Genomic DNA, 57,671 nt, shown 5'->3' on the forward strand with positions numbered 1-57,671 from the left:
GCGCCAGCACTTCGAGCATCGACAGAAACGGCGCCAGGCCGGTACCCCCGGCCAATAACAGCAACGGCCGCACGACCTCTCGCAGGTAGAAACTGCCCAGTGGCCCGCTCATTGGCACGCTGTCGCCTGGCTGCGCGCGTTCCAGCCAGCCACTCATCAACCCGCCCGGCACATGCTTGATCAGGAAACTGGCGTAGGTATCGCCAGGGCGGCTACTGAAAGAATACGAACGCGTCTGCCCGCTGTCGGGCACACCGATATTCACGTACTGGCCGGGCAGGAACACCGGGGCCTGATCCAGCTCGAAACTCACTTCCAGCGCGGCATCGGCGTGACGGACAATGCCGGCCAGTGTCGCGGCAAAGTGCGTGGTGCCGGTCTTGCAGGCACTGGACGGCACCGGCACGGCAATCACGCAATCGGACTGCGGCACCATCTGGCAGGTCAGCACCTGGCGCTCCTGGGCTTCATCGGCGCTCAGGGCATCCTCGATATAGTCGTCGCCCAAGTCATAGGCGCCGGTTTCACAGCGGCATTTGCAGGTGCCGCACACACCGTCCGAGCAATCCATGGGCAGGTTGATACGCTGGCGGAAGGCGGCATCGAGGACCTTCTCCCCCACCTTGCAGTCAATGAAACGTGTCACCCCATCCTCGAAGTTCAGGGCAATGGCATAGGTCATGGCGGTGTCCTCAGATGTGGTAGATGTCGATGACCTGGTGGATGTAATCGTTTTTCAGCACCACCTTCTTGCGCGTGATCAGCGGCTGTTCGCCGCGCATATCCAGGCTGTAGAAGGACGTGCCGAAATAGCTGTCCGTGGTCTTGTAGCGATGGCTGAGGGTGTGCCAGTTGAAACGCAGCTCCACCTGGGTGCCATCGTCGGCCAGCACTTCGAGGTTGCAGATCATGTGCACGGTGCGTGGCTCGGGCGTGCTGGCGCTGGAGCGTTCGGTCTTGATCCGGAAGATGCGGTCTTCCAGGCCGTCACGGCTGGGGTAGTAGATCAGCGAGATTTCGCTTTGCGGATCTTCGGTGAGGGTGTCGTAGTCGTCCCAGGCGGGCATCCAGAACTCCACCTTGGGCGAATAACACGCCAGCCATTCATCCCACTGGCGGTCATCCAGCAGGCGTGCTTCGCGGTAGAGGAAATCCAGCAGACGGTCACGGGACAGGCTCATGGCTGCAGCTCCCGGTCGCTGGCGATCAGGCCTTGCTGTTCACGCTGGATCGCGCGCTGCAGGCTCTGGGCCCAGTGCGCGTGCTGGCGCACGAACAACCCCTCGTCCTCGGTCTTTATCCCGCTCAGTTGCGGGTGCATGCCCATGGCCCGGGCATTTTCGTCGGCCCCTTCAACCCACTGCTTGGCGCCACGACTGAGGTCATTCCATAAGGTACTCGCGCCCTGGTAGCCGGTCTGGCAGGCACGGAATTCCTCCAGGTCATCCGGGGTGCCCATACCGCTGACGTTGAAGAAGTCTTCGTATTGGCGGATACGCGTCGCCCGCTCCTGGGCACTTTCGCCAATCGGCGCCATGCAATAGATCGTCACTTCGGTCTTGTCGACCGCAATCGGCCGCACCACGCGGATCTGCGTGGAGAACTGGTCCATCAGGTACACGTTTGGGTACAGGCACAGGTTGCGGGTCTGGTCGACGATAAAGTCGGCACGTTCCTGGCCCAGGCGTTCGGCCAAGGCATCGCGGTGCGCATGTACCGGGCGCACTTCGGGGTTGAGCAGGCGCGTCCACAGCAGGATATGCCCGTGATCGAAGGCGTAGACCCCGCCCAGGCTTTTCGACCAGCCATTGGCGTCGACGGTGCGCGTACCTTCAGCCTCGTAATTACGCCGGCCCATGGTCGCCGAGTAGTTCCAGTGCACGGAGCTGACGTGGTAACCGTCGGCGCCGTTCTCGATCTGCAGCTTCCAGTTGCCATCGTAGACATAGGACGAACTGCCGCGCAGCACCTCCAGGCCCAAGGGGGCCTGGTCGACCATCTGGTCGATGATGACCCGGGTTTCGCCCAGGTAATCGCTCAGTTCCGGCACTGCCTCGCTGAGGCTGCCGAACAGGAAACCGCGGTAGTTTTCAAAGCGGCCCAGGCGCTTGAGGTCATGGGAGCCGTCACAGTCGAAGCTGTCCGGATAAGCGCCGGTCTTCGCATCCTTGACCTTGAGCAGCTTGCCGGCGTTGCTGAAGGTCCAGCCATGGAATGGGCAGGTGAATGAGCCCTTGTTGCCCTGTTTGCGCCGGCACAACATGGCGCCACGGTGGGCACAGGCGTTGACCAGCCCGTGCAGCGTGCCCTGTTTGTCACGGGTGATGACCACCGGTTGGCGGCCAATCCAGGTGGTGTAGTAATCGTTGATCTCGGGCACCTGGCTTTCATGGGCCAGGTAGATCCAACCCCCCTCAAAGATATGCTTCATCTCCAGGGCGAACAGGTCGGGGTCGGTGAAGATATCGCGGCGGCAGCGGAACACCCCGGTAGCGGGATCTTCCTGAACGGACTCGCGCAGTTGTACAGCGAGGCGGTCGAGTGTACTGGTCATGGGGCAGGCCCTCCGTTGTTCTTGTATCAGGCGCCCTCACCGTACGTGTTCGTCCTCCTCCCCAATATCCGCTTCCTGCAAATCAGTATCCGGCTGGCGCAAGCCGCTTATCGATGGCGCTTCCAGGTCTGCGAAGGCAGCTCGCCAAAGCGTTTGCGATAGGCCTCGGAAAAACGTCCCAGGTGCATGAAGCCGTGGTCCAGCGCCACTTCCGTCACACTGCGCGTCGTGATCAGTTGCAAGCGCGCATGCACCCGCTCCAACTTGCGCCGGCGCACATAGTCACGGGGCGACAGGCCAACCTGGCGCTCGAACAGGCTGTACAGCGAACGCTCGCTGACCTTGGCCACTGCCATCAGTTGCTCGATGCTGATGTCCTCACCCAGGTGCTCTTCGATAAACTCGCGCACCGCCTCGAAGCCGCCCCCTTGAGCCGCCTGGGGGATCACCCGCAACACGTTGCTGGCCAGCAGTGCCAGCAGCTTATTCGCCACAATCCGCTCATACAGCCCCTGCACTTGCGGCTCGGCGGCGTTTTCCGCCTCGTGGCAGATCAGCCCCAGCAACGGCAGGAAACCGCCCATCTCACTTAGCGCATGGCGCGCAGCCGCAAAACGGATACCCGGTTGCGGCAGCGTCCAGTGTTGCGCCAGGCAAGCGTTTTCCAGCAGGCGCACCGGCAACTTGATGATGAATTTTTCGCAGTCAGCGGAATAGGTCAGGTCCACCGGGTCATCCGGGTTGATCAGCAAGATCTCGCCCGGCCCGAAGATATGCTCCTCGCCCCGGGAGTTGGAGCGGCAGTGTCCTGTCAGCAGGATCTGCAAGTGATAGATCGTTTCCAGCGCCACCGACGTGACCCGCACTGGCGCGCCGTAGCTGATCCGGCACAAGTCCAGGCTGGAAAAGGTCCGGTGGCTGATACTCGCCATGGGCCGGCCCTTGGGCGGCAGGCGGATACAGTGGCTGCCCACATGCTGGTTGACATAGTCCGATACCGCGTAGGCATCGGCCCGCTGGAAAATCTGGCTGCGCTCACTCAATAGCACGGTCATGGTGCGCCTCTTTATAGTTATTGGCCTCAGGCTGAAGCGTGGCGTAGCGAGCGTCCAATATGGATAAGGTCTAAAGGGATACCCTGAAGGTATGGTGAACTTATCGCGGCTTGATCATCCGCACTAGCCCGCGCGTGAGGCGGCCCGCCACCGCCGGCGTGGTGACACGTCTTGATACGTGTTTGCCGGTCTGTTGACTGAGATTGTTGACAATGGGTGTCATCGGATGATTGAGCGGAACATGTTGATAAAGGATCGGGGGACGTCACCGCTTACATTCGGTGATGCTCCAGCAAGAAATCCACAAACAACCGAACCCGCGCCGGCATTGCCGAGCCACCTACAAATACCGCATGAATCGGTTCATGGTCGCCGGGGTTCCAGGCTTGCAGCAGCGGTATCAGGTCGCCGCGTTGCAGGTCCTCGCTCACGCTGAACTCGCCGATACGCGCAATGCCTGCACCTACTCGGGCGAGTTGTGCCAGCGCCTCACCACTGCTGCATTCGATGTTGCCACTGACCTTCAGGGAAAACGCTCTTGCATCACGGATGAACGGCCAATTGGGTTCGGCACGCCGGAAGTTGAAGCGCAGGCAGTTGTGTCGTAGCAGGTCTTCCGGTTCCAGGGGGATGCCGTGGCGTTGCAGATACTCAGGCGATGCCACCACTACCTGGCCGGTATCACCGATCCTGCGCGCGGCCAGCGGGCTGTCGGGCAGATGGCCAAAACGTACTGCCACGTCGGCCTGGCCGCCGAGAATGTCGACCACTTCGTCGCCGAGGGTGAGGTCGACGACTATGTTCGGATAGCGGGCGCTGAATGCTGCCACCAAGGGAACGATGGCCAACCGCCCATGGCCAAGGGCAGCGCTGACTCGCAATCGCCCCTTGGGTACGCCCTGGTCGGCGATGGCCTCTTCGACCTCGTCCATGTCAGCCAGGATACGCCGGGCACCGCGCAGGAAAGCCTCGCCCTCGGCGGTGAAGGTGATCGCCCGGGTGGTGCGCAACAGCAGTCGGGTGCCAAGACGTTGTTCGGTACGCGTGATAATCCGACTGACCGCCGAGGGTGTCAGCCCTAATACGCGCGCGGCGGCCGATAGGCTGCCTTCCTGCGCCACGGTGGTGGACACGCCCATTTCACCTGATCTACCGTTGAAATCCATTTGTGCCCCTTACGCAAAGGTGATTGCCAAAAATACTATCTACCGCCTGAAAAGGCTGGATCGTAGCATTAGCAGCACAGATAAGGAGCCTTCCATGCGTATCAATCCACCACTTGTCGCACTCGCCATTGGTGCCTTTGGCATCGGCGTTACCGAGTTCGCCCCCATGGGCATGTTGCCGGGCATCGCTGCAGATCTCGGCGTTTCCATTCCCGCCGCAGGCCTATTGGTCAGTGCTTACGCCCTGGGCGTACTACTCGGCGCGCCGCTGATGACCCTGACCACTGGCAGGATTCCCCGACGCTATCTGCTGATCGGACTCATGGCCATTTTCACCCTGGGTAATCTGATGTCAGCCTTGGCTACCGATTACTACAGCCTCATGGTCGCCAGGGTGGTGACATCACTGAACCACGGGGCGTTCTTTGGCGTTGGCTCCATCGTCGCCGCCAGCGTGGTCGCCCCGGAAAAACGTGCCGGGGCGGTTGCGGCAATGTTCATGGGCCTCACCCTGGCGACCATCGGCGGTGTGCCGCTGGCCGCCTGGTTTGGCGAACTGTTGGGTTGGCGCACCGCATTCTGGGGTATTACCGGCCTCGGCGTGGTGGCCATGGCCGCATTGTGGTTCGCCTTGCCCAATCTGCCAGCACCGCGAAGTATCGGTGCACTGGCCGAAATTCGCGTACTGGGCCGCGGCCCGGTGCTGGGGGCATTGGCCCTCACCGTCGTCAGCTCGGGTGCAATGTTTACCGTCTTCACCTACATAGCACCGATCCTCAGCAGCGAGACCCATGCGTCCAGCGCCTACATCACAGCCATGCTGGTGCTGTTTGGTGTGGGGTTGACGCTGGGCAACATGTGGGGTGGCAAGGCCGCTGACCACTCGATCGATCGCACCCTGATTGTTTCGCTGAGTGTGCTGATTCTCGTCTTGCTCGCGTTCACCGTACTCATGCGTTGGCCGCTACCGGCCGCCGTTGCCATCCTGATATGGGGTATCGCCAGTTTTGCCTTGGTGCCGCCACTACAGATGCGCGTCATGGAAGCCGCCAAGGACGCGCCCAATCTAGCCTCGGCGGTGAACATCGGGGCCTTCAACTTCGGCAACGCGATTGGTGCGGCCCTGGGCGGAGCCGTGATCAATGCCGGACTGGGTTATCCGGCGATTTCCCTGGCCGGAGCGGCAATGGCGGGCCTGGGCCTACTGATGGTGTTGGCTTTTGCCTGGCGCTCCAGAACGGTTGCAACCACGCTTGTGTCACGATGATGTGAGGGGGCTGTTAGTCGTCATTGATGAGTGCCGGCTAACGATCCAGAAACCGTCACTCTTTCTTTCACAGCCGAAACCGCCCCACCGACTGCGCCAACTGCCCTGCCAACGCCGACAACTCATCCGTGGTCCCCGCCGTCTGGCCAATCACGCGGGTATTGCCCTCTGACATCCCGGCAATCATCTCCACCTGGTGCGCAATTTCATTACTGGCCAGGCTCTGCTCGCCAATCGTGCGGGTGATGTCGTTGACCAGCTGTGTGGTGTTCAGCGTCGCCTCCAGAATTTCACGGATCGCCCGCTCCACATCAGCTGTCACCGCCATGCCTTTATCCACCTGGGCAACACCCGCTTCCATGCTGGTCACAGCCTCGCGGGTGCTTTGCTGAATGCGGGCGACCATGCTCGCGATTTCCTGAGTGGACGCACTGGTACGTGCTGCCAAACTGCGAACTTCGTCGGCCACCACGGCAAAACCGCGGCCTTGTTCACCGGCACGCGCGGCTTCAATGGCGGCGTTGAGGGCCAGTAGGTTGGTCTGGTCGGCAATGCCCTTGATCACTTGGATAATGCTGTAGATCCCTTCGGACTCCTTGTCCAGGGTACGAATCACCAGGGCCGACTGTTGCGCCGAACGGGCGATATCGTCCATGTCGCTCACGACTTGATGGATAACCTGCCCGCCGTTCTTGGCCAGGGTTTGCGCCTGGTTGGCCATTTCCAGCGCGTGCTGGGCATGCCGGGTGATTTCTTCGATGCTGGCGGTCATCTGGCTGGTGGCGGCCGACATGGTGCCCGCCGCCGAGCTCTGTTGCTGGCTGCTGGCGGCCACTTCATGACAACCGCTGCTTAGCTGCTGGCTCATGCGGGTGACGCCCTGGGCATTGTTGCGCACCACTTCAATCATGCCGCGCAGGTCATGTTGCATGACGGCCAGGCTGCGAATCAGCATGCTGGCCTCGTCGTGGCTGGCAGGTTCGGGGATCGGCTCGCTGAGGTTGCCGTGGGCGATGCTCTCGGCAATCTGCCGCGCAAGCTGCAACGGCCGCATGATGCTGCGGGTAACCCAATAACCTTGCACGACCAGCAGCAACAGGCACAACACCAGCACCACGCCGAGGGTGAAATTGGCGCTGCGCACGGTTTGACGGGTTTGCTCGCCACTGGCCTTGGAGTTGTTTTCGATCAGTTCGCTCAGGCTGGCCATCTGGCCTTCCAGCTGGATGAACGCCTCGCTGAAGGTGCCCAGCTCTTGTTGGGCCTCGACGGGATCGTTCAGCGCCACACCGACAATCCGCTCACCCGAGGTGATGTAGTTGTCGAGGCTGGGCTTGATATCACTCAGTGCGGTCTTGAGGGCGGGGTTGAGGGGCAGCGCAAGGTTGTCGCCCAGCGCCTTGCGAAAATGCGCTGCATGCTCGGTAATAGCCTCCAGCACTTCATCGCGGCTGCTGACACTTTTGCCCAGCCCCACCAGCATCGCCGACAGCACATCGGCACGCAGCGCGTCGTGCATCATGTCGGCTTCCAGATGATTGCTCAGTGCGGTCATGCTGACCTCGCTGTCAATCATCGCCGCCTCCATCCGCGCATTCCCCAGGTAGTTCACCAGGCTGATGACCAGTACCGTGAGCACACTGGTGCCGATCAGCAACAACAGACGGAGTTTTATCGACATCCCCAAGCCCTCGGCGGTTATGGACTGAAGCAAGGTGTTGATGGCTGCCGTGTGGAACCCCATCGACGCGTTCGCTACCCCTGATTTAAGCCTACTTGCAGGTTTTCGCTGCTTCAGGTCGCTCCTATCTTGAAACGGGCTTGCGTAACAACTGCGGCGTTCGCGTGCGAAGCGCTCGCAACCCAAGCGGCCAACTTGCTAACCTCCCCGACACCAACGCAGCCCTATCCAGAAGAGATACCCCAAATGCGCGAGCGAAAAGCCGCACGATTACTCGTGATAAGCCCCTCTCAAGAGGTCCTCCTTTTCAGGTTCGTTCACAAGGATGGGGCCCTGGCCGGCAGAAACTACTGGGCCACCCCTGGCGGCGGTCTTGAACACGCAGAAACCTTCCAGGCTGCAGCAATCCGTGAACTGCGTGAGGAGACCGGTATTCAAGTCGACACCGTTAAAGGGCCTGTGGCCGAGCGGCAGTTTTCAATGCTCCTGCCCAGTGGCGAGACGGTGCTCGCCCTGGAGCAGTACTTTGTTGTACATGCGCCAAACCAGGTGCTTTCCCGTGCCGACTGGACCGTAGAGGAGGCCGAGGTCATGGCCGATCATCACTGGTGGTCCGCCCAGGAGCTGAGATCGACTGAGGAAACGGTATGGCCCGAGGCGTTGGTGGAGATGCTCGTGGATGCAGGTATCTTCAAATCGGCGACGCACCCTTCATGACATTAGGCTTGACTCTGTCCCATAGGCCCCCCCCTACCCTGCCTTATCTGTTTTAGGTTCCGCCATCAGCGGATAAGGCAATCCATGAGTGCGTTATCGATGGTCACCAGTGCCAATGGGCATCTGTCCGTCTGATCATCAACCTGCTAAGGCAGTCTGGTAGAAAGGGAGCGGTTGACCCTTTCTCCAGGCAACTGGGGTCGATGACTAATGTGGCAGTGTGTTTTATCGGTTAAAACTCGCCAACTCTAACATTCACCCAACACCAAAATTACACTTTAGTAATATCACCCCCCCTTAAACATTTTTTTCACACGCCGGCTTCCACGAGTAGTTAAAGTCAACACCATACAGCCTCTTGAACACATGCAGTTCTCTCAATGATATCGCCACCCTCTACAACCTTGCCTTACTATCTGATCGTTGGAATATTTGCCACTGGCGCTCATTACATAACACTTTTGTTATTGTCTCTAGCTCTGCCCGCACTCATTGCGACGTTACTGGGAGCAATAGTCGGGACTGTTGTTAGTTATCAGGGCAACAAACGCTGGACGTTTACAAAGGCTCGTCCACCCGACACTTATCAATGGCTGCGCTTCAGCATCACGGCCTTGGTCTACAACGGTACAAACCTGGCCCTGATGGCGTTCCTGCTGGAGCACTGGCCCCAGCGCCTATGGCTGATGCAGGTGATCACCACCTGCGCCCTGACGTTGATCACTTACCAAATCAACCAGTACTGGAGCTTTCGCCATGAATCGATCAAGAGCTGAGCGCTCCCCTCGTCCGATGCTCAGTGTGATTGTCTGTTGTTATAACGAAGCCAAGGTACTGCCTTTTTTTCATAAGCGGCTAATGGCTGTACTTAAGACGCTCAGCATTCGCTACGAAGTCGTATATGTCAACGACGGCAGCCGCGATGAAACACTGGCGCTACTGGATGGTTATTGCCAGGCGCCTGGCGTTCGCTGTTTGAACCTGAGCCGTAACTTCGGCAAGGAAGCCGCCATGGTCGCCGGCATTGATTATGCGGTCGGGGATGCATTGTTATTTATTGATGCCGACTTGCAAGACCCGCCCGAACTTATTCCACTCATGGTTCATCATTGGTTGACCGGTAGCGATATCGTCAATATGCAGCGCCGCAGTCGTCTGTCTGATACCTCAAGCAAACGTATCAGTGCCCACCTCTACTACAAACTGATGAACTTTTTGGCCGACAAGTTTGATGTTCCCGCAGACGTCAGCGACTTCCGCCTGATTGGCCCGGCGCCCCTGGCAGCGCTGCGCGGCATGCCGGAACGGACGCGTTTCATGAAGGGCCTGATCAGTTGGCTGGGGTTCAATACCATCGAGTTGCCCTATGACCGTGAGCCGCGCAGCGCCGGCCTCAGCAAATGGGGGCCGCTGGCGCTGATCGACCTCGGTATCGAAGGCGTATTGGCGCTGTCGCGCAAGCCGTTGCGCTGGTTCAGCCTGCTCAGCCTGATGATTTTCATCGCCACCACGGTGTTCATCATCCAGCAGATGAGCGTCAACACCGTCAATGCCCATCACGTGATCATGGGCATTGCTGCGTTCATTACCGTGGGCATAGCAATGATCGGCGAATACCTCGGGGCAACGTTGAGCGAAGTCAGGCAGCGTCCCATCTATCTACTCGACAACCTGCTCGGCGAAGCCCCTGAACGGCCAGAGCACCCCTGCCCGATACACCCTCGCGAACAAGAAAACCACTGATGATGATAACGACCCGTACGCTATGGCTGGTATTGATCGCCATTTTGGCCCTGCGCCTGGCAAGCCTGGGGCTGTACCCGTTGATGGACACCTCCGAAGCCCGCTACGCCGAAATGGCGCGCAAGATGCTGGTGCTCGGCAACTGGGTAACCCCGCTGTTCGAGCTTGACGTACCTTTTTGGGGCAAGCCGCCGCTGTCGTTCTGGACCCAGGCGCTGGGCATGAAGTTGCTGGGTATCAATGAATTCGCCATTCGCTTTCCGGCATGGCTGCTGCATGTCGCCAGTTGCCTGATCATCATCCGGTTTGCCCGTGAGCAGGCCGATGAAAAAACGGCGGTATGGGCGGCGATTATCTTTTCCAGCTCAACCCTCGGCCTGTTGTCGGCAGGTGTGGTATTGACCGACCCGGCATTGAGTTTCTCGGTACTGCTGGCCAGCTATGGCTTCTGGTGCGGCATGACACGCGGCGACCGCCGTTGGGCTCTGGCAGGATTTGCCGGCCTGGGCCTCGGATTGCTGGCAAAGGGGCCGTTGGTGCTGGTGCTGGTGGGGGCTCCAGCTGTGATCTGGACGCTTTACTACCGACAATGGCGTGCCTTTTTGCACTTGCCCTGGCTGCTGGGCCTTGCGTTGATGCTGGTGATTGCCGTGCCTTGGTACGTGATTGCTGAACAGCGCACGCCGGGGTTTCTCGATTACTTCCTGATCGGCGAGCACTGGAAGCGTTATGTGGTCAGCAAATGGGCCGGAGACTTGTACGGCAGCGCCCATGCCCGGCCCACGGGCGCCATCTGGATGGACCTGATGCTCGCGCTTTTCCCCTGGACGCTGCTGTTGCCAGCGTTGTACTTCGCCCTGCGCCGCTCGGCCCTGTCGGGTCGCTACTACGGGTTTATCGCCCTGTGGGCCCTGGCTACGCCGGTGTTTTTCACGTTCTCCGGCAATATCCTGTGGACTTACCTGCTGCCATCGCTGCCAGCCTGGAGCCTGCTGCTGGCTGGCGCGCTCAAGGCAGTACCCTGGCAAACCGGCAAAACCATCATTGGGTTGATCCTCGCGCTGCTGCTGCCGGTATGGCTGCTTATCGCTGCCATCGACGGCCGCGCCTTTGACCGGCCGAATAACCAACGTGATCTCGCCAGGGCCTGGCAGCAGTTGCAGGCAGACCGTCCCGGAACCCTCTTTTACTGGGGCCGGCGCTCCTACTCGGGGGAGTTCTATACCCAGGGCCAGGCACGCCGGGTCGAGGATTTGGCTACCTTGCCCGTTGACCGCACCTTTTACATCGCGCGTCGGGTACGTGACCTCAAGCGAGGTATCCAGGGCTTGCAGCCGTTCAATTGTGTCGAGCAACTGCGCGCCAGCCAGAGCGTGTTATTCAGGTGCGGCCCCGTGCAGGAGCCTTAAGGCAACGCATCTCCAATGTAGGAGCGGGCTTGCCCGCGATGGTCGTTAAACGATGACACTGGCTATCTGACACCTCGCAGCGATCTACCGGACGTCATCGTGGGCAAGCCCCACATTGAGAGTGTCCAGGCTTGAAGGAATCGACAGCGACACAAAATGTACCAAACAGTTAATTAGCTTGCTACCATTGTCGATCGAACCCTTACTTCGAGTTTTTCGACATGAAACACGCCTCGCGCGCCGCTGGCGCCTCTCGATTCCTCTTGCTGGGCCTGGGCCTGATCATCGCCCTGCTCGGCCTGGCCCTGGCAGCCGGTGGTGTAAAACTGCTGAGCCTGGGAGGCTCCGGCTACTTCCTGGTCGGCGGCTTGGCCATGGCCATTGCTGGCGTGTTGATCGCGCGGCGCAAACCAGCGGGTGCCTGGTTGTTCGCGGCCTTTTTGCTCGGCACTGCGGTGTGGGCGGTGTTGGAGGTGGGCCTGGTGTTCTGGCCACTGTTTTCGCGGCTGTTCATGTTCACCGTGATCGGCCTGGCAGTGGTGCTGGTGTATCCGCTGCTGGCGCCAGGCACGCGCCGTGGCGCCTACGGCGTGGCGGGCGTGCTGGCGGTGGCATTGGCCGTGGCGGCGGGTAACATGTTTGTCGCCCACCCCAGTGTTGCCCCGACTGGTGATGGCCCGGGCCTGACTGCCGTCGATCCGGCGCAGGCGCAAAAAGACTGGGCACACTACGGCAACACCGAAGGCGGCAGCCGTTTTGCCGCGCTCGACCAGATCAATCGCAGCAACGTCGACAAGCTCAAGGTGGCCTGGACCTATCGCACCGGTGATGTGGCGGTCAGCGATGGCAACGGCGCTGAAGACCAACTCACGCCCCTGCAGATCGGCAACAAGGTGTTTATCTGTACGCCCCACAACAACCTGATCGCGCTGGATGCCGACACCGGCAAAGAGCTGTGGAAGAACAGCATCAACGCCCAGTCGGCGGTGTGGCAGCGCTGCCGCGGTATGGCGTATTTCGATGCCACCGCGCCGATCGTCCAGCCGACCCAAGCCAACCGCTCGCCGATCATTGCCGCCAGCGTGCCGGCCGGTGCGCAGTGTGAGCGGCGCCTGTTGACCAACACCATTGATGCACGGCTGATTGCAGTGGATGCCGATACCGGCGAGTTTTGCCAGGACTTCGGCAACCACGGCCAGGTGGATTTGAAAGCTGGCCTGGGCAATGTCCCGGACAGCTACTACCAATTGTCCTCCGCACCATTGATCGCCGGCACTACCGTGGTGGTTGGCGGGCGCGTTGCCGATAACGTCCAGACCGACATGCCGGGCGGCGTGATCCGCGGCTTCGATGTGATCAGCGGCGCGATGCGCTGGGCGTTCGACCCTGGCAACCCTGAAGACAAGCAAGCGCCCGCCGCGGGCGACACCTATGTGCGCAGCACACCCAACAGCTGGGCGCCGATGTCGTATGACCCGCTGATGAACACGGTATTCCTGCCGATGGGCAGCTCATCCACCGATATCTATGGTGTCGAGCGCACCCAGCTCAATCACAAGTACGGTGCCTCGGTACTGGCGTTGGACGCCTCCACGGGCGAGGAAAAGTGGGTGTACCAGACCGTCCACAATGACCTCTGGGACTTCGACCTGCCGATGCAACCCAGCCTGATCGACTTCACCCAGGCCAACGGCAAGACCGTCCCAGCCGTAGTGATCGGCACCAAGGCCGGGCAGATCTATGTACTGGACCGCGCCACCGGCAAGCCGCTGACCCAGGTTGAAGAAGTACCGGTCAAGGCCGCCAATATCCCCAACGAACCTTACTCGCCGACCCAGCCTAAATCCGTGGGTATGCCGCAAATTGGCGCACAAACCTTGAGCGAATCGGACATGTGGGGCGCCACCCCGTATGACCAGTTGCTATGCCGCATCGACTTCAAAGGCATGCGCTACGAGGGCTTGTACACAGCGCCTGGCACTGATAAATCCCTGAGTTTTCCCGGTTCCCTGGGTGGCATGAACTGGGGCAGTATTTCCACCGATCCAGTGCATGGCTTTATCTTCGTCAACGACATGCGCCTGGGCCTGTGGATCCAGATGATCCCCTCGCAGAACAAGGCCCAGGCCTCTACAGGGGGTGAAGCGCTGAACACCGGCATGGGCGCGGTACCGCTCAAGGGCACGCCTTACGCGGTGAACAAGAACCGCTTCCTGTCGGTGGCCGGCATTCCGTGCCAGGCGCCGCCGTTCGGCACCCTCACCGCCATTGACATGAAGACCCAGAAAATTGCCTGGCAAGTACCGGTCGGCACCGTTGAAGACACTGGTCCACTGGGCATTCGCATGCACCTGCCGATCAAGGTCGGCCTGCCGACACTCGGCGCTACCCTGTCGACCCAAGGCGGCCTGGTGTTCATCGCCGGCACCCAGGACTTCTACCTGCGCGCCTTCAACAGCGCCAATGGCGAAGAAACCTGGAAAGCCCGCCTGCCCGTGGGCAGCCAGGGTGGGCCGATGACTTATGTCTCGCCCAAGACCGGCAAGCAATACGTAGTCATCACCGCCGGCGGCGCGCGCCAGTCCACCGACCGTGGCGACTACGTGATCGCCTACGCCCTGCCTTGAGTCCCGCGCGGTGCTGATGCATCGCGGGATTGACCTTGATCTTGGAGGCCCGGTTGGAACACGATGACCGCCTTGCGCCGTTGACGAAAGGAGTGTCGTTATGTTCCCACTGGATATTTGGCTGACCTATACCGCCGCCTGCCTGTTGCTGGTGCTCTCCCCCGGCCCGGACAACCTGCTGGCCATCGCCAGGGGGCTGAGCCAGGGGCGCATGGCAGCGGCCGTTTCGGGGGTGGCTTCGGGCACCGGGATCCTGTTTCACGTGGCCACCGCCTCGCTGGGCCTGACCCTGTTGATGCAGACATCCGCCGTGGCGTTCTGGGTGGTTAAAGTGATCGGCGCCAGCTACCTGGTGTGGCTGGGCATCAAGGTCTTGCGTTCGCGCAGCCTGATCAACTTCAAGCCAGCGGCGCGGCAACCACTCAAAAGCATCTTCCTCACCGGCTTCCTGTCGGCGGCGCTGAACCCCAAGCCGGGGCTGTTTGTGCTCGCGTTCATTCCACAGTTCGTCAACCCGGCATTGGGCTCGGTCACGCTGCAAATGATGGTCTACGGCGCCTGGTTCGCCGCATTGACCGCCCTGGGTTTCGCGCTCATGGGGATTTTTGCGACGCGCCTGTCGACCTGGCTGCAGCGCAAGCCAAAAGTCGTCAATGGCCTGAATGTGGGCGCCGGACTGACCTTCGTCGCGTCCGGTCTTTCGGTGGCGGCACTCAGCCAAAAATAGACCGGCCTCCCAAGGACCCTCGTGAACAAAGACCAGCTTGAGCATAACCAGATCCCAATCTACTTCGTGGCGGTCATCATCGCCGCTGTCGGTGGCCTGCTCGCGCCTCAGGCAGCGCAGAGCCTGGGCATCCTCGTCACCCCGGCGATTGCCGGGTTGATGTATGCGATGTTCCTACAAATCCCGTTTCTTGAACTGCGCCAGAGCCTGGTCAACAAACGCTTTATCGCGGCATTGGTGGTGGCCAATTTCGTGCTGATCCCTCTGCTTGTATGGGTCATTACCCTGGGCCTGCATGATCAACCGGCGATCCTGATCGGTGTACTCCTGGTGCTGCTGACGCCATGCATCGACTACGTGGTGGTGTTTACCCATATTGGCAAAGGCGATGCCCGATTGACGCTGGCCGCCACGCCCTTGCTGCTGTTACTGCAACTGGCGCTGCTGCCGTTGTACCTGGCACTGATTCCAGGCAGTGAGACAGCCGTAGCGATTGCCATCGGCCCGTTTGTCGAGGCATTCGTGATGTTGATCGCGGTGCCGTTGCTGCTGGCGGTACTGACGTGTGCCGGGGCCAGGCGTTCGCCACAGGTTGCGCGCTGGAACGCGGGCTTGGCGTGGATGCCGGTGCCCGCCATGGCGGCGGTGCTGATCGTGGTGATCGGCTCGCAGATCGCATTCGTGGTGCGGGAGATCGAGCAGTTGTTGCCGGTGATCCCGGTGTACCTCGGTTTCATGGTGCTCGCCCCGGTGCTTGGCGCCATGACGGCCTGGGCTTTGCGCCTGCCCGCCGCCACGGCGCGCTCGGTCACCTTCAGCAGTGCCACGCGCAACTCGCTGGTGGTCCTGCCATTGGCGCTGGCCTTGCCCGAAGACATGCGCATGCTGGCCGCCGCGGCGATCATTACCCAGACATTGATCGAACTGGTCTGTGAGCTGATCTACATCCGTGTCATCCCGGCCCTGGTCTGGCGGGCCTAGGACTGCTCGCGCGTGGCGTGCCAGCACACCAGCGAACCTGCGGTCACCAACACCGCGCCCTGCCAGAACTGCGGGGTGAGGTGGGCGCCCAGCCAGAGCGCCGCGAATGCCGACGACAGCACCGGCGCGCCGTAGGACGCCGTCGCCAGCAAGGTCAGGTTGCCGCGCAGGATGCCGATATTCCACAAGGCATAGCCGCCCGCCATCGCAATGCCCGTGGCCAACAACTCCAGGCTGTTGCCCAGGGTCACGGCCGGCAGCACCTCGGCACTCAAGCCGTACTTCACCCACAGCACCGCTGCCGTCAGGATGAAAAACAACACCACCAGGTTTTGTCCGCCGGCATAGCGCCGTGTGACATTGCAATACAAGGCAAAGGTGATCGCACACCCCAGGGCCAGGCTGTAGCTCAGAGGGTTGGATTGCACATTGGCGACAATAGTCGCCAATGCCAGGCCGTCACCGCTGACCACCCACAGGATGCCAAACAGCGCCAGCGCACTGCCCGGCACGATGATCCAGCGAGCCTTTTGTCCGTTCATGACAATCGCCAGCAACACCGTCAGGCACGGCCACAGGTAATTGACCACGCCCAGTTCGATGGCCTGGTTGCGACTGCTGGCAAAACCCAGGGCCAGGGACAGACACACCTCATACGCGACAAACAGTGCGCTGCCCATGATCAGGTACGGCCAGGACGTGGCGCGCAGGCGTGGTCGCCCGAGCCACGCCATCAGCAAGACGGCACCCAACGTGTAGATCAGCGCCGCGCCGCCCAAGGGGCCGAACAGTTCGCTGACACTGCGGATCAGCCCGGCAGCGGTACTCCACAAAAGGATTGCCACCAAACCACACGCCGTCGCGGCCCGTTCACCCCTGATCTGCATTGCTGACTCTCTGAACGTTAAAAAGCTGCAACGGTACAGGTAAATCACACCTTGTAGGAGCCGGCTTGCCGGCGAAAATCGTTAACGATAACGCGGGGAGCCTGGTACCCCGTGTTGCTCTCGGGTTTTTCGCCGGCAAGTCGGCTCCTACAAGGGAATGTCGTGCCGGGGATTTTGATTGCGGTTTGCGCAATGGTGTTTTGTTATCAGCTGGATTGATAGCACCCTAACTAAAACCCCATGCTAGAGGGCTTTCCCGGCGCTTATATCATTCCGAATGATAGTTACCTTTGCTTCATTCGATTCGTGAGATAGCAGCCCGCCGAGCATGATCCGCCCATCTCAAATACATTGGCGGATGCACCTCATGGAACAGTCACTCAAACATTTGCGCTATCCCCTGGCCCTGTTGGCCGTGTTGGTGATGAGCGCATGCGGCAAGGCCCCCGAGCAAGCGGCCGCCATGCCCGCCAGCAAAGTCAGCGTTGCCAAGGTCCTGGAACAACCGGTCAATGAGTGGGATGAGTTCACTGGCCGCCTGGAAGCCCCGGAAACCGTGCAGATACGCCCGCGCGTATCAGGCCAGATCGACCAGGTAGCGTTTACCGAAGGTGCGCTGGTGAAGAAAGGCGACCTGCTGTTCCAGATCGACCCGCGTCCGTTCCAGGCTGAAGTGCGTCGCCTTGAAGCCCAACTGCAACAGACCCGAGCCGCCGCTTCGCGCAGTGACAACGAAGCCCAGCGTGGCGAGCGCCTGCGCCAGAGCAATGCGATTTCCGCCGAGCTGGCCGATTCGCGGACCACTGCCGCCCAGGAAGCCCGTGCTGCCGTGGCCGGAATCCAGGCACAACTGGACCTGGCCAAGCTGAACCTGAGCTTCACCCGCGTCATCTCACCGATCAACGGCCGCGTCAGCCGCGCGGCGATCACCGCCGGTAACCTGGTGACCGCCGATGTCACCGAGCTGACCAGCGTGGTCTCCACCGACAAGGTCTATGCCTACTTCGACGCTGATGAACGCGTGTACCTCAAGTACACCGAACTGGCGCGCCAGGGCCGTCGCGGCGCCACCACCCCGGTGTACCTGGGCCTGTCCAACGAAGACGGCAACCCGCACCTGGGCCAGATGAACTTTGTCGACAACCAGGTCAACCCGGCCACCGGCACCATTCGTGGGCGCGCCGTGTTCGACAACACAGACGGGCGCTTCACCCCCGGCCTGTACGCACGCCTGAAACTGGTGGGCAGCGGCACCTACTCCGCCGTGCTGATCACCGACGAGGCCGTGGGCACTGACCTGGGCAAGAAGTTCGTACTGGTCATGGACGGCGACAACAAGTCTGCCTACCGCGCCGTCGAACTGGGGCCAAAGATCGAAGGCTTGCGCATCGTGCGCAGCGGCCTGACCAAGGACGACACGATTATCGTCAAGGGCCTGCAGCGGGTGCGTCCGGGATCGCCGGTAGCGCCGGAGACCATCCCGATGGCCAGCCAGGCCACTCTCGCCGCCTTGGCACAACAACGACAAGCGCTTGAAGCCAGCAACCTGGAGCAAGTGGCGCCGGACAACAAAGCCGCACCCAAGCTCGCCAGTGTCGCGACTCCACGCGGTTAAGGGACTACACACAAGATGAATTTCTCCAAGTTCTTCATTTCGCGGCCGATCTTCGCAGCAGTGTTGTCGCTGCTGATCCTGATCGCCGGCGCGATCTCGCTGTTCCAGTTACCAATCAGTGAATACCCGGAAGTGGTGCCGCCGACCGTTGTCGTACGGGCCAGCTTCCCGGGCGCCAACCCCAAAGTCATCGGTGAAACCGTGGCCGCGCCGTTGGAACAAGCGATCACCGGTGTCGAGAACATGCTCTACATGTCCTCGCAATCGACCGCCGACGGCAAGATCACCTTGACCATCACCTTCGCCCTGGGCACCGACCTGGATAACGCGCAGGTGCAGGTGCAGAACCGGGTGACCCGCACCCAACCCAAGCTGCCGGAAGAAGTGACGCGCATTGGTATTACCGTGGACAAGGCCTCCCCCGACCTGACCATGGTGGTGCACTTGACCTCGCCGGATCAGCGTTACGACATGCTCTACCTGTCCAACTACGCCATCCTCAATATCAAGGATGAGCTGGCGCGCCTGGGCGGTGTCGGTGATGTGCAGTTGTTCGGCATGGGCGACTACTCATTGCGCGTCTGGCTGGACCCGAACAAGACCGCTTCACGCAACCTGACCGCCACCGATGTGGTGACCGCGATTCGCGAGCAGAACCGCCAGGTAGCGGCCGGTGCCCTCGGCGCACCGCCTGCGCCAACGGCCACCAGCTTCCAGTTGTCGGTCAACACCCAGGGACGCCTGGTCACCGAGGAAGAGTTTGAGAACATCATTATCCGCGCAGGCGATAACGGTGAAATCACCCGCCTCAAGGACATTGCCCGGGTCGAGCTGGGTTCCAGCCAATACGCCTTGCGTTCGCTGCTCAATAACCAGCCGGCGGTGGCGCTCCCGATCTTCCAGCGCCCTGGCTCCAACGCGATCCAGATCTCCAATGAAGTACGCGACAAGATGGCGGAGCTGAAAAAGAGCTTCCCCGAAGGCATGGACTTCAGCATCGTCTATGACCCGACCATCTTCGTGCGTGGCTCCATCGAGGCCGTGGTACACACCCTGTTCGAAGCACTGATCCTGGTGGTGCTGGTGGTGATTCTGTTCCTACAGACCTGGCGTGCCTCGATCATTCCGTTGGTAGCGGTGCCGGTATCGTTGATCGGTACCTTTGCGGTGATGCACCTGTTCGGCTTCTCGCTCAATGCCCTGTCGCTGTTTGGCCTGGTATTGGCCATCGGCATCGTGGTCGACGACGCCATCGTGGTGGTGGAGAACGTCGAACGTAATATCGAGCTGGGCCTGGAACCATTCCCGGCCACCGAAAAAGCCATGAGCGAAGTGACCGGGCCGATCATTGCCACGGCGTTGGTGTTGTGTGCGGTGTTCATTCCGGCAGCCTTTATCAGCGGCCTGACCGGGCAGTTCTACAAGCAGTTCGCCTTGACCATCGCGATCTCCACCGTGATCTCGGCCTTCAATTCCCTGACCTTGTCCCCTGCCCTGGCCGCCGTGTTGCTGCGCAGCCATGATGCGCCGAAGGATCGTTTCTCCAAGGTCCTCGACAAGGTGTTTGGCGGCTGGTTGTTCCGCCCGTTCAACCGCTTCTTCGAACGCGCCAGTGGTGGCTACGTCAGCACCGTGCGCCGGGTAATCCGCGGCAGCGGCATTGCGCTGTTCCTGTACGCTGGCCTGATGGTGCTGACCTGGTTCGGTTTTGCCCACACCCCGACCGGTTTCGTCCCGGCCCAGGACAAGCAATACCTGGTGGCCTTCGCCCAACTGCCGGACGCTGCCAGCCTGGATCGCACCGAAGACGTGATCAAGCGCATGTCGGATATCGCCCTCAAGCAACCGGGTGTCGAAAGTGCCGTGGCCTTCCCTGGCCTGTCGATCAACGGTTTTACCAACAGCCCCAACAGCGGCATCGTGTTCGTGACCTTGAAGCCGTTTGACGAGCGCAAGGCCGTGGGCATGTCCGCTGGTGAAATCGCCGGTGCCCTGAACGGCAAGTACGCCGATATCCAGGAAGCCTACATGGCGATCTTCCCGCCGCCGCCGGTACAGGGCCTGGGCACCATTGGCGGGTTCCGCCTGCAAGTCGAAGACCGCGGCAACCTGGGCTATGAGGAACTGTACAAAGAAGTACAGAACATCATCACCAAGAGCCACAACGTACCGGAACTGTTCGGCCTGTTTACCAGCTACACGGTCAACGTGCCCCAGGTCGATGCCGCTATCGACCGTGAAAAGGCCAAGACCCATGGCGTGGCGATCAGCGACATCTTCGACACCCTGCAGATCTACCTGGGTTCGCTGTATGCCAACGACTTCAACCGCTTTGGCCGTACTTATCAGGTCAACGTCCAGGCCGAGCAGCAGTTCCGCCTTGAAGACGAGCAGATCGGCCAGCTGAAAGTGCGCAACAACAGGGGCGAGATGATCCCGCTGGCGACCTTTATCAAGGTCAGCGACACCTCGGGGCCGGACCGCGTGATGCACTACAACGGCTTTATCACCGCCGAGATCAACGGTAACGCCGCCCCCGGCTACAGCTCGGGCCAGGCGCAAGCGGCGATCGAGAAACTGCTCAAGGAAGAACTGCCCAACGGCATGACCTACGAGTGGACTGACCTGACGTATCAGCAAATCCTCTCGGGCAATACCGCGCTGTTCGTGTTCCCGCTCTGCGTACTGCTGGCGTTCCTGGTACTGGCCGCCCAATACGAAAGCTGGAGCTTGCCATTGGCGGTGATCCTGATCGTACCGATGACTCTGCTGTCGGCTATTACCGGGGTGATTCTGTCCGGTGGCGACAACAACATCTTTACCCAGATCGGCTTGATCGTACTGGTGGGACTGGCCTGTAAGAACGCGATTCTGATCGTCGAATTCGCCAAGGATAAGCAGGAAGAAGGCCTCGACCCGCTGGCTGCGGTGCTGGAAGCCTGCCGCCTGCGTCTGCGGCCGATTCTGATGACCTCGTTCGCCTTCATCATGGGCGTGGTGCCCCTGGTGCTCTCCAGCGGTGCCGGTGCCGAGATGCGCCACGCCATGGGTGTGGCGGTGTTCTCCGGGATGATCGGGGTGACCTTCTTCGGCCTGTTGCTGACGCCGGTGTTCTACGTGTTGATCCGCCGCTATGTGGAGCGCAGCGATGCGCGCAAAGCGGCCAAGGCCTTGAAGCTGGAGACACAGCAATGAGTGTGAAAGTGTTCATGCCGAGCCTGCTGGTATTGGCGCTCAGCGCCTGTACCGTCGGCCCGGACTATAAAGCCCAGCAGCTGGAGGCGGCCACTATCACGGCCGCCGCCGATGCCAAGCAATACGACCACGCCAAGTTCGAAGGTATCTGGTGGCAGCAGTTCGAAGATCCGACGCTCAACCAGTTGGTGACGCAATCGTTGCAAGGCAACCGCGATTTGCGCGTTGCATTTGCCCGCCTGCGGGCCGCCCGGGCGATTCGTGATGACGCCAGTAATGACGCGATGCCCACCATCACCAGCCGCGTCAGCAGCGATTTGGCCAAGGGCCAGATCCCTGGCCAGAGCACACGCCGGGTCAATAGCGAACGCTATGACCTGGGCCTGGACATGGCCTGGGAGCTGGACCTGTTTGGCCGCATCCAGCGCAACCTGGAAGCCAGCGACGCCGACCAGCAGGCCGCCGAAGCCGACCTCTATCAACTGCAAGTCAGCCTGATTGCCGAATTGGTGGATGCCTACGGGCAACTGCGCGGTGCGCAACTGCGGGAAAAAATCGCCCTGGCCAACCTGAAGAACCAGCAAGACTCGCGCACCATCACCGAAAGCCTGCGCGATGCCGGCGTCGGCGACCAACTGGACGTGGTACGTGCCGATGCGCGCCTGGCGGCGGTCGAAGCCAGCGTGCCGCAATTGCAGGCCGAACAAGTGCGCGAACGCAACCGCATCGCCACCCTGCTCGGCCAGCGCCCGGACACACTCACGGTGGACCTGAGCCCGGCCAACCTGCCGGCAATTGCCAAGGCCTTGCCGATTGGTGATCCGGGGCAATTGCTGCAACGGCGCCCGGACATTCTCAGCGCCGAGCGCAGACTGGCAGCCGCTACCGCGCGTATCGGCGTAGCCAAGGCCGACCTGTTTCCACGGGTCAGCCTCAGTGGCTTCCTCGGCTTTACCGCTGGCCGTGGCTCGCAGATCGGCTCATCCGCCGCCAATGCCTGGGCCCTGGGCCCGAGCATCACCTGGGCCGCCTTTGACCTGGGCAGCGTGCGCGCCCGTTTGCGCGGTGCCGACGCCGAAGCCGACGGCGCCCTGGCGACTTACGAGCAGCAAGTATTGCTGGCATTGGAAGAATCCGAGAACGCATTCAGCGACTACGGCAAACGCCAGCAACGCCTGGTCTCGCTGATCCGCCAGAGCGAGTCGAGCCGTGCAGCAGCCGACCTGGCCGAGATTCGCTACCGCGAAGGCACTGCCGACTTCCTCGTGCTACTCGACGCCCAGCGCGAGCGCCTGCTCGCCGAAGACGCCCAGGCCCTGGCCGAAGTGGACCTGTATCGCGGCATCGTGGCGATCTACAAGGCGCTGGGTGGCGGTTGGCAGCCAGAGACAACGGTCGCCAGCCTCAAGTGAAGTAAAGAGCTCCTTTGGTTGGTCGCATCCAGCCAATTTTTAGCCCCGTGGTCCATTCGGTCACGGGGCTTTTTTTGGCCTGCTTATCGGGTAGGAGCGAGCTTGCTCGCGAAAAACTTGAGAGCGCCGCGTTCGCCCTGCGCGCCCCGTTATCGTTAACGTTTTTCGCGAGCAAGCTCGCTCCTACAGTAATTGACTTAAGTCAGGATCAAGCTGCGGTAGTGCCCGGGATTGGACCCCGACCACTTGCGAAAGGCTTTGTAGAACGAACTCACATCAGCAAAGCCCAGGCGGCTGGCGATCTCGGCGAAGCTGATATCAGCCTCGGCCAGCCAGACAACCGCCAGCTCCTTGCGCACGCTGTCCTTGAGGCCCTGGTAGGTCTGCCCTTCTTCGGCCAGGCGCCGGCGCAGGGTAGACGCGGACATGCACAGGTCGTGGGCCAGGCTTTCGGTTTCCGGCCAGTGTTGGGCCGGGCGTTGGCGCAGGTCATGCTTGATGCGCATTGCCAGGCTGTCCGGATCGCGGTACTTGACCAGAATATTGGCCGGCGCCTGGGCCAGAAAGCGCTTGAGTTCCTCGGGGCTGCGCTTGATCGGCAGGTCGAGGCAGTCGGCCGAGAAGATCATCCGGGTACGGGGCCGGTCGAAGCGCAGGTTGTCGGAAAACATCACCTGGTAATCGTCACAAAACCCTGGCTGCGCCCCCCGCAACTCGATGGCCAGGATCGGAATGCGCCGCCCGGCCAGCCAGCAGGCGACGCCGTGGACGATCATCCAGTAGCAAAAATAGGTGAACGCCCGGCGCGGTTCTGTTTCGGGTTCCAGCAATACGATTTCTGCCAGGCTTTGTTGGCGCACCAGTTCGGCGGGCAGGTTTTCCAGCATCAGCGAGAGGAAGCTCAGGCCGGTTTGCAGGGCGTCGGCCAGGGTCGGCTGGGCCATGGACGCACGGCAGAGGAATTCCAGACTGCCGGATTTGAGCTTGCGCGGGTCCATGCCAAAGAATTCGTCATCCCTGCGCCGTGCCAGCAAACGCCACAGCCGTGCATAAGCCAACGCCGGGACCCTGGCATCAGGCTGCTCCAGCAAAACCGGATCAATCCCGACCTTGACCAGCGCCTCGCGCGTCGCCGCACCGGGGGCGCAGCTCTGCAACAGCGCTTCATGCACCAGATGGATAGAGATGGTGTCTTTTTCCGACATGGTCCAGGGCTCAATCTTGTAAGTCGGCCATTGTAGGAGCGTGTTGGCTTGTGAGGAACTCAAATTAACGTCACTCACCGTAGCCGCCGGGCTATGAAACTCTGTTCAGGCAGCGTTCAGAAAACGTCAAGATCCTCTGTTTAGTAATGAGTATCATTATGTTACAACTTAGCACCCTAACTAATTACGTTGCGGTGTCCGATGCTCGTCCCCTTTCTCATCATGTTGCGCGAAGGCATTGAAGCCGCCTTGATCGTTGGCATCATCGCCAGCTACTTGCAACAGACCGGCCGTGGCCAGTGGATGCCGGCCGTATGGATTGGCGTGTTTCTCGCCGCCGCCCTGGCCCTGCTGGTCGGTGGCGGCCTGGAGCTGGTCAGCGCCGAGTTCCCGCAAAAGCAGCAAGAGCTGTTCGAAGGCATTGTCGGCCTGGTGGCCGTGGCCATCCTCAGTTCCATGGTGTTCTGGATGCGCAAGGTCGCACGCTCGATCAAGCACTCCCTGCACCAATCCCTGGATCATGCCTTGGCGGGCTCGCGCAATCAGGTGATCGCGCTGATCGCCATGGTGTTTTTCGCCGTGGCCCGCGAAGGCCTGGAAACGGTGTTCTTCCTCCTGGCCGTGTTCCAGCAGAGCGAAGGCCCGGCTGCGCCCATCGGTGCCCTGCTCGGCCTGGTGCTGGCGATTGTCGTGGGGTTCCTGATCTACAGCGGTAGCATGCGCCTGAACCTCGCTGCGTTCTTTCGCTGGACCGGGCTGTTCATCCTGGTGGTGGCCGCCGGCATCCTCGCCAATTCGGTGCAGGCCCTGCATGAAGCCGGGGTGTGGAACCACCTGCAAAACGTACTGTTCGATTTCAGCGCAACCCTGCCAGTGGATGGCCCGCTGGGTTCGGTGCTGGCCGGCATGTTTGGCTATCAGGACGCGCCGACCGTCAGCACCCTGGGCGCCTATCTGATTTACCTGGTGCTGGCGTTGCTGATGTTCATCATGCCCGCCGCGCCAGCCAACCCCTCTTCCGTCTCCAGCCAGTAAGGTTGTCCCTTGCCAAACCAAGCTCCCGCCTCGCCACCCCGCGCCTTGCGTTGGGCGTTAGCCGGCTCGGTGATCGTGATGATCGCCGCCGGTGGCCTGTTCTACTACGCCTCGCAATTGGCCGCCGCCAAGCGTCAGATCAATCACAATGAAATTGCCGTGATCATCCACGCTCACGCCTGCGAACCCAATGCCCTGACAGTACCGGCCGGTCGCGCGAGTTTTCGCATCATCAACCGTTCGGATCGCGCGGTTGAGTGGGAGATCCTCGACGGCGTACTGGTCGTCGAAGAGCGTGAAAACATCGCCCCGGGCCTGAGCCAGGTGATCAACGCCAACCTGCTGCCGGGCGACTACGCCATTACTTGTGGCCTGTTGAGCAACCCGCGCGGCACCCTGCATGTAACACCCACCGCCGAGTCCGACGCCCAGGCCAAAGCCAAGCCGTCGATGGTGGCCTTTATCGGCCCGCTGTCAGAGTTTCGCGTGTATCTGAGCAGCCAAAGTGGCGCCTTGATCAAAGCCGTCACGGCCCTGGAGCAGGCGATGATTGCTGGCGACCTGACGCAAGCCCAGGCCCTGTACCTGCCGGCACGCGAGGCTTACCAGCACCTGGCCCCGGCGGCCCAGCGCCTGGCCGAGCTGGACAACGCGATCAACGCCCGCGCCGATTACTTCGAAAGACGCGAACAGGACCCAGCCTTCAGCGGCTTCCATCGCCTGGAATACGGCCTGTTCGCGCAACACAGCCTCGACGGCCTGACGCCGATTGCCCAGCGCCTGGTGAACGATGTCACCACCCTCAAGCAGCAATTGCTGGCGCAGTCGCTGCCGCCCGAGCAGTTGGTGAGCATCGTGGTGCGCAACCTCAACAGCCTGGCCGACGTGCGCGCCGCCAGTGGCGAAGAAGAACGCTACAGCCACCTCGATCTCAATGGTTTTGCCGCCAACCTTGAAGTGGCGCGCAAGGTGGTAGACCTGATGCGACCGCTACTGGCCAAGTCCGCCGCCGACCTGTTGCCGGGGATCGATAGCGCGATCAGCACCTTCGCGGCGCAACTCGACGGCCTGAAGGTCGATGGCCACTACCGTACCTATGACAGCGTTACCGCCGATCAGCGCCAGCAGATCGCCGACAAGGCCAAGGCTCTGGCCGCCGCACTCGATGGAATCGACCCAGCCCTTGGCCTCTCTGGCCTTCAGTGAAGACGACCGAATAGATGAGTGATTCAGAACAGTTCAACGCCCAGCGCCGCCGTGTGTTGCTGGGCATGGCCGCCACTGGTGCGGCGATTGCCGGCAGCAGCCTCAGTTGCCCGGCGCTGGCGGCCGGCGCGGCCCAGGTCACCACCGCGCCCAGCAGCGAGAAAACCCAGGACCATCATGCCTTCCACGGCAAGCACCAGAGCGGCATCGTCACCCCACGCCCGGCCTGCGGCATGCTGGTGGCGTTCGATGTGTTGGCCAGCGATCGCGAGGACCTGGAGCGGCTGTTTCGCACCCTCAACGAGCGCATTGGTTTCCTGATGACCGGCGGTACGGTGCCACAGGTCGATCCAAAACTGCCGCCCACCGACTCCGGCATCCTCGGCCCGGTGGTCACCCCGGACAACCTGACGATTACCGTGTCGGTGGGTGAGTCGCTGTTCGATGAGCGTTTCGGGCTGGCAGGCGCCAAGCCAAGGCGCCTGAGCCGCATGATCGGCTTCCCCAATGATGCGCTGGACCCTGCGCAGTGCCATGGAGACTTGAGCCTGCAGTTGAGCTCCAACACCCCCGACACCAATATCCACGCCCTGCGCGATATTGTGAAAAACCTGCCGGACCTGCTGCTGGTGCGCTGGAAACAGGAAGGCAGCGTGCCGCCCCAGGCCCCTGCCCGTACTGGCGAGCCGGCGCAAAGTGCGCGTAACTTCCTCGGCTTTCGTGACGGCTCGGCCAACCCTGATTCCAACGACAGACAGGCCATGGACCAGATTGTGTGGGTGCAGCCGGGCAGTGACGAACCGGCCTGGGCCGCCAATGGCAGCTACCAGGCGGTGCGGATCATCCGCAATTTCGTCGAGCGCTGGGACCGCACGCCGTTGCAGGAACAGGAAAGCATCATCGGCCGGATCAAGACCAGCGGCGCGCCCATGGGCGGTCAGAGCGAAACCCAGGTGCCGGACTACGGCCAGGATCCAGAAGGCAAACTGACCAAGCTCGATGCGCATATCCGCCTGGCCAACCCGCGCACCGCCGCGACCCAGGCCAGCCTGATCCTGCGCCGGCCCTTCAACTACTCCAACGGGGTGAACAAGAACGGCCAGTTGGACATGGGCCTGTTGTTTATCTGCTATCAGGCGGACCTGGAGAAAGGCTTTATCGCCGTACAAACCCGGCTCAATGGCGAGCCCCTGGAGGAGTACCTCAAGCCAGTGGGCGGCGGCTACTTCTTCACCCTGCCGGGCATCACCGGGCCGCAGGACTTCATCGGCCGCACGTTGCTGCAAGCCACTGCCAACACTTGAACCCCACTCCACAGCGGAAACCGCCCCATGAAAAAGTCGTCTCTTGCGTTGTCGTTGTTGTTGACCCTTTCTCCACTCGCGGCTATGGCTGCGACGGCGCCCCTGGATCTGGTGGGCCCGGTTTCGGACTACAAGATCTATGTCACCGACAAGATCGATGAGCTGGTGACCCAGACCCAGGCCTTCACCGACGCGGTGAAAAAAGGCGACCTGGCCACCGCGAAAAAACTCTACGCGCCCACCCGCGTGCACTATGAAGCCATCGAGCCGATCGCCGAGTTGTTCAGCGACCTCGATGCCGCGATCGACTCACGGGTCGACGATCACGAAAAAGGCGTGAAGGCCGAGGACTTCACCGGTTTCCACCGCATTGAATACAGCCTGTTTGCCGAGAACAGCACCCAGGGCCTGGGCGTCCTGGCCGATGGTTTGAACAAGGACGTCAAAGACCTGCAAACCCGCGTCGCCGGCCTGACCTTCCCGCCGGAAAAAGTCGTCGGCGGTGCTGCCGCACTGCTCGAAGAAGTGGCCGCTACCAAGATCTCCGGCGAAGAAGACCGCTACAGCCACACCGACCTGTATGACTTCCAGGGCAATATCGACGGGGCGAAAAAGATCGTCGACCTGTTCCGCGGACAGATTGAGCAACAGGACAAGGCGTTTTTGGCCAAGGTCGACAAGAACTTTGCCTCGGTGGACACGATCCTGGCCAAATACAAGACGGCCGATGGCGGCTTTGAAACCTATGACAAGGTCAAGGAAAATGACCGCAAGGCCCTGGTCGGCCCGGTCAACACCCTGGCCGAAGACCTGTCGACCCTGCGTGGCAAGCTGGGCCTGAACTGACAGAAAGACTTAGGCATCCCCCCTATGGGAGCGGGCTTGCTCGCGAAGGCGTCGGCCCAGCAAACATTGATGTTGACTGACCCACTGCTTTCGCGAGCAAGCCCGTTCCCACATTTGATCTTCGCTTACTGATCGGCATTAGGGCGCAGAGCAGCTGTAGATCTTCATCATTGCCGCTAATCGCGCTTTGCGTTTAACCGTCTTACCTATAACGTTTAATCGATCCCACTCACGGAAGATTTCCCATGCCCGATTCGGCCGCCAGCATTGATGCTGCCTTGCCCACCCCAACGTCATTCAACCTGCGCCCCCTGTTGATCGCCAACATGGCCTGCACCATGGCGATGATGGCGTTTGTCTCGCTGATCGGCCCCATCGCCAGGGTGCTGGGGCTGGCGACCTGGCAAGCGGGTGCGGCGGTGACCGTGTCCGGGGTGATCTGGATGCTGCTGGCGCGGCCCTGGGGCCAGGCCAGTGATCGCCTGGGGCGGCGGCGAGTGCTGCTGTTGGGTACCGGTGGTTTCACCCTGGCGTACTGGGCGCTGTGTGTGTTTATCGACGCCTCCCTGCAACTGCTGCCCTCGGCCATGCTGGCTTTTATCGGGCTGGTGTTGGGGCGCGGGTTGATCGGGGTGTTCTACGCCGCGATCCCGGTGGGGGGCTATGCGCTGATCGCGGACAATATCGAGCCGGCCCACCGCGCCAAGGCCATGGCCTCGCTCGGAGCGGCAAACGCCTGCGGCCTGGTACTGGGCCCGGCAATTGCAGCGCTGCTGGCCCGCTACAGCCTGAGCCTGCCGTTTTATGCGATGGCGCTGCTGCCCATGCTGGGCTTTTTGGTGTTGCTGGTGAAACTGCCGCGCCAGGAACTGCATCTCAAGCAACCGCCCAAGGCCGTCAACCTCTCGGACCCGCGCTTGCGGCGCCCATTGGTGGTGGCATTTGCCGCCATGCTGTGTGTATCCATCGCCCAGATCACCGTAGGTTTTTTTGCCCTGGACCGCCTGAAGATGAACCCCGCCGACGCCGCACAAACCGCCGGGATTGCCCTGACGATGGTGGGCCTGGCGTTGATCTGCTCGCAATTGCTGGTGCGCAAACTCGAATGGCCACCGCTGCGGATGATCCGCGTCGGCGCCATTGTCTCGGCACTGGGCTTTGCCGGCAGCATGTTCGCGGATACGGCGTGGATTCTCTGGCTGTGTTTCTTCGTCTCGGCAGCGGGCATGGGCTGGATCTTCCCGTCGTTCGCCGCACTGGCGGCCAACGCGGTGGAAGCCTCGGAACAAGGTGCCACTGCCGGCTCAGTCGGTGCGGCGCAAGGCTTGGGCGTAGTGGTCGGGCCACTGGCCGGGACCCTGATCTATGCCATCGAACCACGGCTGCCCTACCTGGTCGCCGCCGCCCTGCTGCTGCTCATAGCGCTCTGGCCAGCACCGCGCCGCTAGAGGATCCGATACAGCAAGCGCTCGACCCGTACCCGACTGACCCGACGCAGGAACTTGCCAACGGCTTCGGGGTAATCCACCAGCGTCTGCAACTGTTGGTAGCCCTGGATCCGCGTGGTGTGCCGGAAAATCTCCTCAAGCTCGCGCCCCCGCGGCGCAAGCCACTGGCCCTGGGGATCGTCGATGAGCAAGGCGTTTTCCAGGTCCAGGCGGAAGGCCCGGGGGTTGAGGTTGTTGCCGGTGAGCAAGGTATAGCGCGCGTCGACCCACATGCCCTTGAGGTGGTAGGTGTTGTCCCCGTCGTGCCACAGGTGCAGGTTGAGCAGACCGCTGTCGATCATGCGCTGATGGCGCTTGGCAAAGCGGCGCAGGCTGATTTCGTAGAGGTAGGGCAGCGCAGCGATGATCCTGAACGGCTCGCTGGGCGGGATGTAGAAGTCGTTGGCCGTCTTGTCGCCAACGATGATGTCGATCTTCACCCCACGGGCCAGCGCACGATTGATTTCCCGGGTGACCGGCAGCGGCAGGTTGAAATACGGGGTGCAGATGGTCAACTGCTGCTGGGCGCTGGCGATCAACTCGCAGATCACCCGACTCAGCGGGTTGTTCTTGCCCACCCCCAGCAGCGGGCTGACCGACAACCCGCCAATGCCAGCCTGGCCGGCCGTGGTGTCATAGGTCGCGTGCTTGAGCCGGCTGCGCAAGTCGCCGATGTCATTGCGCAGGCTACGAGTGGTGGGCAGGTTGGGCAGGTCGAGACGGTGCACCGCCTTGGAGGCGACCAGGCCGTGCTCCACCAGGTGCTGCATGGAGTCGGCCAATGGTTTGTTGTGGATCAGGTGATAGCGATCGAAGCGATATTTGTCGAACTTGTGCAAATACACATTATTGAGACTGGCGCCGCTATACAGCACGCTGTCATCGATCACAAAGCCCTTTAGATGCAGCACGCCAAACAGCTCGCGGGTCTGCACCGGCACGCCGTACACCGGTACTTGCGTCGAGTGTGACTGGGTCATCGCCTGGTACCAGGCGCTGTTGCCTGGCTGCTTGCCCGCACCGATCAGCCCGCGCTGGGCCCGCAGCCAGTCAACCATCACCACGATATCCAGCCCGGGCCGTGCTGCCTTGGCGGCATGCAGCGCGTCAAACACCTCTTGCCCCGCTTCGTCCTGTTGCAGGTACAAAGCGACGATGTAGATACGGTGTTGGGCCTGGGCGATTTTCTCCAGCAGGCAACGGCGAAACTCGGCGGCGCCGGACAGCACCTCGATCGCGTCGGTGGCCAGGGGGAAACCGCGCAACTTGGGCAACAGGGAACGTTTGAAGAACGACGGCATAGGGCTCGCAATGATCGAATCCGAAGAGCCCGAGAGCTTACACCATGGGGGGTGCCCAGGTCTGCCCACTGGGCACTTAAAATAAATTATTGACCAAGAAGAACGATCGTTCTACTGTTTGTGACATGAACGAAATGACCAGCAGTGAAACCCGCGACATTATCCTGGACGTCACCGAAAAGTTGATCTACCGGCACGGCATCGCGGCCACCGGTATGGATCTGTTGGTGAAAACCGCCGGTGTCTCCAGGAAAAGCATTTACCGCTACTTCGCCAATAAGGACGAACTGGTGATCGCCGCCCTGCAACGTCGCGACGAACGTTGGCTGCAGTGGCTGCGCAGTGAGGTCGAGCAATACGCTGGCAGCGGCGCCCGCTTGCTTGGCGTGTTCAGCGCACTCAAGACCTGGTTCGGCTCCGCCGACTTTCGCGGCTGTGCCTTTATCAACACCAGCGGCGAGACCGGTAACCCGCAAGACCCGGTACGTTTACTGGCCAGGGCACACAAACAGAAACTGTTCGAATACCTGCTTGAACTGTGTAACGCACATGGCACCCCGACCCCGGAACAACAGGCCGCGCAACTGCTGATCCTGGTCGATGGCGCCATTACCATCGCCTTGATAATGGGCGATGTCACCGCCGCTGATAATGCGCAATGCATGGCGCAATTGTTATTGGCACTTTGAATTAACGACTAACATTCCAAAGGAGCAGTCAAATGACCGCTAATGCACAAGTGCGTCCGCCCTTGCCGCCCTTTACCGAACAATCGGCCATTGAAAAGATCCGCCTCGCCGAAGACGGCTGGAACTCCCGCGACCCGCAGCGCGTGTCACTGGCCTACACCCTGGACACGCAGTGGCGTAACCGCGCCGAATTCGCCCACAGCCGCGAACAAGCCAAGGACTTCCTCACCCGCAAATGGGCCCGGGAGCTGGACTACCGCTTGATCAAGGAATTGTGGGCCTTTACCGGCAACCGCATCGCCGTGCGTTATGCCTATGAATGGCACGACGATTCCGGCAACTGGTTCCGCTCCTACGGCAACGAGAACTGGGAGTTTGACCAGGACGGCCTGATGTCCAACCGGCATGCGTGCATCAATGACATGCCGATCAAGGAAAGCGAACGCAAATTCCATTGGCCGCTGGGACGGCGCCCGGACGAGCATCCAGGGCTGTCCGAGCTGGGGTTGTAGGAGACGGCTTGCCGGCGATGAGGTCAGCAAGAACACCGTGGTGTGTCAGGTAGCCAGCGTGAGCGTTAACGTTCATCGCTGGCAAGCCAGCACCTACAATGGCCGTCAATCCTGCTTCAGCGCGACCTGATACAACACACCATCAGCCTCATCCGTCAGCACATACAGGAAACCATCCGGGCCTTGGCGCACATCGCGGATGCGTGCCTTTAACTCACCCAGCAGGCGTTCTTCGTGTACTACCTTGTCGCCATCGATCTGCAAGCGGATCAACTCCTGGCTGGCCAACGCGCCGATGAACAGGTTGTGCTGCCAGGCCTTGAAGCGGTCGGCGTCGTAGAACGCCATGCCGCTGATGGCCGGTGACTTTTCCCACACATGGTGGGGGCCGACGGTGCCTTCGGCCGTCTTGCCTTGGGCCTCGGGAATCGGCAGCAAGGAATAGTTGATGCCGTGGGTCGCCAGTGGCCAGCCGTAGTTCTTGCCACGCTCGATGATGTTGATTTCATCGCCGCCGCGCGGGCCATGTTCATTTTCCCAAAGTGTGCCGGTCCAGGGATTGAGCGCCGCACCTTGTGGATTGCGCTGGCCATAGGACCAGATCTCCGGCCTAGCCCCTGGCTGACCGACAAATGGGTTGTCATCCGGCACCCGGCCATCCGGGTAGATACGCACGACCTTGCCTTGCAGTTTGTCCAGATCCTGGGCCGTGGGGCGGTCATTGTTCTCGCCCAGGGTCACAAACAGGTAGCCATCCCGGTCAAACACCAGGCGCGAACCGAAGTGATTGCTGGTCGACAGCTTGGGCTCCTGGCGCAGGATCACCTGGAAGTCCTTCAAGCCGCTCAAGTCCTCACTCAGGCGCCCGCGTCCTACCGCGGTGCCGGCCGTACCGCCCTTGCCGCCACCTTCGGCGTAGGACAAGTAGACCATCCGGTCTTGCTTGAAATCAGGCGACAGCACCACATCCAGTAAACCGCCCTGCCCCTTGGCCCACACTTGCGGCACACCACTGAGCGGCGCAGACAATTTGCCGTCAGCACTCACAAAGCGCAGCGCACCAGGGCGCTCGGTGACCAGGAAGCCCTGCTTGTCCGGCAAAAACGCCACTGCCCATGGATGGTCCAGGCCACTGACAATCGGGGTCGCGGTGATGCTGCCTTGTTCGCTGGGGAACTGCCGGGTATCGGCGGCAAACGCGGGAAACGCCGTTGCCAGGGCACTGGCACAGCAGGTCGCTAAAAAGGCTTGGCGTAGAAACATACTGTGGAATTCCTTTCGTTCAGGGCCGGCGATTGCCATTGGCATCTCGGGTCGGGGCTGAAGGTTGGGTGGCAGGACGGGCGGGAGTAACATCACGCTGCGGATAGCGATTGCCGATGCCACCGTTTTCCAGGGTCGGCGGCCGAGGCACTGGCGCGGTATAGGTGCCGCGAGTGGCAGGCGTATTGGGTTGTGTGCCCTGCATGCTGTTGGGATTGGCTCGTTTGATCGGGCTGTTGTATGGATTGTTGTTGCCGGGCAGGTTCTGCGCCTGCGCCCCACCACTCAAGGCAAGGCCCAGGAACAGCACCAAAAGGCTACGCGAGCGACTGTTCATGACAAAGTTTCTCTGGGGCGAGGAATACCTGCATTCGATACCACGCTACGCGCTGGGTTCGGCTTTGGTAACCCAATAGTTTCCAGGCAGGTGTAACACGGCTTTTCCAACACCCCTGATGCAGCCCAGCTCCGTACTCGCCCTTGAAAGGACTGAACCTCAGATCAACACGAAAATCACTGCCAGGCCGGCGAAGATCGCCCACTTTTCCAGGTAGTAACGGGTGCGGTTACGCTTTTTCAGTTCCTTGCCCCGCAGGCGGATCTTGTACAGGCGGGTAAAGGCACGGTTCAGTCCACCGGTCTTGTCCCCGGCATCATTGGGCGAGCCGGCGGCTGCCATGACGTTGCGGCTGAACCAGCGATTGAACGCTGCCGCCCAGCGATACTTCATCGGCCGTTCAATATCGCAGAACAAAATGATGCGGTTCTGCGCCGTGGTGTTTTCGGCGTAGTGGATGTACGTCTCATCGAACATCACCGCCTCGCCGTCGCGCCAGTAATAGTTCTCACCGTCCACATTGATGTAGCAGCCCGGATCGTTGGGTGTATCCAACCCCAGGTGGTAGCGATAGGAGCCGGCATAGGGGTCACGATGGCGGACCAGCTTGGAGCCTGGCGGCAGTTCGGCAAACATTGCGGCCTTGATCGAACCGATACTCTGCACCAGCTCGGTGGTGCGCGGGCACAGCTTCATGGCCGACGGATGACTGTCGCCGTACCACTTGAGGTAGAAACGCTTCCAGCCCGATTTGAAAAACGAGTTGAAGCCCACATCGTTGTATTGGTCTGAACGCTTGATCTCCCCGGCCCGCATCAGGTTCTGGCCTTCCTCGCGGATCTCCTGCCAATGCGCCTGCAGTGGGCTCAGGTCGGGAAAGTCGCTGGGCGAAAGGTACGGGCGGGCAGGCAACTTGGAGAACAGGTAGAGGAAGCAATTGACCGGTGCGAGAAAGGTCGAGTGGTCGCTTAATTGACGGCCCAGCTTATGTCGCACCCGGCCACGCAGGTGTACATACGCAATGGAGACAACGTAGAGAGCAACAATGATGAGTTTCACGGGAATTCGTCACATGTCAGAAGAGTACAGGCTGCTCCTCCAGGCCGGGCCAGGGAGGGAAAATGCAGCACCTGAAATCACAATTCATTAACAGGCCCACGAGTGTCTTGGAGACCATTCGCATAGTGGCCAATGGCAGTTATTTTAGCCATAGATTGTAACCAAAGGTTAACTAAGAATTGTGAAAAGGTGTCTTCCAACTGTGTAGCCGCGCCACCTCGAAAGTGCGGTGGCGGGTATGCCGGGCTGCGATGCCGCCCGGGAAAGGAGCGGTTTGCCTCAGCCCAATGGCTGGTCATCCTTGCGTTCACGCCGGGTAAAACGGTCATCTTCCAGGGCGGAATATGCGACTGTCTTGCGGTGCGTCAGGACCAGATGACGAGCCAGCGCAATGAATATCCCCAGCAACAAACCACCCACCAGGCTCAACGCAACCACCAGGGCTTTCTTCGGTTTGACCGGGCTCAGTGGCTCTTGGGCACGCCGGTCAATCGTCACCAGTTTCAAGGCGCTCATGTCGATATTCAGGCCACGCAGGCGCGCCACTTCAGCACGCAAGGGCTCGACATCCTGCAGGAAAATATCTTCATTGCCCCGCCGCTTCATGACTTCGACCTGGCGATTGACCTCCAGTAACTGCAGTTCCTTGCCGATTTCCGCGATACGGCTGTTGGTGAAGTCATCACTGGTACGCTGCTGCAGGGCCGTGCGCTCGGCCTCAAGAGCCTCAGTACCGAGAAAGTACAAGGGGATCTGCTGGTTGTTGACCTCGGTGCGCATCACCTGGCTGGAACCGCTGCGCCCTGCATCGGCCATGGACGAAGGTGTAGTCGGGTTCTTGATGCCCATGGATTTGGCAATCGAGATGGCTTCGCTCAACTCGGCCAGGCGATTGGAGCGCTGCATTTTCATCTGCAGGCGCAGGGCACTGAGTTCATCTTCAAGCTGCGCGCGCTTGAGCTTGTCGCCCTCCAGCAGCTTGGCGATTTTTGACTCCTTGTCGGTGTCGTAATTGGCGCGCGCCGCATCAATCTTGCCTTTGAGCTCGGTGAGGCGGTTGTTGACGATCACCTTGAGATCGGCGCCCACCTGCTCGCGCTCTGCGGCAATGGCATAGTCGACAAAACCGTTGAGTATCGCGACGCCGTCCATGTCCGAGGGATATTGCAGTTCGAGACGAATATAGCTGCTCAGGGAGTCCGCTTTCTTCGCGTCAGGCAAGATCAGCTTGATCGAATTGCGGTTGAACGCTTCGAAATTCTGCTCAAGGCTGCGCCCCGGTTCCTGAAACGCCTGGAACAATGTCGGGTTGGCCTTGAAGAAGCTCAGTCGCGCGTCGTACGAATCCAGTTGTGCGCCCACTTTGGCCAGCGCGTCCGTCGGCGGCAGCTTGTAGACCTCGGAACGATTGAGCGCATCCAACTCATTGATAGCTGCCGGCCGCAGCACGCTGCTGACCTGATATTCGCGGGGCGCAAACAGCGCATAACCCACACCCAAGACACCTGCAAAAAGCGTACAGCCGATTACCAGTTTTTTTTGCCGCCAGATCGAGTGGAACAGGTCAAATAAATCAATTTCATCAGACACCACGGAAGCTTGCACCTGGGGAGTTCTATTCAAAATGGGGACACCCTTCAAAAAGTGGACGCGGGCGGCCCACTACACAACAGATCTGAATAACCAACTGAAAATGCAGGGACAACGCCCTGAGCCAGGCTGATACGACACGAGGCAACTGCCATCTGACCATGCAGCCACTGAAAAAATCCCTACACCCTGAAGATTGTTTTCCTTGCAGCGAGATCAATGTCAGACATGGAATTATCAGCGTAGACGACATATCGACCTACATCGTCCTTACGATATGTCAAAATTGTTTCTGATGACGGGAAAAGTTCCATAACTACATATTCTTGAGACATTTCTCGCGAAATTGGTTAATTGATTATTTTAAAAATTAGTTTTGACTGAGAATGAGTCCGACCTGTATGCCCGATCAACCAAAGGACCTTTTCATGTCATCGACCTTATGTGACTCCACGGCGAGCCCTTGCGAAGTGGACAAACAGGCCCTGCAAGGTACCTGGGAGCAAATCGCCCTCGAAGACAGCGGCATCGCCAACCCGCCGGACGAACACAGTGCGCCTGGTGCGCTAACCACGATTGACGGTAATCAATTCCGGGTCACGACCCTGGACGGCAAGGTATTACTCAAGGGGCGTTTTACCCTTGACGCCACCACCACGCCCAAAAGCATCACCTGGATAGACGCCATAGGGGCCGACGCCGGCAAACAACTGCCCGCGAGCTACACACTGGATAATGACCAGTTTGTTTTTATTGCGGCGGATGAAGGCATGCCACGACCGGTTCGTTTTAGTACGACACCCGGGCAGACAATGCGCACGTTCGTGCGCAGGGTTTGAGAGGATCAGGCTGCATGCGTTTTTGCGACAAGGTTTTCACAAACTCTTCACGTTTAGCGCGGTAGGTTAAACCCAACTCCTCTGATGAATCCCTCGGCCCGCCGCCCCAGCGGGCCTTTTTTTGCCTTCAGGCCGAGCGCTTGATGGCTGTCAGCGTGTAGCACATCGGCAACTGCGCCGACTGGTTCTCGTATTGATCGTAGAGCTCTTCGCGATTGGAGTGCGGGTACTCCTGCAAATGGCTGATCTGCAACCCTGCCGCGATGGCCGCGCTGACAATCTCCCCAAGGGTGTATACAAACCAGTAAGACGCCGCGACTGCACTATTGCTCGCCCCCTCGTAGACAATTGCCTCGTGCTGCACAAAAGGCTCGCGGCGAAAATACGAGGTGACCGGTAGCATTGGATTGGCCGCTTCGGGGTCGAACACCTCCAGGAACGGATGGGTCTCGTAGATCACCAGCGTGCCCCCTTCTTTCAGGGTGCTGGCAACATGGCGCATGAACAGCGCGATATCCGGCATCCAGCTCAGTACGCCGATGGTGATCAGGGCGAGGTCAAACCGCCCTTGCAGGCGCTCGGGCAAATGATGAATATCGGCTTCGATAAACTCAGGCGAATGAGGTGACCGGCTGGCCAACTGCGCCGCCTGTGCCAGAAACGCATCGGACTGATCGACCCCGACCACGCTATTGGCGCCAAGGCCATACAGTGAGAGGCTCTCACGACCGTTATTGCAGCCCAGTTGCACCGCATCCCGGCCCTTGACACCGACCTGTAGCAACAGCGCGGTCAGCGTGGGGTCCAGGCAGTTGAAGCCAGGCTCGCCAACAGCAGCCAGCAGGCTTTGCCAGTGATCGGTAGCTTTATGCAGTTCGGCGGATTCGTTCCAGGCCGCCTTGTTACTGGCGATAGCCTGTTGAGCAGACAGCGTGTCCATTGCGTCTCCAAACCATTGAACGTGCGCGACAGGATGGCAATGAGCGCCGTCAGAAAACAGAAGGTAGTTCGCCCCGCACCGATAGCCTCGCCATCCTTGAACCGGTAAAGAGCCATCACTGCAGGGCGAACGCTGAAAACTTAATCCACAGCCATTGGATGTTCAACTGTTATCAACCGTGTATCGGACAATCAATACAATTTCGATACAACTCGATGAATTTTGTAGAATTTATCGCCAAAACAGACAATCCAGGCACTCGTCGCCGACCGACACGCCTGCCTGTCATATAACTCGCGCTTCACATATGCGACAATGCGCGCCAAATTCCAACATGCACCCCATATTTCCTGCTCGGCGACTGGGCTTCACGCCTTGATGTCGCTGTTGACGCATGCCCGTTGGCCCGGGCTCCGAATGGGTCCCGGCCCAAATAAGCGCACTCCAAGCTATTGATAGGTAAAGTAATTGATCTCCACAGCTAACATCACCATGCAGTTCGGCGCCAAGCCACTGTTTGAGAACGTCTCGGTCAAGTTCGGCGCCGGTAACCGTTATGGTTTGATCGGTGCCAACGGTTGCGGCAAGTCGACCTTCATGAAAATCCTCGGTGGCGACCTCGATCCGTCCGGCGGCCAGGTCATGCTGGAGCCGAACGTGCGCCTGGGCAAGCTGCGCCAGGATCAGTTCGCCTACGAAGAATTCAACGTGATCGACACCGTGATCATGGGTCACGAAGAGCTGTGGAAGGTCAAGGCCGAGCGCGATCGCATCTACTCGCTGCCAGAAATGAGTGAAGAAGACGGCATGGCCGTGGCCGAGCTGGAAACCGAGTTCGCTGAAATGGACGGCTACACCGCCGAATCCCGTGCCGGCGAATTGCTGCTGGGCCTGGGTATCGGCATCGAGCAGCACTTTGGCCCGATGAGCGAAGTATCTCCAGGCTGGAAGCTGCGCGTATTGCTGGCCCAGGCGCTGTTCTCGGATCCGGAAGTGTTGCTGCTCGACGAACCGACCAACCACCTGGACATCAACACCATCCGCTGGCTGGAAAACGTCCTGACCCAGCGTAACAGCCTGATGATCATCATCTCTCACGACCGTCACTTCCTGAACAGCGTGTGCACGCACATGGCTGACCTGGACTACGGCGAGTTGCGCCTGTTCCCAGGCAACTATGACGAGTATATGACCGTGGCGACCCAGTCCCGCGAGCAGTTGCTGTCGGACAACGCCAAGAAGAAGGCGCAGATCTCCGAACTGCAATCGTTCGTCAGCCGCTTCTCGGCCAACGCCTCGAAAGCCAAGCAGGCCACTTCCCGCGCCAAGGCCATCGACAAGATCCAACTGGCCGAGGTCAAGCCTTCGAGCCGTGTGAGCCCGTTCATCCGCTTCGAACAGACCAAGAAGCTGCACCGCCAGGCGGTCATCGTCGAGCGCATGGCCAAAGGCTTTGACGGCAAGACGCTGTTCAAGGACTTCAGCTTCCAGGTTGAAGCCGGCGAGCGCGTGGCGATCATCGGCCCGAACGGTATCGGCAAGACCACCCTGCTGCGCACCCTGGTCAACGAACTGACCCCGGACGCCGGTAGCGTGAAATGGACCGACGCGGCCGAGCTGGGCTACTACGCCCAGGACCACGCTCACGACTTCGAAGACGACGTCACGCTGTTCGACTGGATGGGCCAGTGGGCCCAGGGCGAACAAGTGATCCGTGGCACCCTGGGGCGCATGCTGTTCTCCAACGACGAGATCCTCAAGTCGGTCAAGGTCATCTCCGGTGGCGAACAAGGCCGCATGCTGTTCGGCAAGCTGATCCTGCAAAAGCCCAACGTGCTGGTCATGGACGAACCGACCAACCACTTGGACATGGAATCCATCGAAGCGCTGAACCTGGCGCTGGAGAACTACCCGGGCACGCTGATCTTCGTCAGCCACGACCGTGAGTTCGTATCGTCCCTGGCCACCCGCATCATCGAGCTGAGCCCAAGCGGCGTGATCGACTTCAGCGGCACCTATGACGACTACCTGCGTAGCCAGGGTGTGGTGTTTTAAGGGCTGCCAATAGCGGTTAGCCACATGCAGCAAGTAAAAGCCCCGCCAGCAGTGACGGGGCTTTTTACATTGACGGAAATTACGCTGCTGATAGATCGTTAGCCTGCTTCCTTTTCTCCCCAGCCCTTGCCATGATGCGTTCACCGCCCTGCCGCGAATGAGCCTCCATGCCTGCCGCTCCCAGCTCCCTGTCGATCACCCTGCAGATCGTCTCCATCGTCTTCTATACCTTTATTGCGTTCATCTGCATCGGCCTGCCGATTGCGGTGATTCCCGGCTACGTCCACGAACAGTTGGGCTTTAGCGCCGTCGTGGCAGGTGTGACGATCGGTTCGCAGTACCTGGCCACCCTCCTCAGCCGCCCCATGGCCGGGCGCATGTCGGACAACGTCGGCACCAAGCGTGCGATCGTGCTCGGCTTGAGCGGCATCCTGCTCAGCGGTGTCTTGACCTTTTTCGCCACTCTGCTGCAAAGCCTGCCCAGCCTGAGCCTGGGGGTTCTGATTGTCGGCCGCGTACTGCTCGGTGTGGCCCAGGGCCTGATCGGCGTGGGTACCATCAGTTGGTGCATGGGCCAGGTCGGCGCCGAACACACCGCTCGCTCCATTTCGTGGAACGGTATTGCGTCCTATGGCGCCATCGCCATTGGCGCACCGCTGGGCGTGGTGATGGTTGCGCAATACGGCTACAACAGTCTCGGTATCGCCCTGGCGCTGTTGGCTGCGCTGGGCCTGGTGCTGATTCGCAAAAAGCCCTCGGTGCCGGTGGTGCGCGGCGAGCGCCTGCCGTTCTGGGCGGTGTTCGGGCGAATTGCGCCGTTTGGCGCCAGCCTGTGCCTGGCCTCCATTGGCTATGGCACTTTGACCACCTTCATTACCTTGTTCTACCTCAGTCGCGGCTGGATCGGCGCCGCCTGGTGCCTGACGGTGTTTGGCATCTGCTTTATCCTGTCGCGCCTGCTGTTTATCTCCAGCATCAACCGCTTCGGCGGCTTTCGCGCAGCGATTGCCTGCATGACCCTGGAAACCATCGGCCTGGTCCTGCTGTGGCTCGCACCGTCTCCTGGCATCGCCCTGATCGGCGCCGGCCTCACCGGCTTTGGCCTGTCCCTGGTGTATCCGGCATTGGGCGTCGAAGCCATCAAGCAGGTGCCCAACAGCAGCCGGGGCGCCGGGCTGAGTGCCTATGCGGTGTTTTTTGATCTGGCGCTGGCGATTGCCGGGCCATTGATGGGCGCGGTGGCGCTGAACCTGGGTTATTCATGGATCTTCTTCTGCGCGGCCCTACTGTCCGTCACGGGCCTGGGCCTGAGCTTGCTGTTGATGCGCCGGGCCTACTGATCGGCGGTCTGCATGCCGGCCCGCGAGTGCTGGCCGAGGGTGCGACTGAAAAAACGCCCGGCCTCGGAAATCAGGTCGCGGTGAATGCCCTCACGGTCCACCCCGTCGGCATCCGTACACAGCGCCGGCATCAGCGCCAGTTGCTCGTCATCGCACGGAGCCATGAAGATAAAGTGCCCAGCCCCAGCCAACAGTTTAAAGTCCGGTGGCTGCGGCAGTTTGCGCGCCAGGGCGGCAGCGTTTTTATCCACGGCCACTAGCTTGTCGCCATCACCGCTGTAGAGCAGCACCGGGACATGCACGTCGCCCAAGGTGTGCCGACCAAACATCAGACTCAGCGGTGCCATCAGCATCAACGCATGGATCCGTGGATCGGACTGGGGTTGCAGGTCATCGCGGTCGACCACCAGCTCACCCTTGGTCGTACAGGCATCATGGTCTTCGGGACGCTCCTGGCAATAACGGCGCAAACGCTCGAAGTCCGGCTTGGCCCCGGCCAGGATCAACGCCGTTTCCCCGCCCGCCGAATAGCCAATCACCCCCACCTGGTCCTCATTGACGAATGGCGACAGCATCGGGTCGCCAAGGGTGGCGGTAATCGCTGTGGAAATCTGGATCGGCCGCCCATACAGATTGCTCAAGGTACCCAGGCGGCTGTGGTCTTTGTAGTTGTCGCCCGGATGCAGCACCGCCACCACCACAAAACCCTTGCGCGCCAGCGACGTCGCCAGGTCATGCAAGGCCAGGGGCGTGCCGGTATTGCCGTGGGACAGCATCAACAGCGGAAAGCGGCCAATGGCGACCTTGGCGTCCTCCGTGGCGGCAACACGATACGCCCCCACCTGACTGATATGTTCCTGGCCTGTGGATGGGTAAAAGGCGATGGCTTTCATCGGCTGCAAATCCAGCGGGTCGAGAAAGCTCATCCGGTGATAGCCCACACTCCAATGAGGGTGCGGCGCCACCGCAGCCTGCACCGAAACGAGGCCGCCGAGCAGGGAAACCAGCAAGACTGCACAAAGACGCATCATGGGGGATGTCCACCTGTGCTGCGTGAAGCCTGGGAGTGGGCTCAGGCCCGGGCGGTATGGCTCTGCACTGCATAACCTGCGCCAGATTCGCCCGTTCAAAACAGAAAACTCCGTATTCCGCTGGCTTTCAGGCCATCAGAATACAGAGTTTAGGCGTCTCGAATCAGATTGATAGCGAGCCGCGGTGAAATTTACAGCGTACTTACGCAGCGATGAACAGCTGCTCGCTGATCACGGCGTTGGCATCGTTCAGCGCCTTGCTGCGCACTTCGTCACCGTAGGCCAGGCCATGGGCGCGCACGAACTCGACATCGGTGATACCGAGGAAACCCAGCAACACTTTCAAGTAGTCTTCGTGCGCCACACCGGTAGGTTGGCCAGCGTGCAGGCCGCCGGCGGTGGAGACCACGATGACTTTTTTGTTGCCGCACAGGCCTTCAGGGCCGGCTTCGGTGTAGCGGAACGTCTGGCCGGCGACGGCAATGCGGTCGATCCAGGCTTTGAGCTGGGTTGGGATGGTGAAGTTGTACATCGGCGCTGCGATGACCACCGCGTCAGCCGCCAGGAACTCAGCCAGGGTCGAGGCGCTCAGGTCGGCTTCGTGCTTCTGCACCGCATCACGCAGCTCGGCAGCGGTGCCCAGGGCGCCCAGGGTAATCCCGGAAAAGTGGTTGATCCCTTCGCTGGCCAAGTCGCGGTAGGTCACGTCCACACCCGGCTCGGCTGCCTGCCAGGCCTTGACCACTTCGCGGCTCAACTGACGGGACACCGAGTTGTCGCCCAAGATGCTGGAATCGATATGCAAGAGTTTCATGTGGGATCTCCAAGTGAGGACCGCCACCGGGCGATCTGATGGAAAGAATCCTACAGATCAATCCAATAGCCGATTAGCCGGTTAAAATGCGATAGTTCGTCCCACTGACAGGACAATAGGCCCAACATGCAAGACCTCAATGACCTCTACTATTTCGCCAAGGTGGTGGAAGCCGGCGGCTTCGCGGCGGCTGGCCGACTGCTGGGGATTCCCAAGTCACGGCTGTCGCGGCGTATTGCCGAACTGGAAGAACGCCTCGGCGCCCGCTTGTTGCAGCGCACCACCCGGCAATTGACCCTGACCGCCGTCGGCGAACGCTACCTGGGGCATTGCCAGGCGATGCTGCTGGAAGCGGAAATGGCCGACGAAGCCGTGGCCAACATGTCCAGCGAGCCCCGGGGCCGCCTGCGGGTCAGTTGCCCGGTGGGCCTGGCCCACGAAATTTTACCGACCGTCGTAGCGCAATTCCTGGCGGCGCACCCGTTGGTGCAACTTGAAATGATGCTGGTCAATCGCCGCGTCGACCTGGTGGCCGAGGGTGTAGACGTGGCCCTGCGTGTACGCGAACTGGGGGATGAAGATCCGCTGCTGGTGACCCGTCGCCTGCGCCAGGCCCAGACGGCCATGGTCGCCAGCCCCGAGTTTGTGCGTGAGCACCCGGTCAACTCCCCGGCCGACCTCAAGCAACTGCCCGTGCTCGGCGCACTGGAAGCCGACCGCATGGTCCACCTGCGCATGCTCGACCCAGCAGGCAATGCCACCGACCTGGTGCTGGAGGCACGCCTGGGTATCGACGACTTCCTGGTGCGCAAGGCCAGCGCCCTCGCCGGCCTGGGCTTTACCGTGCTGCCGATGATGTATTGCGAGCAAGAACTGGAAAGTGGCCAGTTGGTGCAACTGCTGCCTGAATGGTCATTGCCCGGTGGCTGGCTGCAAGCGGTGTACCCGCACCGGCGCGGCGTATCGCCAGCGATCCGTGCCTGGATCGACTTCCTGGCCCATGCCTTCAACAATTGCGGGGAACGACTGCTATGAGTACGCGGATCATGACCGAAGCCGACGTCGTCCAGTTCTGCCTGGGTTTGCCCGGTGCGCGGGAAGATTACAAGTGGGGCGGCGTACGGGTGTTCTCGATTGCCGGCAACAAGATGTTCGCCTTGCAGAACCTGCGGGGTGATTCCCTGGCGTTCAAGGTCGACAAGGAACTGTTCCTCGGCCACGTGGACCGCCCGGGAATCCACCCTGCGCCGTACCTGGCGCGGGCGCAGTGGATCATCATGCAAGCGCCCTACCCGCTGGGCGGCGAGGAGCTACGTGGTTTGTTGCAACGCTCCCACCAGTTGGTGGTGAGCAAACTCCCCAAGCGCACGCAGATTGGGTTGAGGCTGGAAGAATAAGGTTTCCTGTAGGAGCTGGCTTGCCAACTCCTACAGGGTTGGCTATCTAGAAGACGGACAGCAGCGTGCCGCCAAGAAACAACTGATCGATCCAGAACACCTGGTGCAGCAATACAATCAGCCAGAACACCACCTGATACGACACCTTGCGCGTCTTGTGGCGAAACACCTGCTGGGCGATCAACGCACCCGGCCAGCCACCGGCCAGTTCCATGGCATGCAGGATCTTCTCCGGGGTGCGCCAACTGTCGCTCTGGGCCTTGCGCTTGTCGCTCCAGTACAGGCAAAACGTCACCACACTGACCAGGCCATAGGCCGCCAGCGGGATCAGCGACACCCCGCGATACGCCAGCAGTGCCGCGCCAAACAGCGGCACGGCACACAACAGCACAAACACCAGGGCCTTGGATCGCAGATGCTGGATTGTGTTGCGGGGCATGTTCATCAAGCCTTGGCCGCCGCCCAGTCAATCCAGCCGAACTGCCAGGTGGCCAGGATCAGCAGACCGAATGCAATCCGATACCAGGCAAACACCGCGTAGCTGTGGCTGGCGATGAACTTGAGCAAACCGCGCACCGCAATCATCGCGAAAATGAACGAGACCACGAAGCCGACGGCAAACACCGGCAGGTCCGCAGGCTGGAACAGTTCACGGTACTTGTAGCCCGAATACACTGCCGCACCGACCATGGTCGGCATCGCCAGGAAGAATGAGAATTCGGTGGCCGTCTTGCGCGACAGGCCAAACAACAGGCCGCCAATAATGGTTGCGCCGGAACGCGACGTACCCGGAATCATCGCCAGGCACTGGGCAAAGCCCACCTTCAAGGCGTCTTTCCAGGTGATGTCATCCACCGTTTCAGCATGGATTTGATGCTCGCGGCGCTCAGCCCACAACATGATCACCCCGCCGATCACCAGCGCAGTGGCCACGGTGATCGGGTTGAACAGGTATTCATGGATCAGGTCGGCGAAAATCACCCCCAACACCACCGCCGGCATGAACGCGATCAGCAGGTTGATGGTGAAGCGCTGCGCATTGCGCTGGGTCGGCAGGCCGATTACCACGTCGAGAATCTTGCGTCGGAACTCCCAGACCACCGCCAGGATCGCACCCAGTTGAATGATGATGTTGAACGCCATGGCGCGTTCGCCACCGAAGTCGAGCAAGTCGGCGACGATGATCTGGTGCCCGGTACTGGAGATCGGCAAGAACTCCGTCAGCCCTTCGACAATGCCAAGTATCAGTGCCTGAAAGGCGGTCCAAAGATCCATTATTCCCCCAAAAGGCCATGCGACGGCATGCCTCGTTGATATTTTCTAGGTGTTCACTAACGATGAGCACGCTGCAAGGCCGCGCGCAGGATCAAGGCTGAACTGCAGAATTTGTGTGAAAAATCAGGCAGGACTCAGGTTTTTTGATTCCGGGCCGAAAGCCTATCAGACAAGCCCGAATTGCGCTTCGCGTTATCACTGGCCGATCAATGCAGCACTGACAATTATAAGAACGCGGAGTGACATGACTATGAATAGTTTGCGCAATATGTCGATCAGCCGGCGCCTCTGGATGATCCTGATAGTCGCCGTGTTGATGTTGCTGACCCTGGGTTTGCTGATGCTCAAGCAGATCCACGACGATCTCTACCAGGCCAAGAGCCAGCAGACCCAGCATGTGGTGCAGACCGCCAGCGGGATTCTGAATTTTTATCACGGCCTCGAAACCACCGGCGTACTGACCCGCGAAGCCGCGCAGAAGCAAGCCCTGAGTGTGGTACGCGGCCTGCGCTACGACCAGGACGACTACTTCTGGATCAATGACCTGACGCCGGTAATGATCATGCACCCGGCCAACCCCAAGCTCGACGGCCAGAACCTCTCGGCCATCCGCGATCCGGACGGTTTTGCGGTGTTCAACGAATTTGTCACCCTGGCCAAGGCCAAGGGCGCCGGCATGGTCGACTACCGCTGGCCGAAACCCGGCGCGGATGCACCGGTGGCCAAGACCTCCTATATCCAGTTGTTCGAACCCTGGGGCTGGATCATTGGCTCCGGCGTCTACGTGGATGATGTGCAGGCGCAGTTCCGTGGCCAGGTGTGGCAAGCCTCCCTCGTCGGCCTGGGCATTGCACTGATCATGGCCCTGCTGGTGGTGCTGATTGCCCGCAGCATCGTGCGCCCACTGCAGGAAGCGGTACACGCCATGGCCAATATCGCCAGCGGCGAAAGCGACCTGACCCGCAGCCTCGACACCCACGGCCAGGACGAAGTCACCCAACTGTCCCGGCACTTCAATACGTTCACCGCCAAACTGCGCCAGGTGGTCAGCCAGTTGCAGGTCTGCGCCAATGCCCTGGGCCAGTCGTCCGCCGAACTGGGCAGCAACGCCAGCCAGGCCCATGACCGCAGCCAGCAGCAGTCCCAGCAGATGGAGTTGGTGGCCACCGCGATCAATGAGGTGACCTACGGCGTGCAGGACGTGGCCAAGAATGCCGAACACGCCGCCAGCGAAATGCGCGACGCCCAGACCCAGGCCGAACAGGGCCAGGTGAATATCGACGGCAGCCTGCAACAGATCGATGCACTGTCCGGCACCATCAGCCAGGCCGTGGATGTCATCCGTACCTTGTCCACCGAAAGCACACAGATTGGCGGCGTACTGGAGGTGATTCGCTCGATTGCCGACCAGACCAACCTGCTGGCCCTCAACGCCGCCATCGAGGCGGCTCGCGCCGGCGAACAGGGCCGCGGCTTTGCCGTGGTGGCCGACGAAGTACGCCTGCTGGCCCAGCGCACGCAGAAATCCACCGCCGAGATCCAGAGCATGATCGAACGCCTGCAAGGGCATTCCGAAGCCGCGGTCAAGGTCATCAGCGACAGTCACCAGGCTTCGCAACTGACCATCGAACAAGCCGGCCAGGCGGGCGCCAGCCTGACCGCCATTGGCCAGGCCCTGCGCAACCTCAACGGCCTCAACGCCTCGATTGCCAGCGCGACCCTGCAACAAGCCCATGTGGTGGAAGACATCAACCAGAACGTGACCCAGGCGGCCGGCCTGTCCCACAGCACCGCGCTGGCGGCACAGCAATCGAGCGTGGCCAGTGTGCATTTGAAGGACTTGAGCGAAGAGCTCAACAGCCTGCTGCGCCAATTCAAGGTCTAGATGCGGGCAAGCCCTGTAGGAGCGAGCTTGCTCGCGAAGAACTTGAAAGCGCCGAGTTTACCCAGCGAATACGCGTTATCGTTGACGTCCTTCGCGAGCAAGCTCGCTCCTACACAATGTCGCCAAAGCCGCCGCAGCCACAACAGGATTTTACCCGGGAGGTTGGGTACAATCGCCCTCCTCTTCGACTCTTCCAAGGAATCCCATGTCCGGGCTTGAACTGTTTGCCGCCGCGCTGGGGGTGATTGCCGTCTGGCTGACAGTCAAACAGAACCCATGGTGCTGGCCAATCGGCCTGGTCATGGTGCTGCTGTACACCTGGGTGTTCTTCGAAGTGAAGCTGTATTCCGACATGCTGCTGCAAGTGGTCTATGCCGGCCTGCAAGTCTACGGCTGGTGGCAATGGACGCGCGCGGGTGAAGTTCGGCAAGGGCGGCAGGTCACCAGCCTCGGCACCCCATCGATCCTCCTGAGCCTGGCCATTGGCGCAACCGGCAGCCTGTTGCTGGGCGCCGCCATGGCGCATTGGACCGATGCCGCACAACCCTGGCTGGATGCTGCGCTGACCGGTTTCAGCCTGGTGGCGCAAATGTGGATGGCGCAAAAACGCGTGCAATGCTGGGCGCTGTGGATCGTGGTCGATGTGATTTTTGTCGGCCTGTTTGTCTACAAAGGGCTGTACCTGACAGCGGCACTCTACGCCTTGTTCACCGTGATAGCCGTGCAGGGCTGGCGGGAATGGCGTGCTGACCCGGCGCTGCGCACATGAAGGTGCTGGTGATGGCCGGCCCCGAGTCCAGCGGCAAAAGCTGGTTGGCCGAGCAATTACAGGCGCATTTCGGTGCGGTGCTGGTGGGGGAATACGTGCGGTATTTCATCGACCACTACCAGCGTGATACCACCCTGGCAGACATCCCCGAAATCGCCCGAGGCCAATTGGCCTGGGAGGATGCGGGCCGTGCCCAAGCGCCAGAGCTGTTGATCCTCGATACCAACCTGCTGACCAACAAGCTATGGAGCCTGACGCTGTTTGGTGATGCCCCCGCGTGGCTCGACGACGCGCTGCTGGCACGCCATTACGACCTGCATCTGCTGCTGTCGCCCGAAGGCATTGGCTGGACCGCCGATGGTCAGCGCTGCCAGCCGAACCTGGCTGACCGCCAAGCGTTCTTCCAGGCCAGCCGCGACTGGCTGGAGCAGCATCACCAGCCGTACCGGGTGCTGGGTGGGGATTGGCAAGCGCGGCATGACCAGGCCTTCGCAGCGGTGACGCAACTGCTCGCCGAATAAATCCCCTACTCGCGGATCACCTGCCGTTGATACTGCGGATCAGCCTTGATCTGTTGTTCAGTAAACGGCAATGGGCTGAGTTTTTTCTCGGAGAAGGCCTGGGTCTGGTCCTTGAAATACGGCGACGCCGGGTCGCTGGACAGTGAGAACGCCAATACCCCTTCAGCCTTCGGCCCGTTGTCGTCAAAGGTGACGATCTGCAAGTAACTGCTGCCGCTGACCACCTCACGCTTGCCATCTGCCCTGGGCACGCTTTGCATCGCGTTGTAGATCCCCAGTTCCTGCGGCCCACCATGCATCGGGGTGTTACCCGACACCTGGATATCGCCCCAACGAGTGCCTGCCTTCAACCCCAACTCGGTCACCTGTACGACTGACGCCAGCATCGCTTCATGCAACGCCTTGGCCACCTCCGGCCGCTCGATGGCGAGCCCCCGTGGCGTGGTTTGCGCGCTGCGCGGGTCAAACGCGACACGCCATACATCCGGCACTTGCTGCATCTGCTCCAGTACGTGGATGAAATGCACCAGGCCCAGGCCGCTGTCGAGATTGGCCTTCTGGTCCCAGTCCTTGAGATGGGTACACAGGGTGTTCAAGGATGCATCCGTCTGTTGTGCGCAGAACTTGAGCAAGTCCGGCATCACCTGATCGGCCAGATACACCTGGTTGTCCAGCACCATGTGTTGCAGGTCAGCGCTACTGATCGGCTGCTTGTCCAGGTCCTGCAAACGCTGCAAGGCAAAACGCGCACGCGCGCCCAGAGCAATCTGATCCTGGCTGATGACCGGCGAGTAACCGGTCAACGGCGCCTTGGGGTTGGCCATCCAGGCCGAATCGTTGGAGTGCTGCACATAGTCCTTGCGCTCCAGTTGCGGCAGTTGGTCCGCCGGAAAAATCCCCGGCTGCGCCGCACGCGGGTCAATGTCCCAGGCGCAGGCACTGTGGGCACCGTCGAGCACGATCAGTTGCAGGCCGGCACGCGGGTCACTGCATTGCTGCAGTTTTTTCGCACTGACGTTGGGCACCACCGACAGGTTCATATACAGGCTCTGCCCCTGGTCGTCCGCCGCCAGGGTGTTGACCCACGGAATGCCTTGCAGGGTGTGCACCGAGGCCTGCAAGTCCTTGAGGCTGCGGGCCTGGTTCATCGCGTACCACTGGTGCAGCACACGGTCGTTGCCCAGGTTGGCATCGCGCAGGCTGAAAGCGTATTGCCCGTTCCAGTCAAGCTTGCCTGGCCATTGCACCACCGGCCCGAACTGCGAACTGTAGACCGTTTGAGTGTGAGGCTTAGCGCCCTTGACCTGCACCGTTACCTGGGTTTTCTGCATGGGGATCGACTTGCCATCGAGCAGGTACCGGGTCGGGTCTTTCGGGTCCAGGGTCAAGCGGTACAAGGTGAAGTGCTTGGACGTATCGACCGTGTGCGTCCAGGCCACATGCTGGTTGAAACCAATGTTGACCACCGGCAGGCCCGGCAAGGCGGCGCCCATCACGTCCAACTGGCCAGGAATGGTCAGGTGCATCTGATAAAAGCGCATGCCGCCAATCCACGGGAAATGTGGATTGGCCAACAACATGCCGCGCCCGTTGAACGAACGTTCACCGCCCACCGCCACGGCGTTACTGCCGCGATCCAGGGTGAAGCGTTGCTGATTCAACGTGGCGACCTCAAACGCCCGCGCACGACCCTGCACCGCCACGCCAGGCTGGGGCGGCGTCGCCCCTGCCAACGCCTCGGCGAATTGCCCCACACCGCCTTCCACCAACAGCCGTCGGGTCAACTTCACCAGATCTGCGGTATTGATCGGCCGCACCCAGGCGCCCTGGCACTGCATCGGCCGCCCCGTTGCCCCGCGCTCCTGAAGATAACGGTTGTACCCCGCCACATACCCCTCAAGACGCTGCTGCACCTGCGGGGTCTGCGCCTTCCAGAAAGCCGCCACCGCCTGGGGGGTGTTGAGCCAGGTAAAAAACACATCGCTGGTCAGGTTGTTACGCTCTTCCAGGGTCGCCTGCTCGGCGCCGAAATAGCGGGCACGCTGACCATTGACCGTCACCACTTCGTTGGCCAGCAGGCACAGGTTGTCCTGCGCATAGGCATAGCCGATGCCATACCCCAGGCCACGCTCATCGCTGGCACGGATATGCGGGATACCAAAAGCAGTGCGGCGGATATCAGCGCTCATCGCACCCGCCTGCACTTCGCTCACCTGGCGAGCCGTCGCACACAGGCTCACCCCCAGCAACACACCCGCCACGCACACCCTGGACAACCCGTTGGAAATAATCACGCAGACCCCATCATCAAGCCAAATTAAACGCCCAAGGCGAAGCCGGCCTGCCAGCGCCAACCCACCGATAGAGACGTAAAAAATCGAGAAAATTTAGTCTGCGTGCCGATTATTTCCAGGCACCAGGAATGTGACAGCGCTGTTACTGACAAAATTTATACACATTGGACTTCATGATTTGCGCCGCTCATACGTCTTATTACTTAGAGAGCACCATCATTTTCCTGATCAGGCTCTGATAAGGAGTTTTTGCATGTACAACCCGCAACTGCCCACGGACGGACATTCTATGGCCCACGACGCCGCTTTTGGCCCGGGTAACCAAGCCTTCGCCAAGGCACCCGAGCATCAAGGCAACCAACGCATCCGGCATTTGCTCAAGTGTTTTGGGTTGCGTACCAGCCTGATCCGGCTGAAGGTGATCGACGCCCTGCTCACCGCCGCCGACAACGGCCGCACGCTGGGTGTACGGGGTGTGCACAGCCATTTGCTGGAGCTGGGCATCCCGTTATCGTTCTTGAGTGTGCGCGAGGTGCTCAAGCGCCTGTGCAGCGAGGGTGTGATCACCCTCAACAACGACAAAAGCTACAGCCTCCATGAAGAGGCCGCCAAGGTACTGGCCGCCGGCGCCTGACTCAACGGCCAGGCTTGACCTTGCGGCGCATGATGCCGTTGATCACGACCACGATTACCGCCACGGCAATGGCGATGTATTGGAACGTCTTCTCACTGATGGCGCCAGTGTTCTGCAAATAGGACAGGCCAAACATCGTGCCGAGGACGACCAGCGAAATCAGAATCGAGTAAATCAAGCGTTGCTTCTGGGTCATGACGGGTTCCTGAAACCTGAAAATTGGGGCTCATGTTACAGGCGATGAAACGCTTTGGCACCCGCGCACATGCCCTTGTAGGCGCGAGCTTGCTCGCGAAGAACGTCAGAACACCGCGTTTTATCAGGCAGTACGCGTTATCGTTGACGTTTTTCGCGAGCAAGCTCGCTCCTACAAAGGGCAAGATCGGCAGGTTATTTGTCTTTGAATTCGGGCGCGCGCTTGGCGACGAATGCTGCCATGCCTTCCTTCTGATCCTGGGTGGCAAAGGCCGCGTGGAACACCCGGCGTTCAAAGCGCACACCTTCCGACAGGCTGACCTCGAAGGCGCGGTTCACGCTTTCCTTGACCATCATGCTGATCGGCACCGATTTACTGGCGATCAGCGCAGCGACCTTCAGCGCCTCTTCCAGCAGTTCGTCCGACGGCACGATCCGCGCCACGACGCCACAACGCTCGGCCTCCACCGCATCGATAAAGCGCCCGGTCAGGCACATTTCCATGGCCTTGGCCTTGCCTACCGCGCGAGTCAAGCGCTGGGTGCCGCCCATGCCCGGCAGCACGCCGAGGTTGACTTCCGGCTGGCCAAACTTGGCGTTGTCACCGGCCAGGATAAAATCGCACATCAAGGCCAGCTCGCAACCGCCGCCCAGGGCAAAGCCGTTGACTGCGGCAATGATCGGCTTGCGTCGGTTAGCCACGCGATCACTGTCGCTGAACAGGTCGTCGAGGTAGATCTGCGGGTAGGTCAGCTCGGCCATTTCCTTGATATCGGCACCGGCGGCAAAGGCTTTTTTCGAACCGGTCAACACAATGCAGCCAATCTCGGGGTTGGCTTCCAGGCTGTCCAGGGCCTGGTTCACTTCACTGACCAGTTGCGCGTTCAAGGCGTTCAGTGCCTCGGGGCGATTGAGGGTAATCAGCCCGACACGGCCTTGAACGTCGAGCAAAATGGTTTGGTAACTCATCGATCCGTTCCTCTTCAAAGATTGCGCGAAATGACCATGCGCTGAATATCACTGGTGCCTTCATAAATCTGGCAGACCCGCACATCACGGTAGATCCGCTCCAGCGGGAAGTCGCTCAGGTAACCGTATCCGCCCAGGGTTTGCAAGGCGGCAGAACAGACTTTCTCGGCCATTTCCGAGGCGAACAGCTTGGCCATGGACGCCTCCACCAGCGCGGGCCGACCACTGTCGCGCAGGGCCGCGGCGTAATGCACCATCTGCCGGGCCACGGCGATCTGGGTGGCCATGTCTGCCAGGCGAAACGCCACGGCCTGATGCTCGATCAGGGCCTTGCCAAAACTCTCACGCTCACGCGCGTAGTCACGAGCGGCTTCAAACGCCGCGCGGGCCATGCCCACCGATTGCGAGGCAATGCCTACGCGGCCGCCCTCCAGATTGGCCAGGGCAATCCGGTACCCCTCGCCCTCTTCGCCCAGGCGGTTGGCCACTGGCACCTTCACATCCTCAAACAGGATCTGGCAGGTATCGGATGCATGTTGGCCAAGCTTGTCCTCGACCCGCGCCACCGTGTAGCCAGGCGAGTCGGTCGGCACGATAAACGCGCTGATCCCGCGCTTGCCGGCCGCCGGGTCCGTCACGGCAAACACAATCACCACCCCGGCGTTCTGCCCGGACGTGATGAACTGCTTGCAGCCATTGAGCACGTAGTGATCGCCCTCAAGGCGGGCCCGGGTTTTCAGGCTGCTGGCGTCAGACCCGGCCTGGGGCTCGGTCAGGGCGAATGCACCGAGCATTGCGCCGCTGGCCAGGGGCTTGAGGAACTGCTCTTTCTGCTGGTCATTGCCGAACTTGAGGATCGGTACGCAACCGACCGAGTTGTGCACGCTCATGATGGTCGAGCACGCGCCATCCCCCGCTGCGACTTCTTCCAGGGCCATGGCATAGGCCAGGTAACCGGTGTCGCAACCGCCCCACTGTTCCGGCACGAGCATGCCGAAAAAGCCCAGCTCGGCCATTTCAGCAATGGCCTCCTTGGGAAAACGGTGCTCGCGGTCCCACTCGGCAGCGAACGGTTTCAGTCGTTCCTGGGCAAATTGCCGGGCCGCGTCGCTGATTTGCAGTTGTTCGTCATTGGGCAACATATCAATTCCTTAATCCAGGCACTCGACAGCCATGGCCGTAGCTTCGCCGCCACCGATGCAGATTGCCGCGACACCGCGCTTGAGGCCTTTCTGGCGCAGGGCCGAGAGCAGGGTCACAAGGATGCGTGCGCCCGATGCGCCAATCGGATGCCCCAGGGCGCAAGCGCCACCGTGAACGTTGACCTTGTCGTGGGGGATTTGCAGCTTGCTCATGGTGACCAGGCTGACCACGGCAAAGGCTTCGTTGATTTCAAACAGGTCGACATCGCCCAGGCTCCAGCCGGTCTTGCTCAACAATTTACGGATCGCCCCCACCGGCGCCACCGGAAACAGCCCAGGCTCATCGGCAAACGCGGCGTGACCATGGATCACCGCCAACGGCTTGAGCCCACGCTGCTGTGCTTCACTCTGGCGCATCATGAGCAAGGCTGCCGCGCCATCGGAGATCGAACTGGAGTTGGCCGCCGTCACCGTACCGCCTTCGCGAAACGCTGGTTTGAGAGTGGCGATCTTGTCCAGCCTGGCCTTGGGCGGCTGCTCGTCGTCAGTGATGGTTTTTTGTTCCTTGCCCACGGTGACCTGCACCGGGACGATCTCGGCGCTGAAGCTGCCAGCCTTGATCGCCTGTTGCGCACGGGTCAGCGAGGCAATGGCAAATGCGTCCTGGGCTTCACGGGTGAAGCCATTGGCCTCGGCGCAATCTTCGGCAAAAGTGCCCATCAGGCGACCCTTGTCATAGGCGTCTTCGAGGCCGTCGAGGAACATATGGTCGAGAACCCGGCCATGGCCCATGCGGTAGCCACTGCGCGCACGGTCCAGCAGATACGGCGCGTTGGACATGCTCTCCATGCCGCCGGCGATCACCACTTGCACGCTGCCGGCCAGCAGCGAGTCATGGGCAAGAATCGCCGCTTCCATGCCTGACCCGCACATCTTGTTGAGGGTGGTGCAGCGCGTCGACTTATCCAGCCCGGCGCCCAGTGCAGCCTGGCGGGCCGGGGCCTGACCGAGGCCTGCGGGCAGTACGCAACCGAACAGCACTTCATCCACTGCGTCAGTGGCGATACCGGCGCGCTCGACAGCGGCGCGAATCGCAGCGGCGCCCAGTTGCGGCGCGGTCAGGCCCTTGAGGTCGCCCTGAAAGCCGCCCATGGGGGTGCGCACGGCGCTGACGATAACAATCGGATCGTGGAGCTGAGTCATGACAAATCCTCCTTACTTGGCCGCCATGCGCAAGGCACCGTCGAGACGGATCACCTCGCCATTGAGCATGCTGTTTTCAATGATATGCCGTGCCAGTGCAGCGTATTCGGCCGGTTTGCCCAGGCGTGGCGGGAACGGTACGCCGGCCGCCAGCGAGTCGCGGACCTCTGGGGTCATGCCAGCCATCATCGGCGTTTCAAAAATGCCCGGGGCAATCGTCATCACCCGAATGCCGAAGCGCGCCAACTCCCGCGCGGCAGGCAGGGTCAGGCTGGCAATCGCCCCCTTGGACGCCGCGTAGGCCGCCTGGCCGATCTGGCCGTCGAAGGCCGCCACCGAAGCGGTGTTGATGATCACGCCGCGCTCACCCTCAGCATTGGCCTCGGACTCAGCGATGGCTGCCGCAGCCAGGCGCAGCAGGTTGAAACTGCCGATCAGGTTGACGTTGATCACCTGGGCAAAACTGGCCAGGGCATGCGGCCCGTTCTTGCCGAGGATTTTCTCGCCACGTACCACGCCTGCGCAGTTGACCAACCCATGCAGACCGCCAAACGCCGCAACGGTCGCTTGCACGGCCGCTTCGGCGGCTGCTTCCTGGCTGATATCTGCCACCACGCTGCGCGCCTGCGCGCCCAGTTTTGTGGCCTGGGCCGCCACGGCCTCGGCATTCAGGTCCACCAGCATCACCCTGGCGCCAGCGGCCACGAGCATTTCGGCAGTCGCCGCGCCGAGGCCCGACGCGCCGCCGCTGACCATAAATACCTTGTTTTCAATCTGCATCATTGTTTCCTTAAAAAGGGATCAAGCCGTGGTCGCTGCCTGGACCTTGGCGATTTCCTGGTTACGCAAAATAAAACGTTGCAGCTTGCCGCTCGGGGTCTTGGGCAAGTCGCTGACAAATTCGATTTCCCGTGGGTAAGCGTGTGCCGCCAGGCGCTTGCGCACATGCTGGCGCAGCTCTTCGGCCAACTCGGCGTCGGCACGGTATTGGCTGTTGATGACCACGAACGCCTTGACCAGCTCGGTGCGTTCCGCATCCGGCTTGCCGACCACCGCCGCTTCGATCACCGCTGGGTGTTCGACCAATGCACTCTCCACATCGAACGGCCCCACGCGGTAGCCGGAGGTCGTGATCACATCGTCACTGCGCCCGACAAAACTGATACTGCCATCAGGATTGAGCTCCACGGTGTCGCCGCTCAAGTAGTACTTGCCAACAAAAGCCTTGGTCTTGACTCCCTCGTAGCCGGCGAACCAGCACATCGGCGACTGCTCGCGGTCGATCGCCAGGATGCCCGGCTGGCCGGCGGGCAATTCTTGATAGTTGTCGTCCAGCACCACGATGCGGTGCCCCGGCGAGGCAAAGCCGGCGGAACCGATATGCACCGGGTGCTCCAGGCCATGGTGGTTGCACAGGACCATGCCCAACTCGGTCTGGCCGTAGTGATCATGGATGGTCACGCCCAGGTTATCGGCGAACCAGCGAATCACTTCCGGG

Annotated in this window: 52 protein-coding genes (2 of these 52 running past the window's edge); 27 read left to right on the forward strand and 25 right to left on the reverse strand. The window is 60.8% G+C overall.

Annotated features, from left to right (window positions below; translation table 11 throughout):
* The 5 genes from benC to H097_RS14185 form a co-directional block, all read right to left on the reverse strand.
* Positions 1-682: the 5' portion of a benzoate 1,2-dioxygenase electron transfer component BenC gene (benC, locus tag H097_RS14165; RefSeq protein ID WP_032860471.1), read on the reverse strand. 341 nt of this gene lie to the left of the window's left edge; only the first 682 of its 1,023 coding nucleotides appear in the window; the start codon lies at positions 680-682; its stop codon lies off the left edge, out of view.
* A 10-nt stretch (positions 683-692) separates the two neighbouring features.
* Complete coding sequence (benB, locus tag H097_RS14170; RefSeq protein WP_032860472.1) at positions 693-1,181, reverse strand: benzoate 1,2-dioxygenase small subunit; 489 nt, start codon at positions 1,179-1,181, stop codon at positions 693-695.
* Complete coding sequence (locus H097_RS14175; protein WP_032860473.1) at positions 1,178-2,554, reverse strand: Rieske 2Fe-2S domain-containing protein; 1,377 nt, start codon at positions 2,552-2,554, stop codon at positions 1,178-1,180. Before H097_RS14175 ends, benB begins: the two co-directional genes overlap by 4 nt.
* Before the next feature lie 107 nt (positions 2,555-2,661).
* Entirely contained in the window at positions 2,662-3,609 is a 948-nt protein-coding gene (locus H097_RS14180; protein ID WP_032860474.1) for an AraC family transcriptional regulator, read from the reverse strand.
* A 272-nt stretch (positions 3,610-3,881) separates the two neighbouring features.
* Complete coding sequence (locus H097_RS14185; RefSeq protein WP_032860475.1) at positions 3,882-4,775, reverse strand: LysR substrate-binding domain-containing protein; 894 nt, start codon at positions 4,773-4,775, stop codon at positions 3,882-3,884.
* A 94-nt stretch (positions 4,776-4,869) separates the two neighbouring features.
* Here H097_RS14185 and H097_RS14190 point away from each other — a divergent pair, with 94 nt between their 5' ends.
* Positions 4,870-6,042: an MFS transporter gene (locus tag H097_RS14190; protein ID WP_032860476.1), complete on the forward strand. Its 1,173-nt coding sequence runs from the start codon at positions 4,870-4,872 to the stop codon at positions 6,040-6,042.
* Between the two features lie 67 nt (positions 6,043-6,109).
* On the opposite strand, the gene H097_RS14195 is transcribed toward H097_RS14190, so the two are convergent.
* Positions 6,110-7,723: a methyl-accepting chemotaxis protein gene (locus tag H097_RS14195; RefSeq protein ID WP_032860712.1), complete on the reverse strand. Its 1,614-nt coding sequence runs from the start codon at positions 7,721-7,723 to the stop codon at positions 6,110-6,112.
* Positions 7,724-7,969: 246 nt separating this feature from the next.
* Here H097_RS14195 and H097_RS14200 point away from each other — a divergent pair, with 246 nt between their 5' ends.
* The 7 genes from H097_RS14200 to H097_RS14225 all read left to right on the forward strand — a co-directional run bounded on the left by H097_RS14200 (position 7,970) and on the right by H097_RS14225 (position 15,927).
* Positions 7,970-8,440 (forward strand): NUDIX domain-containing protein, encoded by a 471-nt coding sequence (locus tag H097_RS14200; RefSeq protein ID WP_032860477.1) that lies wholly within the window; start codon positions 7,970-7,972, stop codon positions 8,438-8,440.
* A 380-nt stretch (positions 8,441-8,820) separates the two neighbouring features.
* On the forward strand, positions 8,821-9,216 hold the full coding sequence (locus tag H097_RS27740; RefSeq protein WP_082445591.1) for a GtrA family protein: 396 nt from the start codon (positions 8,821-8,823) through the stop codon (positions 9,214-9,216).
* Positions 9,217-9,232: 16 nt separating this feature from the next.
* The gene (locus tag H097_RS14205) at positions 9,233-10,183 is read left to right on the forward strand and encodes a glycosyltransferase family 2 protein (protein WP_050593360.1); all 951 of its coding nucleotides are present in this window, start codon (positions 9,233-9,235) and stop codon (positions 10,181-10,183) included.
* On the forward strand, positions 10,183-11,592 hold the full coding sequence (locus tag H097_RS14210) for a glycosyltransferase family 39 protein (protein ID WP_223232672.1): 1,410 nt from the start codon (positions 10,183-10,185) through the stop codon (positions 11,590-11,592). The genes H097_RS14205 and H097_RS14210 overlap by 1 nt, the downstream gene beginning before the upstream one ends.
* 221 nt (positions 11,593-11,813) lie before the next feature.
* Positions 11,814-14,219 (forward strand): glucose/quinate/shikimate family membrane-bound PQQ-dependent dehydrogenase, encoded by a 2,406-nt coding sequence (locus H097_RS14215; protein ID WP_032860478.1) that lies wholly within the window; start codon positions 11,814-11,816, stop codon positions 14,217-14,219.
* A gap of 100 nt (positions 14,220-14,319) precedes the next feature.
* Positions 14,320-14,946, forward strand: a complete 627-nt coding sequence (locus H097_RS14220; protein WP_032860479.1) for a LysE family translocator — start codon at positions 14,320-14,322, stop codon at positions 14,944-14,946.
* Between the two features lie 21 nt (positions 14,947-14,967).
* Positions 14,968-15,927 (forward strand): arsenic resistance protein, encoded by a 960-nt coding sequence (locus H097_RS14225; protein WP_032860480.1) that lies wholly within the window; start codon positions 14,968-14,970, stop codon positions 15,925-15,927.
* Here the strand turns inward: H097_RS14225 and yddG are convergent.
* Positions 15,924-16,814, reverse strand: coding sequence for an aromatic amino acid DMT transporter YddG (gene yddG / locus H097_RS14230; RefSeq protein WP_032860481.1), 891 nt, complete (start codon positions 16,812-16,814; stop codon positions 15,924-15,926). The two genes, H097_RS14225 and yddG, sit on opposite strands and share 4 nt — an antisense overlap.
* A gap of 367 nt (positions 16,815-17,181) precedes the next feature.
* Here yddG and mexE point away from each other — a divergent pair, with 367 nt between their 5' ends.
* Genes mexE through H097_RS14245 form a run of 3 tightly spaced genes read left to right on the forward strand, consistent with a single transcriptional unit; the run spans position 17,182 to position 23,036 of the window.
* Positions 17,182-18,429, forward strand: coding sequence for a multidrug efflux RND transporter periplasmic adaptor subunit MexE (gene mexE, locus H097_RS14235; protein ID WP_032860718.1), 1,248 nt, complete (start codon positions 17,182-17,184; stop codon positions 18,427-18,429).
* 15 nt (positions 18,430-18,444) lie between these two features.
* A complete protein-coding gene (locus tag H097_RS14240) occupies positions 18,445-21,624 on the forward strand; it encodes an efflux RND transporter permease subunit (protein ID WP_032860482.1) in 3,180 nt (1,059 codons plus the stop codon).
* Positions 21,621-23,036, forward strand: a complete 1,416-nt coding sequence (locus tag H097_RS14245) for a TolC family protein (protein ID WP_032860483.1) — start codon at positions 21,621-21,623, stop codon at positions 23,034-23,036. Before H097_RS14240 ends, H097_RS14245 begins: the two co-directional genes overlap by 4 nt.
* 197 nt (positions 23,037-23,233) lie before the next feature.
* On the opposite strand, the gene H097_RS14250 is transcribed toward H097_RS14245, so the two are convergent.
* Positions 23,234-24,241, reverse strand: a complete 1,008-nt coding sequence (locus H097_RS14250; RefSeq protein ID WP_032860484.1) for an AraC family transcriptional regulator — start codon at positions 24,239-24,241, stop codon at positions 23,234-23,236.
* Between the two features lie 201 nt (positions 24,242-24,442).
* Here H097_RS14250 and efeU point away from each other — a divergent pair, with 201 nt between their 5' ends.
* From efeU to H097_RS14275, 5 genes are all read left to right on the forward strand, one after another.
* Positions 24,443-25,276, forward strand: a complete 834-nt coding sequence (efeU, locus tag H097_RS14255; RefSeq protein WP_032860486.1) for an iron uptake transporter permease EfeU — start codon at positions 24,443-24,445, stop codon at positions 25,274-25,276.
* Between the two features lie 78 nt (positions 25,277-25,354).
* Positions 25,355-26,482, forward strand: a complete 1,128-nt coding sequence (efeO, locus tag H097_RS14260; RefSeq protein WP_156356804.1) for an iron uptake system protein EfeO — start codon at positions 25,355-25,357, stop codon at positions 26,480-26,482.
* 14 nt (positions 26,483-26,496) lie between these two features.
* Positions 26,497-27,786, forward strand: a complete 1,290-nt coding sequence (gene efeB / locus H097_RS14265) for an iron uptake transporter deferrochelatase/peroxidase subunit (protein ID WP_032860488.1) — start codon at positions 26,497-26,499, stop codon at positions 27,784-27,786.
* Positions 27,787-27,813: 27 nt separating this feature from the next.
* Positions 27,814-28,632, forward strand: a complete 819-nt coding sequence (efeO, locus tag H097_RS14270; RefSeq protein WP_032860489.1) for an iron uptake system protein EfeO — start codon at positions 27,814-27,816, stop codon at positions 28,630-28,632.
* A gap of 245 nt (positions 28,633-28,877) precedes the next feature.
* On the forward strand, positions 28,878-30,080 hold the full coding sequence (locus H097_RS14275; RefSeq protein ID WP_032860490.1) for an MFS transporter: 1,203 nt from the start codon (positions 28,878-28,880) through the stop codon (positions 30,078-30,080).
* On the opposite strand, the gene pssA is transcribed toward H097_RS14275, so the two are convergent.
* Complete coding sequence (gene pssA / locus H097_RS14280; RefSeq protein WP_032860491.1) at positions 30,077-31,420, reverse strand: CDP-diacylglycerol--serine O-phosphatidyltransferase; 1,344 nt, start codon at positions 31,418-31,420, stop codon at positions 30,077-30,079. The genes H097_RS14275 and pssA overlap by 4 nt on opposite strands.
* Positions 31,421-31,545: 125 nt before the next feature.
* On the opposite strand from pssA, the gene H097_RS14285 reads away from it, so the two are divergent.
* Together H097_RS14285 and H097_RS14290 are read left to right on the forward strand one after the other, a co-directional pair.
* Positions 31,546-32,109: a TetR/AcrR family transcriptional regulator gene (locus H097_RS14285; protein WP_032860493.1), complete on the forward strand. Its 564-nt coding sequence runs from the start codon at positions 31,546-31,548 to the stop codon at positions 32,107-32,109.
* A gap of 32 nt (positions 32,110-32,141) precedes the next feature.
* A complete protein-coding gene (locus H097_RS14290) occupies positions 32,142-32,621 on the forward strand; it encodes a nuclear transport factor 2 family protein (protein WP_032860495.1) in 480 nt (159 codons plus the stop codon).
* A gap of 105 nt (positions 32,622-32,726) precedes the next feature.
* Here the strand turns inward: H097_RS14290 and H097_RS14295 are convergent, their stop codons facing one another.
* The 4 genes from H097_RS14295 to H097_RS14310 all read right to left on the reverse strand — a co-directional run bounded on the left by H097_RS14295 (position 32,727) and on the right by H097_RS14310 (position 36,903).
* On the reverse strand, positions 32,727-33,884 hold the full coding sequence (locus H097_RS14295; protein ID WP_032860497.1) for a PQQ-dependent sugar dehydrogenase: 1,158 nt from the start codon (positions 33,882-33,884) through the stop codon (positions 32,727-32,729).
* 19 nt (positions 33,885-33,903) lie between these two features.
* Positions 33,904-34,221 (reverse strand): hypothetical protein, encoded by a 318-nt coding sequence (locus tag H097_RS14300; protein WP_032860498.1) that lies wholly within the window; start codon positions 34,219-34,221, stop codon positions 33,904-33,906.
* A 159-nt stretch (positions 34,222-34,380) separates the two neighbouring features.
* Positions 34,381-35,280 (reverse strand): lipid A hydroxylase LpxO, encoded by a 900-nt coding sequence (gene lpxO, locus H097_RS14305; protein ID WP_032860500.1) that lies wholly within the window; start codon positions 35,278-35,280, stop codon positions 34,381-34,383.
* 279 nt (positions 35,281-35,559) lie between these two features.
* The gene (locus H097_RS14310) at positions 35,560-36,903 is read right to left on the reverse strand and encodes a Wzz/FepE/Etk N-terminal domain-containing protein (protein WP_032860501.1); all 1,344 of its coding nucleotides are present in this window, start codon (positions 36,901-36,903) and stop codon (positions 35,560-35,562) included.
* Between the two features lie 395 nt (positions 36,904-37,298).
* On the opposite strand from H097_RS14310, the gene H097_RS14315 reads away from it, so the two are divergent.
* Entirely contained in the window at positions 37,299-37,709 is a 411-nt protein-coding gene (locus H097_RS14315; protein ID WP_050593367.1) for a TIGR03067 domain-containing protein, read from the forward strand.
* A 127-nt stretch (positions 37,710-37,836) separates the two neighbouring features.
* Here H097_RS14315 and H097_RS14320 read toward each other — a convergent pair whose 3' ends face one another.
* Positions 37,837-38,649, reverse strand: coding sequence for a class I SAM-dependent methyltransferase (locus H097_RS14320; protein ID WP_032860503.1), 813 nt, complete (start codon positions 38,647-38,649; stop codon positions 37,837-37,839).
* A 468-nt stretch (positions 38,650-39,117) separates the two neighbouring features.
* On the opposite strand from H097_RS14320, the gene H097_RS14325 reads away from it, so the two are divergent.
* A complete protein-coding gene (locus H097_RS14325) occupies positions 39,118-40,704 on the forward strand; it encodes an ABC-F family ATPase (protein WP_082445592.1) in 1,587 nt (528 codons plus the stop codon).
* Between the two features lie 167 nt (positions 40,705-40,871).
* Positions 40,872-42,044: an MFS transporter gene (locus H097_RS14330; RefSeq protein ID WP_032860505.1), complete on the forward strand. Its 1,173-nt coding sequence runs from the start codon at positions 40,872-40,874 to the stop codon at positions 42,042-42,044.
* On the opposite strand, the gene H097_RS14335 is transcribed toward H097_RS14330, so the two are convergent.
* Both H097_RS14335 and H097_RS14340 read right to left on the reverse strand, forming a co-directional pair.
* Entirely contained in the window at positions 42,038-43,075 is a 1,038-nt protein-coding gene (locus tag H097_RS14335) for a dienelactone hydrolase (protein ID WP_032860506.1), read from the reverse strand. The two genes, H097_RS14330 and H097_RS14335, sit on opposite strands and share 7 nt — an antisense overlap.
* 202 nt (positions 43,076-43,277) lie before the next feature.
* Positions 43,278-43,889, reverse strand: coding sequence for an FMN-dependent NADH-azoreductase (locus H097_RS14340; protein ID WP_032860507.1), 612 nt, complete (start codon positions 43,887-43,889; stop codon positions 43,278-43,280).
* Positions 43,890-44,015: 126 nt separating this feature from the next.
* Here H097_RS14340 and H097_RS14345 point away from each other — a divergent pair, with 126 nt between their 5' ends.
* A complete protein-coding gene (locus tag H097_RS14345) occupies positions 44,016-44,924 on the forward strand; it encodes a LysR substrate-binding domain-containing protein (RefSeq protein ID WP_032860508.1) in 909 nt (302 codons plus the stop codon).
* A gap of 11 nt (positions 44,925-44,935) precedes the next feature.
* The gene (locus H097_RS14350) at positions 44,936-45,286 is read left to right on the forward strand and encodes an MmcQ/YjbR family DNA-binding protein (protein WP_032860509.1); all 351 of its coding nucleotides are present in this window, start codon (positions 44,936-44,938) and stop codon (positions 45,284-45,286) included.
* A 46-nt stretch (positions 45,287-45,332) separates the two neighbouring features.
* Here the strand turns inward: H097_RS14350 and H097_RS14355 are convergent, their stop codons facing one another.
* Both H097_RS14355 and H097_RS14360 read right to left on the reverse strand, forming a co-directional pair.
* On the reverse strand, positions 45,333-45,725 hold the full coding sequence (locus H097_RS14355; RefSeq protein ID WP_050593368.1) for a DUF1294 domain-containing protein: 393 nt from the start codon (positions 45,723-45,725) through the stop codon (positions 45,333-45,335).
* A 5-nt stretch (positions 45,726-45,730) separates the two neighbouring features.
* The gene (locus tag H097_RS14360; RefSeq protein ID WP_032860512.1) at positions 45,731-46,561 is read right to left on the reverse strand and encodes an undecaprenyl-diphosphate phosphatase; all 831 of its coding nucleotides are present in this window, start codon (positions 46,559-46,561) and stop codon (positions 45,731-45,733) included.
* Positions 46,562-46,811: 250 nt separating this feature from the next.
* On the opposite strand from H097_RS14360, the gene H097_RS14365 reads away from it, so the two are divergent.
* From H097_RS14365 to H097_RS14375, 3 genes are all read left to right on the forward strand, one after another.
* A complete protein-coding gene (locus H097_RS14365) occupies positions 46,812-48,446 on the forward strand; it encodes a methyl-accepting chemotaxis protein (RefSeq protein ID WP_032860513.1) in 1,635 nt (544 codons plus the stop codon).
* 205 nt (positions 48,447-48,651) lie between these two features.
* Complete coding sequence (pnuC, locus tag H097_RS14370; RefSeq protein WP_032860515.1) at positions 48,652-49,215, forward strand: nicotinamide riboside transporter PnuC; 564 nt, start codon at positions 48,652-48,654, stop codon at positions 49,213-49,215.
* On the forward strand, positions 49,212-49,736 hold the full coding sequence (locus tag H097_RS14375) for an AAA family ATPase (protein WP_032860517.1): 525 nt from the start codon (positions 49,212-49,214) through the stop codon (positions 49,734-49,736). The genes pnuC and H097_RS14375 overlap by 4 nt, the downstream gene beginning before the upstream one ends.
* A gap of 5 nt (positions 49,737-49,741) precedes the next feature.
* On the opposite strand, the gene H097_RS14380 is transcribed toward H097_RS14375, so the two are convergent.
* Positions 49,742-52,030 carry an acylase gene (locus H097_RS14380; protein WP_032860519.1) on the reverse strand — a complete coding sequence of 763 codons (2,289 nt, stop codon included), beginning with the start codon at positions 52,028-52,030 and terminating at the stop codon, positions 49,742-49,744.
* A 253-nt stretch (positions 52,031-52,283) separates the two neighbouring features.
* Between H097_RS14380 and H097_RS14385 the strand changes: the two genes are divergently transcribed.
* Positions 52,284-52,664 (forward strand): hypothetical protein, encoded by a 381-nt coding sequence (locus H097_RS14385; protein WP_032860521.1) that lies wholly within the window; start codon positions 52,284-52,286, stop codon positions 52,662-52,664.
* A gap of 1 nt (position 52,665) precedes the next feature.
* Here H097_RS14385 and H097_RS14390 read toward each other — a convergent pair whose 3' ends face one another.
* The 6 genes from H097_RS14390 to H097_RS14415 all read right to left on the reverse strand — a co-directional run.
* Positions 52,666-52,860 carry a hypothetical protein gene (locus H097_RS14390; protein ID WP_032860524.1) on the reverse strand — a complete coding sequence of 65 codons (195 nt, stop codon included), beginning with the start codon at positions 52,858-52,860 and terminating at the stop codon, positions 52,666-52,668.
* A gap of 194 nt (positions 52,861-53,054) precedes the next feature.
* A complete protein-coding gene (locus H097_RS14395) occupies positions 53,055-53,828 on the reverse strand; it encodes an enoyl-CoA hydratase (protein WP_032860525.1) in 774 nt (257 codons plus the stop codon).
* A 14-nt stretch (positions 53,829-53,842) separates the two neighbouring features.
* The gene (locus H097_RS14400) at positions 53,843-54,970 is read right to left on the reverse strand and encodes an acyl-CoA dehydrogenase (protein WP_032860527.1); all 1,128 of its coding nucleotides are present in this window, start codon (positions 54,968-54,970) and stop codon (positions 53,843-53,845) included.
* Between the two features lie 9 nt (positions 54,971-54,979).
* Positions 54,980-56,173: an acetyl-CoA C-acyltransferase gene (locus H097_RS14405; RefSeq protein WP_032860529.1), complete on the reverse strand. Its 1,194-nt coding sequence runs from the start codon at positions 56,171-56,173 to the stop codon at positions 54,980-54,982.
* A 12-nt stretch (positions 56,174-56,185) separates the two neighbouring features.
* A complete protein-coding gene (locus H097_RS14410; RefSeq protein WP_032860531.1) occupies positions 56,186-56,953 on the reverse strand; it encodes an SDR family NAD(P)-dependent oxidoreductase in 768 nt (255 codons plus the stop codon).
* A 21-nt stretch (positions 56,954-56,974) separates the two neighbouring features.
* Positions 56,975-57,671, reverse strand: partial view of an AMP-binding protein gene (locus H097_RS14415; protein WP_032860533.1) — the end only. The gene runs 956 nt beyond the window's last position; the window shows 697 of its 1,653 coding nt (coding positions 957-1,653); the start codon falls outside the window, past its right edge — the gene reads right to left on this strand; the stop codon is at positions 56,975-56,977.

It is taken from the genome of Pseudomonas sp. FH4 (assembly GCF_000510915.2).
GTDB lineage: Bacteria > Pseudomonadota > Gammaproteobacteria > Pseudomonadales > Pseudomonadaceae > Aquipseudomonas > Aquipseudomonas brenneri.

Bases quoted from the DNA above. Each gene is read 5' to 3' on its own strand.
- H097_RS14405 (WP_032860529.1), bottom strand. From the start codon at position 56,173: ATGACTCAGCTCCACGATCCGATTGTTATCGTCAGCGCCGTGCGCACC.
- H097_RS14215 (WP_032860478.1), top strand. From the start codon at position 11,814: ATGAAACACGCCTCGCGCGCCGCTGGCGCCTCTCGATTCCTCTTGCTG.
- H097_RS14205 (WP_050593360.1), top strand. From the start codon at position 9,233: ATGCTCAGTGTGATTGTCTGTTGTTATAACGAAGCCAAGGTACTGCCT.
- H097_RS14190 (WP_032860476.1), top strand. From the start codon at position 4,870: ATGCGTATCAATCCACCACTTGTCGCACTCGCCATTGGTGCCTTTGGC.
- H097_RS14185 (WP_032860475.1), bottom strand. From the start codon at position 4,775: ATGGATTTCAACGGTAGATCAGGTGAAATGGGCGTGTCCACCACCGTG.
- H097_RS14360 (WP_032860512.1), bottom strand. From the start codon at position 46,561: ATGGATCTTTGGACCGCCTTTCAGGCACTGATACTTGGCATTGTCGAA.
- yddG (WP_032860481.1), bottom strand. From the start codon at position 16,814: ATGCAGATCAGGGGTGAACGGGCCGCGACGGCGTGTGGTTTGGTGGCA.
- H097_RS14275 (WP_032860490.1), top strand. From the start codon at position 28,878: ATGCCCGATTCGGCCGCCAGCATTGATGCTGCCTTGCCCACCCCAACG.
- H097_RS14180 (WP_032860474.1), bottom strand. From the start codon at position 3,609: ATGACCGTGCTATTGAGTGAGCGCAGCCAGATTTTCCAGCGGGCCGAT.
- efeO (WP_156356804.1), top strand. From the start codon at position 25,355: ATGATCGCCGCCGGTGGCCTGTTCTACTACGCCTCGCAATTGGCCGCC.
- H097_RS14320 (WP_032860503.1), bottom strand. From the start codon at position 38,649: ATGGACACGCTGTCTGCTCAACAGGCTATCGCCAGTAACAAGGCGGCC.
- H097_RS14375 (WP_032860517.1), top strand. From the start codon at position 49,212: ATGAAGGTGCTGGTGATGGCCGGCCCCGAGTCCAGCGGCAAAAGCTGG.
- pssA (WP_032860491.1), bottom strand. From the start codon at position 31,420: ATGCCGTCGTTCTTCAAACGTTCCCTGTTGCCCAAGTTGCGCGGTTTC.
- efeB (WP_032860488.1), top strand. From the start codon at position 26,497: ATGAGTGATTCAGAACAGTTCAACGCCCAGCGCCGCCGTGTGTTGCTG.
- H097_RS14315 (WP_050593367.1), top strand. From the start codon at position 37,299: ATGTCATCGACCTTATGTGACTCCACGGCGAGCCCTTGCGAAGTGGAC.
- H097_RS14220 (WP_032860479.1), top strand. From the start codon at position 14,320: ATGTTCCCACTGGATATTTGGCTGACCTATACCGCCGCCTGCCTGTTG.
- H097_RS14350 (WP_032860509.1), top strand. From the start codon at position 44,936: ATGACCGAAGCCGACGTCGTCCAGTTCTGCCTGGGTTTGCCCGGTGCG.
- H097_RS14410 (WP_032860531.1), bottom strand. From the start codon at position 56,953: ATGCAGATTGAAAACAAGGTATTTATGGTCAGCGGCGGCGCGTCGGGC.
- benB (WP_032860472.1), bottom strand. From the start codon at position 1,181: ATGAGCCTGTCCCGTGACCGTCTGCTGGATTTCCTCTACCGCGAAGCA.
- H097_RS14210 (WP_223232672.1), top strand. From the start codon at position 10,183: ATGATGATAACGACCCGTACGCTATGGCTGGTATTGATCGCCATTTTG.
- H097_RS14240 (WP_032860482.1), top strand. From the start codon at position 18,445: ATGAATTTCTCCAAGTTCTTCATTTCGCGGCCGATCTTCGCAGCAGTG.
- efeU (WP_032860486.1), top strand. From the start codon at position 24,443: ATGCTCGTCCCCTTTCTCATCATGTTGCGCGAAGGCATTGAAGCCGCC.
- pnuC (WP_032860515.1), top strand. From the start codon at position 48,652: ATGTCCGGGCTTGAACTGTTTGCCGCCGCGCTGGGGGTGATTGCCGTC.
- H097_RS14385 (WP_032860521.1), top strand. From the start codon at position 52,284: ATGTACAACCCGCAACTGCCCACGGACGGACATTCTATGGCCCACGAC.
- H097_RS14200 (WP_032860477.1), top strand. From the start codon at position 7,970: ATGCGCGAGCGAAAAGCCGCACGATTACTCGTGATAAGCCCCTCTCAA.
- H097_RS14195 (WP_032860712.1), bottom strand. From the start codon at position 7,723: ATGTCGATAAAACTCCGTCTGTTGTTGCTGATCGGCACCAGTGTGCTC.
- H097_RS14285 (WP_032860493.1), top strand. From the start codon at position 31,546: ATGAACGAAATGACCAGCAGTGAAACCCGCGACATTATCCTGGACGTC.
- H097_RS14400 (WP_032860527.1), bottom strand. From the start codon at position 54,970: ATGTTGCCCAATGACGAACAACTGCAAATCAGCGACGCGGCCCGGCAA.
- H097_RS14340 (WP_032860507.1), bottom strand. From the start codon at position 43,889: ATGAAACTCTTGCATATCGATTCCAGCATCTTGGGCGACAACTCGGTG.
- H097_RS14290 (WP_032860495.1), top strand. From the start codon at position 32,142: ATGACCGCTAATGCACAAGTGCGTCCGCCCTTGCCGCCCTTTACCGAA.
- H097_RS14365 (WP_032860513.1), top strand. From the start codon at position 46,812: ATGAATAGTTTGCGCAATATGTCGATCAGCCGGCGCCTCTGGATGATC.
- H097_RS14250 (WP_032860484.1), bottom strand. From the start codon at position 24,241: ATGTCGGAAAAAGACACCATCTCTATCCATCTGGTGCATGAAGCGCTG.
- H097_RS14390 (WP_032860524.1), bottom strand. From the start codon at position 52,860: ATGACCCAGAAGCAACGCTTGATTTACTCGATTCTGATTTCGCTGGTC.
- H097_RS14355 (WP_050593368.1), bottom strand. From the start codon at position 45,725: ATGCCCCGCAACACAATCCAGCATCTGCGATCCAAGGCCCTGGTGTTT.
- mexE (WP_032860718.1), top strand. From the start codon at position 17,182: ATGGAACAGTCACTCAAACATTTGCGCTATCCCCTGGCCCTGTTGGCC.
- H097_RS14245 (WP_032860483.1), top strand. From the start codon at position 21,621: ATGAGTGTGAAAGTGTTCATGCCGAGCCTGCTGGTATTGGCGCTCAGC.
- H097_RS14300 (WP_032860498.1), bottom strand. From the start codon at position 34,221: ATGAACAGTCGCTCGCGTAGCCTTTTGGTGCTGTTCCTGGGCCTTGCC.
- H097_RS14335 (WP_032860506.1), bottom strand. From the start codon at position 43,075: ATGATGCGTCTTTGTGCAGTCTTGCTGGTTTCCCTGCTCGGCGGCCTC.
- efeO (WP_032860489.1), top strand. From the start codon at position 27,814: ATGAAAAAGTCGTCTCTTGCGTTGTCGTTGTTGTTGACCCTTTCTCCA.
- H097_RS14175 (WP_032860473.1), bottom strand. From the start codon at position 2,554: ATGACCAGTACACTCGACCGCCTCGCTGTACAACTGCGCGAGTCCGTT.
- H097_RS27740 (WP_082445591.1), top strand. From the start codon at position 8,821: ATGATATCGCCACCCTCTACAACCTTGCCTTACTATCTGATCGTTGGA.
- H097_RS14395 (WP_032860525.1), bottom strand. From the start codon at position 53,828: ATGAGTTACCAAACCATTTTGCTCGACGTTCAAGGCCGTGTCGGGCTG.
- H097_RS14330 (WP_032860505.1), top strand. From the start codon at position 40,872: ATGCCTGCCGCTCCCAGCTCCCTGTCGATCACCCTGCAGATCGTCTCC.
- H097_RS14295 (WP_032860497.1), bottom strand. From the start codon at position 33,884: ATGTTTCTACGCCAAGCCTTTTTAGCGACCTGCTGTGCCAGTGCCCTG.
- H097_RS14345 (WP_032860508.1), top strand. From the start codon at position 44,016: ATGCAAGACCTCAATGACCTCTACTATTTCGCCAAGGTGGTGGAAGCC.